This is a genomic window from Saccharothrix sabaoui (genome assembly GCF_051756985.1).
GTDB lineage: Bacteria > Actinomycetota > Actinomycetes > Mycobacteriales > Pseudonocardiaceae > Actinosynnema.
Genome location: NZ_JBPKJK010000040.1, coordinates 1 through 57,671, shown reverse-complemented (window position 1 = coordinate 57,671; position 57,671 = coordinate 1). Strand labels below are relative to the sequence as shown.

Annotated in this window: 49 protein-coding genes and 2 pseudogenes (1 of these 51 running past the window's edge); 29 read left to right on the top strand and 22 right to left on the bottom strand. The window is 73.8% G+C overall.

What is annotated here, in order from left to right; translation table 11 throughout:
- On the top strand, positions 1-271 hold the final stretch of the coding sequence (locus tag ACR807_RS15195; protein WP_438921949.1) for an ABC transporter substrate-binding protein. It extends 683 nt beyond the left edge of the window; only the last 271 of its 954 coding nucleotides appear in the window; its start codon lies off the left edge, out of view; the stop codon is at positions 269-271.
- Positions 272-276: 5 nt separating this feature from the next.
- Here ACR807_RS15195 and ACR807_RS15190 read toward each other — a convergent pair whose 3' ends face one another.
- From ACR807_RS15190 to ACR807_RS15180, 3 genes are all read right to left on the bottom strand, one after another.
- The gene (locus tag ACR807_RS15190) at positions 277-3,684 is read right to left on the bottom strand and encodes a TM0106 family RecB-like putative nuclease (protein ID WP_438921955.1); all 3,408 of its coding nucleotides are present in this window, start codon (positions 3,682-3,684) and stop codon (positions 277-279) included.
- Between the two features lie 80 nt (positions 3,685-3,764).
- Positions 3,765-4,979, bottom strand: coding sequence for an aKG-HExxH-type peptide beta-hydroxylase (locus tag ACR807_RS15185; protein ID WP_438921948.1), 1,215 nt, complete (start codon positions 4,977-4,979; stop codon positions 3,765-3,767).
- Complete coding sequence (locus ACR807_RS15180; RefSeq protein WP_438921947.1) at positions 4,976-6,097, bottom strand: FxsB family cyclophane-forming radical SAM/SPASM peptide maturase; 1,122 nt, start codon at positions 6,095-6,097, stop codon at positions 4,976-4,978. The genes ACR807_RS15185 and ACR807_RS15180 overlap by 4 nt, the downstream gene beginning before the upstream one ends.
- Before the next feature lie 165 nt (positions 6,098-6,262).
- Between ACR807_RS15180 and fxsA the strand changes: the two genes are divergently transcribed.
- The 4 genes from fxsA (at position 6,263) to ACR807_RS15160 (ending at position 12,568) form a co-directional block, all read left to right on the top strand.
- Positions 6,263-6,430, top strand: a complete 168-nt coding sequence (fxsA, locus tag ACR807_RS15175) for an FxSxx-COOH cyclophane-containing RiPP peptide (RefSeq protein ID WP_438921946.1) — start codon at positions 6,263-6,265, stop codon at positions 6,428-6,430.
- Between the two features lie 169 nt (positions 6,431-6,599).
- Positions 6,600-10,334 (top strand): FxSxx-COOH system tetratricopeptide repeat protein, encoded by a 3,735-nt coding sequence (fxsT, locus tag ACR807_RS15170; RefSeq protein WP_438921945.1) that lies wholly within the window; start codon positions 6,600-6,602, stop codon positions 10,332-10,334.
- A 43-nt stretch (positions 10,335-10,377) separates the two neighbouring features.
- The gene (locus tag ACR807_RS15165) at positions 10,378-11,343 is read left to right on the top strand and encodes a hypothetical protein (protein WP_438921944.1); all 966 of its coding nucleotides are present in this window, start codon (positions 10,378-10,380) and stop codon (positions 11,341-11,343) included.
- 31 nt (positions 11,344-11,374) lie between these two features.
- A complete protein-coding gene (locus ACR807_RS15160) occupies positions 11,375-12,568 on the top strand; it encodes a cation:proton antiporter (RefSeq protein WP_438921943.1) in 1,194 nt (397 codons plus the stop codon).
- A gap of 9 nt (positions 12,569-12,577) precedes the next feature.
- On the opposite strand, the gene ACR807_RS15155 is transcribed toward ACR807_RS15160, so the two are convergent.
- The 3 genes from ACR807_RS15155 to ACR807_RS15145 all read right to left on the bottom strand — a co-directional run bounded on the left by ACR807_RS15155 (position 12,578) and on the right by ACR807_RS15145 (position 17,368).
- On the bottom strand, positions 12,578-14,860 hold the full coding sequence (locus ACR807_RS15155; protein ID WP_438921942.1) for a hypothetical protein: 2,283 nt from the start codon (positions 14,858-14,860) through the stop codon (positions 12,578-12,580).
- Positions 14,857-15,810 carry an ATP-binding protein gene (locus ACR807_RS15150; RefSeq protein WP_438921941.1) on the bottom strand — a complete coding sequence of 318 codons (954 nt, stop codon included), beginning with the start codon at positions 15,808-15,810 and terminating at the stop codon, positions 14,857-14,859. The genes ACR807_RS15155 and ACR807_RS15150 overlap by 4 nt, the downstream gene beginning before the upstream one ends.
- 169 nt (positions 15,811-15,979) lie before the next feature.
- Complete coding sequence (locus tag ACR807_RS15145; RefSeq protein ID WP_438921940.1) at positions 15,980-17,368, bottom strand: SDR family NAD(P)-dependent oxidoreductase; 1,389 nt, start codon at positions 17,366-17,368, stop codon at positions 15,980-15,982.
- Between the two features lie 112 nt (positions 17,369-17,480).
- Here ACR807_RS15145 and ACR807_RS15140 point away from each other — a divergent pair, with 112 nt between their 5' ends.
- The 4 genes from ACR807_RS15140 (at position 17,481) to ACR807_RS15125 (ending at position 20,913) form a co-directional block, all read left to right on the top strand.
- Complete coding sequence (locus tag ACR807_RS15140; protein ID WP_438921939.1) at positions 17,481-18,674, top strand: hypothetical protein; 1,194 nt, start codon at positions 17,481-17,483, stop codon at positions 18,672-18,674.
- Entirely contained in the window at positions 18,671-19,561 is an 891-nt protein-coding gene (locus ACR807_RS15135) for a hypothetical protein (RefSeq protein WP_438921938.1), read from the top strand. The genes ACR807_RS15140 and ACR807_RS15135 overlap by 4 nt, the downstream gene beginning before the upstream one ends.
- Positions 19,562-19,659: 98 nt before the next feature.
- Positions 19,660-20,370 (top strand): AfsR/SARP family transcriptional regulator, encoded by a 711-nt coding sequence (locus ACR807_RS15130; RefSeq protein WP_438921937.1) that lies wholly within the window; start codon positions 19,660-19,662, stop codon positions 20,368-20,370.
- Positions 20,371-20,424: 54 nt separating this feature from the next.
- Complete coding sequence (locus ACR807_RS15125; protein ID WP_438921936.1) at positions 20,425-20,913, top strand: hypothetical protein; 489 nt, start codon at positions 20,425-20,427, stop codon at positions 20,911-20,913.
- A gap of 12 nt (positions 20,914-20,925) precedes the next feature.
- Here ACR807_RS15125 and ACR807_RS15120 read toward each other — a convergent pair whose 3' ends face one another.
- On the bottom strand, positions 20,926-21,879 hold the full coding sequence (locus tag ACR807_RS15120; RefSeq protein ID WP_438921954.1) for a LysR family transcriptional regulator: 954 nt from the start codon (positions 21,877-21,879) through the stop codon (positions 20,926-20,928).
- Between the two features lie 208 nt (positions 21,880-22,087).
- On the opposite strand from ACR807_RS15120, the gene ACR807_RS15115 reads away from it, so the two are divergent.
- From ACR807_RS15115 to ACR807_RS15080, 8 genes are all read left to right on the top strand, one after another.
- Entirely contained in the window at positions 22,088-22,885 is a 798-nt protein-coding gene (locus ACR807_RS15115) for a 2-amino-3,7-dideoxy-D-threo-hept-6-ulosonate synthase (protein WP_438921935.1), read from the top strand.
- 80 nt (positions 22,886-22,965) lie between these two features.
- Complete coding sequence (locus ACR807_RS15110; RefSeq protein ID WP_438921934.1) at positions 22,966-24,039, top strand: 3-dehydroquinate synthase II family protein; 1,074 nt, start codon at positions 22,966-22,968, stop codon at positions 24,037-24,039.
- A gap of 105 nt (positions 24,040-24,144) precedes the next feature.
- Entirely contained in the window at positions 24,145-24,723 is a 579-nt protein-coding gene (gene idi, locus ACR807_RS15105; RefSeq protein WP_438921933.1) for an isopentenyl-diphosphate Delta-isomerase, read from the top strand.
- Positions 24,724-25,158: 435 nt separating this feature from the next.
- Entirely contained in the window at positions 25,159-26,391 is a 1,233-nt protein-coding gene (locus tag ACR807_RS15100; RefSeq protein ID WP_438921932.1) for a DUF1996 domain-containing protein, read from the top strand.
- Entirely contained in the window at positions 26,388-28,106 is a 1,719-nt protein-coding gene (locus ACR807_RS15095; RefSeq protein WP_438921931.1) for a discoidin domain-containing protein, read from the top strand. Before ACR807_RS15100 ends, ACR807_RS15095 begins: the two co-directional genes overlap by 4 nt.
- Positions 28,107-28,161: 55 nt before the next feature.
- Positions 28,162-29,157, top strand: coding sequence for a LacI family DNA-binding transcriptional regulator (locus tag ACR807_RS15090; RefSeq protein ID WP_438921930.1), 996 nt, complete (start codon positions 28,162-28,164; stop codon positions 29,155-29,157).
- 34 nt (positions 29,158-29,191) lie between these two features.
- Positions 29,192-29,758 carry a DUF305 domain-containing protein gene (locus ACR807_RS15085; RefSeq protein WP_438921929.1) on the top strand — a complete coding sequence of 189 codons (567 nt, stop codon included), beginning with the start codon at positions 29,192-29,194 and terminating at the stop codon, positions 29,756-29,758.
- Positions 29,759-29,789: 31 nt separating this feature from the next.
- Complete coding sequence (locus ACR807_RS15080) at positions 29,790-30,515, top strand: DUF998 domain-containing protein (RefSeq protein WP_438921928.1); 726 nt, start codon at positions 29,790-29,792, stop codon at positions 30,513-30,515.
- On the opposite strand, the gene ACR807_RS15075 is transcribed toward ACR807_RS15080, so the two are convergent.
- Positions 30,479-32,089, bottom strand: coding sequence for an AMP-dependent synthetase/ligase (locus ACR807_RS15075; protein WP_438921927.1), 1,611 nt, complete (start codon positions 32,087-32,089; stop codon positions 30,479-30,481). The genes ACR807_RS15080 and ACR807_RS15075 overlap by 37 nt on opposite strands.
- Positions 32,090-32,135: 46 nt before the next feature.
- Here ACR807_RS15075 and ACR807_RS15070 point away from each other — a divergent pair, with 46 nt between their 5' ends.
- From ACR807_RS15070 to ACR807_RS15055, 4 genes are all read left to right on the top strand, one after another.
- Positions 32,136-32,684 (top strand): TetR/AcrR family transcriptional regulator, encoded by a 549-nt coding sequence (locus ACR807_RS15070; protein ID WP_438921926.1) that lies wholly within the window; start codon positions 32,136-32,138, stop codon positions 32,682-32,684.
- A 5-nt stretch (positions 32,685-32,689) separates the two neighbouring features.
- On the top strand, positions 32,690-33,097 hold the full coding sequence (locus ACR807_RS15065; protein WP_438921925.1) for a hypothetical protein: 408 nt from the start codon (positions 32,690-32,692) through the stop codon (positions 33,095-33,097).
- A 44-nt stretch (positions 33,098-33,141) separates the two neighbouring features.
- A complete protein-coding gene (locus ACR807_RS15060) occupies positions 33,142-33,516 on the top strand; it encodes a hypothetical protein (RefSeq protein ID WP_438921924.1) in 375 nt (124 codons plus the stop codon).
- Positions 33,517-33,734: 218 nt separating this feature from the next.
- Positions 33,735-35,228, top strand: coding sequence for a cellulase family glycosylhydrolase (locus tag ACR807_RS15055; protein WP_438921923.1), 1,494 nt, complete (start codon positions 33,735-33,737; stop codon positions 35,226-35,228).
- Between the two features lie 118 nt (positions 35,229-35,346).
- Here the strand turns inward: ACR807_RS15055 and ACR807_RS15050 are convergent, their stop codons facing one another.
- From ACR807_RS15050 to ACR807_RS15040, 3 genes are read right to left on the bottom strand one after another with little or no spacing between them, the layout of a single operon-like run.
- A complete protein-coding gene (locus ACR807_RS15050; protein ID WP_438921922.1) occupies positions 35,347-36,825 on the bottom strand; it encodes a glutamate-cysteine ligase family protein in 1,479 nt (492 codons plus the stop codon).
- A gap of 19 nt (positions 36,826-36,844) precedes the next feature.
- Positions 36,845-37,504 carry a 4'-phosphopantetheinyl transferase family protein gene (locus ACR807_RS15045; RefSeq protein ID WP_438921921.1) on the bottom strand — a complete coding sequence of 220 codons (660 nt, stop codon included), beginning with the start codon at positions 37,502-37,504 and terminating at the stop codon, positions 36,845-36,847.
- Positions 37,501-38,346 carry a metallophosphoesterase family protein gene (locus ACR807_RS15040; protein WP_438921920.1) on the bottom strand — a complete coding sequence of 282 codons (846 nt, stop codon included), beginning with the start codon at positions 38,344-38,346 and terminating at the stop codon, positions 37,501-37,503. The genes ACR807_RS15045 and ACR807_RS15040 overlap by 4 nt, the downstream gene beginning before the upstream one ends.
- Before the next feature lie 415 nt (positions 38,347-38,761).
- Between ACR807_RS15040 and ACR807_RS15035 the strand changes: the two are divergent.
- Both ACR807_RS15035 and ACR807_RS15030 read left to right on the top strand, forming a co-directional pair.
- Positions 38,762-39,103 (top strand): annotated as a pseudogene (locus ACR807_RS15035) (transposase); the annotation flags it as partial.
- Between the two features lie 95 nt (positions 39,104-39,198).
- Positions 39,199-39,453: a hypothetical protein gene (locus tag ACR807_RS15030; protein WP_438921919.1), complete on the top strand. Its 255-nt coding sequence runs from the start codon at positions 39,199-39,201 to the stop codon at positions 39,451-39,453.
- A 101-nt stretch (positions 39,454-39,554) separates the two neighbouring features.
- Here the strand turns inward: ACR807_RS15030 and ACR807_RS15025 are convergent, their stop codons facing one another.
- The 7 genes from ACR807_RS15025 to ACR807_RS14995 form a co-directional block, all read right to left on the bottom strand.
- The gene (locus ACR807_RS15025; protein ID WP_438921918.1) at positions 39,555-40,727 is read right to left on the bottom strand and encodes a sensor histidine kinase; all 1,173 of its coding nucleotides are present in this window, start codon (positions 40,725-40,727) and stop codon (positions 39,555-39,557) included.
- Positions 40,724-42,445 carry a sodium/solute symporter gene (locus ACR807_RS15020; RefSeq protein WP_438921917.1) on the bottom strand — a complete coding sequence of 574 codons (1,722 nt, stop codon included), beginning with the start codon at positions 42,443-42,445 and terminating at the stop codon, positions 40,724-40,726. The genes ACR807_RS15025 and ACR807_RS15020 overlap by 4 nt, the downstream gene beginning before the upstream one ends.
- Positions 42,442-42,792, bottom strand: coding sequence for a DUF485 domain-containing protein (locus ACR807_RS15015; RefSeq protein WP_438921916.1), 351 nt, complete (start codon positions 42,790-42,792; stop codon positions 42,442-42,444). The genes ACR807_RS15020 and ACR807_RS15015 overlap by 4 nt, the downstream gene beginning before the upstream one ends.
- Before the next feature lie 95 nt (positions 42,793-42,887).
- Positions 42,888-43,727 (bottom strand): LytR/AlgR family response regulator transcription factor, encoded by an 840-nt coding sequence (locus ACR807_RS15010; protein ID WP_438921915.1) that lies wholly within the window; start codon positions 43,725-43,727, stop codon positions 42,888-42,890.
- Positions 43,728-43,759: 32 nt separating this feature from the next.
- Complete coding sequence (locus ACR807_RS15005) at positions 43,760-44,068, bottom strand: hypothetical protein (RefSeq protein ID WP_438921914.1); 309 nt, start codon at positions 44,066-44,068, stop codon at positions 43,760-43,762.
- Between the two features lie 125 nt (positions 44,069-44,193).
- Positions 44,194-47,148 carry an AfsR/SARP family transcriptional regulator gene (locus ACR807_RS15000; RefSeq protein ID WP_438921913.1) on the bottom strand — a complete coding sequence of 985 codons (2,955 nt, stop codon included), beginning with the start codon at positions 47,146-47,148 and terminating at the stop codon, positions 44,194-44,196.
- A gap of 76 nt (positions 47,149-47,224) precedes the next feature.
- Positions 47,225-49,708 (bottom strand): DEAD/DEAH box helicase, encoded by a 2,484-nt coding sequence (locus ACR807_RS14995; RefSeq protein ID WP_438921912.1) that lies wholly within the window; start codon positions 49,706-49,708, stop codon positions 47,225-47,227.
- A gap of 315 nt (positions 49,709-50,023) precedes the next feature.
- On the opposite strand from ACR807_RS14995, the gene ACR807_RS14990 reads away from it, so the two are divergent.
- The 4 genes and pseudogenes from ACR807_RS14990 (at position 50,024) to ACR807_RS14975 (ending at position 52,424) form a co-directional block, all read left to right on the top strand.
- On the top strand, positions 50,024-50,710 hold the full coding sequence (locus ACR807_RS14990) for an energy-coupling factor ABC transporter permease (RefSeq protein ID WP_438921911.1): 687 nt from the start codon (positions 50,024-50,026) through the stop codon (positions 50,708-50,710).
- The gene (locus ACR807_RS14985) at positions 50,707-50,991 is read left to right on the top strand and encodes a PDGLE domain-containing protein (protein ID WP_438921910.1); all 285 of its coding nucleotides are present in this window, start codon (positions 50,707-50,709) and stop codon (positions 50,989-50,991) included. The genes ACR807_RS14990 and ACR807_RS14985 overlap by 4 nt, the downstream gene beginning before the upstream one ends.
- A pseudogene (locus tag ACR807_RS14980) lies at positions 50,988-51,584 on the top strand (energy-coupling factor transporter transmembrane component T family protein); the annotation flags it as partial. The gene ACR807_RS14985 and the pseudogene ACR807_RS14980, both read left to right, overlap by 4 nt.
- Before the next feature lie 60 nt (positions 51,585-51,644).
- Entirely contained in the window at positions 51,645-52,424 is a 780-nt protein-coding gene (locus tag ACR807_RS14975; RefSeq protein ID WP_438921953.1) for an energy-coupling factor ABC transporter ATP-binding protein, read from the top strand.
- Here ACR807_RS14975 and ACR807_RS14970 read toward each other — a convergent pair.
- The 4 genes from ACR807_RS14970 to ACR807_RS14955 all read right to left on the bottom strand — a co-directional run bounded on the left by ACR807_RS14970 (position 52,421) and on the right by ACR807_RS14955 (position 56,178).
- Complete coding sequence (locus tag ACR807_RS14970; protein WP_438921909.1) at positions 52,421-53,551, bottom strand: lytic polysaccharide monooxygenase; 1,131 nt, start codon at positions 53,549-53,551, stop codon at positions 52,421-52,423. The genes ACR807_RS14975 and ACR807_RS14970 overlap by 4 nt on opposite strands.
- 141 nt (positions 53,552-53,692) lie before the next feature.
- On the bottom strand, positions 53,693-55,006 hold the full coding sequence (locus tag ACR807_RS14965) for an MFS transporter (protein WP_438921908.1): 1,314 nt from the start codon (positions 55,004-55,006) through the stop codon (positions 53,693-53,695).
- A gap of 111 nt (positions 55,007-55,117) precedes the next feature.
- Positions 55,118-55,537: an SRPBCC family protein gene (locus ACR807_RS14960; protein ID WP_438921907.1), complete on the bottom strand. Its 420-nt coding sequence runs from the start codon at positions 55,535-55,537 to the stop codon at positions 55,118-55,120.
- Positions 55,538-55,566: 29 nt separating this feature from the next.
- Positions 55,567-56,178 (bottom strand): uridine kinase family protein, encoded by a 612-nt coding sequence (locus ACR807_RS14955; RefSeq protein ID WP_438921906.1) that lies wholly within the window; start codon positions 56,176-56,178, stop codon positions 55,567-55,569.
- Positions 56,179-56,279: 101 nt separating this feature from the next.
- Here ACR807_RS14955 and ACR807_RS14950 point away from each other — a divergent pair, with 101 nt between their 5' ends.
- Positions 56,280-56,735, top strand: coding sequence for a hypothetical protein (locus ACR807_RS14950; protein WP_438921905.1), 456 nt, complete (start codon positions 56,280-56,282; stop codon positions 56,733-56,735).
- The coding region (locus ACR807_RS14945; RefSeq protein WP_438921904.1) for a PPE domain-containing protein at positions 56,732-57,671 on the top strand (940 nt) is incomplete at its 3' end. The genes ACR807_RS14950 and ACR807_RS14945, both read left to right, overlap by 4 nt.

Here is a 57,671-nt window from a genome sequence, read left to right as displayed (position 1 = left end):
CGCCTACCTGGGCCCGAACCCCACGTCGGCGTACCACGTGGCGACCTCCGGCAAGACCGAGGTGATCGGCACCTTCTCCGGCGGCGGCGAGGTGGTCGGCAAGATCGCCGTGACGACGAAGAAGGGCAGCGGCCTCGTGGAACCGGTGGCGGAGGCCCTCGACCACCTGATCGCATCCGGCAAGTACGCCGAGGTCCTCGACCGGTGGGGGCTGGCGGACGAGGCGGTCGAGAAGTCCGAGATCAACCCGGTGGGACTGCCGAAGTCCTGACCGACCTACGCGGGCGGCACCCAGGGGTGGGCCTCGGACATGAGGCCCACCATGCCCGACACCAGGCGGAGTTGGTCCACGTCGCGGATGTCGGCCTCCACCAGCCTCGGCGAGCAGATCACCACGGCGACGGCCTGCGCGCGCGACAGGGCCACGTTCAACCGGTTGCGCGACAGCAGGAAGTCCAGCCCGCGCGGCAGGTCCACGGCGGCGGAGGAGGTCATCGTGGTGATCACCACCGGCGCCTCCTGGCCCTGGAAGCGGTCCACGGTGCCCACCCGGACGTGCTCGTAGCCGTGCTTCTCCAGCTCGCGCCGCACCAACCGGACCTGGAGGTTGTACGGGGCCACCACCAGCACGTCGGAGTCGTCGAGGGCGCGCGCGCCCGCACCGTCCGTCCACATGCGACCCATGAGCGAGCGCACCACGTCCACGACCGCGGCGGCCTCCTCCACCGAACCGGTGGTGTTGTTCGAGTGCCGCACCGAGTGGAGGTACACACCGCTGTCCACACCGGCGATGCCGCGCGACGCCGTGCTCTCGTGCGCGCGCAGCAGACCGGCGTACGACAGGTTCGACACCGGCTCGCACACCGCCGGGTGCATCCGGCGCGTCTGGTCCAGGAAGTAGCCCAGCGACGGCGGCACCACGTCGGCGTCGCCGATCAGGTGGCCGAGCGCGGACGCCTCCGCGCCCGCCGGGTGCGTCCCCTGCACGACCTGGGGCAGCTGCTGCGGGTCGCCGAGCAGCACGAGGTTGCGCGCGCACGTGGACACGGCCAGCGCGTCGGCCAGCGCGAACTGGCCCGCCTCGTCGACGATCAGCACGTCGAACGGCTGCTCGCGCAGCGCCGCGTTCGCGAAGGTCCACGACGTGCCGCCGACGAGGTGGCCGCCGCCCTGGTCGTCGCGCCAGCGCACCAGCGCCGGGTTGTCGCGCGGCTGCTCCCAGGCGCAGTCGCGGGCCGGCGCGCCCTTGGCCCGCTTCGCGGTCGGGATCGGCACGCCCAGCTCGCGCCCGGCGGCCAGGGCCGCGGACAGCACGTTCTCCACCGCCTTGTGGCTGGTCGACGTCACGCCGACGCTGCGCCCGCCGCGGATCAGGTGGGCGATCAGCCGTCCCGCCAGGTACGTCTTGCCCGCGCCCGGCGGCCCCTGCACGGCCAGCGTCGAGCCGTCGAGGGCGTCCACGGCGGCGATCACGTCCGCGATCAGGTCGTCGGAGCGGGGCAGCGCGCCCGTGCGCAGGCGCGGCGGGGTGCGGCGGACCAGGTCGATCCCGGGGTGCGGCGGCAGCTCGGGCAGCCCGTCCACGACCGCGGCGGCCAGGTCGTGGACCGCCTCGTCCTTCGGGGTCGGGCGGACCGGGCTGCCCGGCAGCACGGCCACCGGCACCGCGCCGTCGACCGAGTCCGGCCCGGCGCTCTCCAGCAGCACGACGTCCTCGGCCGACTCGGCCACCACCACGGCGTCGCGGGTCGTGTTGGGCGTGCCGGGGTAGAGCAGGCGCACCTGGTCGCCGGCCGCGAACGGGTGCGGCCGGTCCGGGTCGCAGGCCACCGTGACCTGGCGCTTCGCCTTGCGCACCCGCCCCGACGGCATCGCCCAGTCCTCGGCGCGCACGCTCGTCCCCACGGCGCACGAGGTGTCGGCCTCCAGCTCCGGCAGGGGCGCGGCGAGCTGCCGGAAGAAGTCCCACCACGCCGGGTTGGTCTCGCGGCGGTGGTAGCCGACGGCGGCGGCCAGCAGCGCGCGGGCCCGCTCGTCGTCGGTGAAGTCGGCCGGGTTGTCCGGCAGCCCCTCGATCAGCGGGTCCACCACGGCGGCCAGCCGCTCGGCGCGCTCGGCGCGGCGCTGGGCCGCGATCTCGTCCTCGACCTCCTGGGTGAACGACGGCTCGGGCACGTGCGGCTCGATCCCCGCCTCGGCCCGCACCTCCAGCAGGAACCGGTACAGCCGCAGAGTCGAGACGCAGTCGTCGGTGTTGTAGTCGGCGATGCCGGTCAGGACGTCCTCGGCGCGCGCCGGGTCGACGTCGCGCAGGGACAGGAACTCCTCGTACGCCTCGATGCTGGACACCGCGTTCTTCACCTCGCCCGTGCGGGCGCCGGGCATGTAGAGCGGCTCCAGGTACTTGATCGAGTACGACCGCTGCGACACCCGCAGCGCCTTGCGCACCACCGAGTACAGGTCCACCAGCGCGCCCGAGCGCAGCAGGTGGTCGACGGCGTCCTCACGGGTGCCGTGCAGGGCGGCGAGCCTCTTGAGGGCGTTCACCTCGTAGGGCGCGTAGTGGTAGACGTGCGCGCCGGGGTGCGCCTCCAGGACGGCGGTCGCGTGGTCGACGAACCGCTCGAACGCCCGCTTCTCCTGCGGCCGGGTGTGCGCCCAGAACGGGGTGAACGCGGCGTCCGCGTCGACCACGCCGAACAGGTACTCCAGGCCCTCGCCGTCGAGCGCGAACGGGTCGCCCTCCATGTCGAAGAACAGGTCGCCGGGGCTCGGCTCGGGCAGCGCGGCCAGCGCCTCGGGCGCCACGACCTCGTAGGCGACCTTGCCGACCGGGTCGTCCTCGGTGCGCGAGTCGTCCTGGATGACCTGCAACGCGGCCTGCGCGCGCAGGCCGGCGAACGTGGCGGCCGACATCGTGGCCGGCTTCTCCAGCCGGGTGGCGTTGGCCAGCGCGTCGATCGTGCCCAGGCCCGCCGCGACGAGCTTGCGCCGCTGGTCGGAGCGGATGCCCGCGACCAGCGACAGGTCGCGCGCCCGCTCGCGGCCGGTGGCGCAGTGCCGGGCGAAGCGGCACGTCGCGCACGCCGGGCGCTCGTCGTCCCACAGGCGGGCGGGCAGCGCGGCCGGTCGCGCCAGGCGGGCCGTCAGCCGGTCCCGGAGGTCGCGCACCAGCGGCAGGAAGTCGCCGACCCGGAACGCTCTGGTCGTGCCGTCGCCGAGCAGCAGGTGCATCGAGGGCCCCGCCCGGTGGCCCAGGGCGTCGGCGTACGCGGTGAGCTGCACGACGGCGGCCGGCGTGGCGTGCCGGGCGAGCTTCGCGTCGTGCGGCTCGTAGCCGTGCGGTCCGGCGACCAGGAAGTCGGCGCGCCCATGGAAGCCGTCGGCGTAGAAGACGCCCTGGTAGACGACGGGTGCGCCGGCGTCGAGGGCCCGCGCGGTCAGCGCCGCGGCCTCGGTCAGCGCCGCGTGGGTCGGCGCGGGCTGCGGGATCTCCACCACGTCGTGCTCCGCGCGGAACCGCTCCAGCACGGCCTGCTCGTGCGCCAGCCCGTGCCGCGCGGCCAGCAGGCCCTGCCGCTGGTCGGGGGCGGGCGCGCCGGGCACGCCGAGGGCCAGGGCGTGCGAGAGGGTGCTGCGGTGCCCGCACTCCAGCAGGTCCACCAGGTCCGACGGGGAGTGCACCAGGTGGCCGTCGGCGGTGAGCATGGCGGCGAGTATCTCCGCCGGACGGGTGAACTCGGTGGATCACGTCCGGCGCGTCGTCAGGTTGTGTGCACGGCCTCTGCGTGCACGGCCTCTGCGTGCACGGCCTCTGCGTGCGCGGCCTCCCAGCGCGCCCGGTGCCTGCGCGCCTCCTCCCGGGCCGCGGCCAGCACCGGCGCGGGCAGCGGCTCGGCGGCCCAGGCGCGCAGGACCTCGGCCACGACCTCGGTGAACCGGGTGCCGGTGGGCGTCAGCTTGCCGCCGGCCAGCAGCGTCTCGGCGCCGACCAGGGCCGCCGAGCGCCAGCGCGCGTACTCGGCCTGCGCCGCCGCACCCGGCCGGTCCCGCCAGAACCCGGCCACGGCCAGGTGCGCGTACGTGCCGTGCAGCAGGCCGACGGCGGGGCGCGGGTCCTCCCGCCACGGCGCGTAGAACCGGGCGTCGCGGTCCGGCACGACCAGCGGGAACAGGTCCATCAGGGCGCCGAGCTTGCTGTGCTGCGCCTCGTGCGCCAGGGTCACCGCCGCCGTCTCGGCGTCCGGGGGCAGGGACAGGAACACGCAGCCGAACGCGTCGGCCGGGGTCGCGCTGCTGGTCCCGCCCGGCGAGGACGGCACGGGCGTCAGCACCGTCACCACCTCGGCGACCTCGGCGGCCAGGGCCGGGTGGTCGCGGGACAGCAGCTCCCATGCGCCGGTCACGCGGTCGTGCCACCGGGCCGCGTCGGGCGCGGGGTCGGCGGTCAGCCCGGCGGGCACGCCGCCGCCCGCCCACGGGTCGAGCTGGGGGGTGAACGCGCCGCTCCCCACCACGGGCAGCGGTTCGTGCGCCAGCCCCGGCCCGACCACCACGCCCAGCGACGGCAGCGACACCACGTCCGCCGGCGGCAGCGGGAGGTCCGCGGGCAGCCCCGCGCGCACCGCCGCGGCCACCGCGGCGAACGCCAGCTCGGCGGGCGCGGCGGGTTCGCCGCGGTCGAGGGCCACGGCGGTGCGGGTCGCCCACGCGCCCACGGAGGGGTGGTCGAGCACCCGCTCCACGGCGGCGGGGGCCACGCGCCCCACCTCGCGCAGCAGCTCGTAGGCGGGCCGCGCGTCCGGGTGCGCGGCGATGGCGCGGACCATCAGCAGGGTCCGACTGCGCCGCGCCCGCCGCAACGCCCGCACCGCCACCCCACCGCCGCCCCTGGCCAGCGCGGTGAAGTCGGCGCTGGAGAGGCGGAACGGCGCGACCGTCACGCCGGCCCCGACCGTCACGCCGGCCCCGACCGTCATGCCAGCACCGCCAGGTCCGCCGCCACCCGCGACCGCACGTGCCCGATCAGCGCGGCCAGGTCCGGGCAGTAGACCGACGGCCGGTCGAAGCCCGCCCCCGCCCGGTACCGGTGCGCGCGCAGGCCCCCGCCGCACACCCGCACCACCGGGCACCGGCGGCACGTCGCGGACAGCCCGGCCAGCCCCGCGCGCCCGGCCCGCACGTCCGGCAGGTCCAGCGCCGCGTCGAACGGGTCGCGCGCCACGTGCAGCCCGGTCGCGGCGGCGTCGGGGGAGGAGGACGCGAGGATGTCGGACGTCTCCACGGTCCCGTCCGTCTCCACCACCAGCTGACCGGACGGGCTCAGCCCGATCCCCTCCACGCCGGAACCGCCGCCGAGCAGCGCGGCCAGCAGCTCGTCGAACACCCTGACCCGCGTGCGCGGCTTCTCGTACCAGTGGTCGAAAAGCGTCGACAACCACTTCGCATAAGGCGTTCCCGGCGCGTCCGGCGCACGGTCGGGAGGCGGCGCGGACCAGTTGCCGTGCGGCAGGAGGAAATCGAGCACGGGCGGTGCGAACGCCATCAGCGACTCGTAGGTGCGCACGGGATCGTTGCGCACGTCGACGACGCACAACACCCCCGCGTACACCTCGGGGAACTCGCGCAGCAGTTCCAGCGCCGACCGCACCGCGGCCCAGCTGCCCGTGCCGTCCGGCCGCACGCGGTGCCGGTCGTGCGCCTCCGGCGAGCCGTCCACGCTCACCCCGACGCGCACGCCCAGGTCCGCGAACAGCGAGCAGAAAGCGCGGTCCAGCAGCGTCCCGTTCGTCTGCGCGGTGAACCGCACCTCGGCGGGCACGACCTCGCGGAACTCCGCGACCAGCGAGGAGATCGCCCGCCTCCCGGCCAGCAGCGGCTCGCCGCCGTGCAGCACGACGTCCACCGACGCCAGGCCGTGCGCGCGCACGTGCTCGGCGACCCGGGCCGCGGCGTGCCGGACGACGACGGGCGACATCGCGCGCGGCCGGTCGCGCCACCTCTGGTCGGCCAGTTCGTAGACGTAGCAGTAATCGCACGCCAGGTTGCACCTCCCGTGCACCTTCAGCACGAACTGGCGGAACGGCAGCGCGGCCATCAACCCCCCGATTCCCGGCACCCCCACGAGCAATCAAACACAGGCCGCCCGGTCCTGCCTCCGCCAATCGGTGGATTCAGGGCGACCACCGTTGCCGTTCACTACCATGGGAACCGCGGTGCCGACGCTGGACCCGCAGCACTGCGGTGAGGGGGTACGCCGGAAATGGATGGGGAACCCGTTCTGGAGTCCGAACTGCTGGACGTCACGGGCATCGACCTCGCGCGGTTGGCCGAACTGCCCGACACCGCGCTGCGCGCCGCGCTGCACCGCATCCTCGCGGAGAACGCCGAGCTGCCGAACCGGTACGCGGCCTTCGAGAGCGCCCTGTGAGCACGACCCGCCCCGTGAGCACGACCCGCCCCGTGAGCACCCCTCGCGTCGCGGGCACGCCCCGCGCCGCGGTCGCGGCCGTTCGGGTGAACCGCGGCTGACCCGCGGGCGCGGCGCCCGCGTTACCGGTATCCCCAGGTCTTCCTCCCGCCCGCCCGTGGAGCAGTAGATGAGCAGTCCCCGCACCACCCCGGCCCACACCGGGGTCACCGCCTTCCTCTCGGCGACCGGCGGCACCGGGCGCACGAGCGCGGTGGCGAACCTGGCCTGGGTGCTGGCCACCGCCGGGCAGAAGGTCCTGGTCGTGGACTGGGGCTCGGAGGTGCCGCGGGTCCGCGAGTACCTGGAGCCGTTCCTGGTGGCCCGCACCGCGCTGCCGGACGCGCTGGGCCGCGGCCTGCTCGCCGCCTACCGCGCCGACCCGCTGCGCGACGAGGACCCGTTACCCGGCGTGGAGCGGTTCGCGCCGCCCGCGGGTGAGCAGCCCGCGGGCTGCATCGACGTGGTGGCGCCGATGCCGACCGACTCGGCGGGCCGCCCGCGGCCCGAGCAGCGGCACGGCGACGCGGGCGCGATCGCCGAACTGCGCGCCCGGCTGATCGAGTCCGACTACGACCAGGTGCTGATCGACGCGCCCACCGGCGCGGGCGACGAGTCGCTGACCCTGATCGCGACGCTGTGCGAGCTGGCCGCCGTCTGCTTCCGGCCCCGCCCGCGCGCCATCGCCGACGCCGCCGACCTGGCCGCGCGGCTGCGCAAGCGGGCCCCGATCCGGATCGACCTGGTGCCGGTGGCGACCCTGTTCGACGACGCGGACGAGCTGTCCCGCGCCCGCCGCATCCGCTCCGCCATCCACGCCGCGTTCGCCGAGCTGCTGGCCGGCCAGGCGAAGCGGGTGCCCGACGGCGGCACGGTGGAGATCCCGTACCGGCCGTTCGACGCGTTCGACCCGCTGCTCGCCATCCTGGTCGAGGAGCCCAGCGGCGGCGGTGGCCTGGAGACCCAGTACGGCAGGCTCGCCGCGGCGGTGACCGCCGGCGAGGTGACCGGCGTGGCGCCGGTGCCGCCGGTGCTGCGCGCCCGCTACCGGCGGGTGTTCGGCCTGACCTCGACCACCGAGCCCGACCGGGTGGTCCTGGTGCACGCGCCCCGTGACCGCCCCTGGGCCGACTGGGTGCGCGGCCAGCTCGAACGGGCCGGCGCGCAGGTGCGCCGGCCCGGGGACGCGGCGGGCTGGTTCGCCGACGACGTGCCGCCGGGCGTGGTGGTGCTGTCCTCGTCGCACCTCGGGCCGGTGGCGCTGCCCGACCGGCCGCTGACCGTACTGCGGCTGCTGCTGGACGAGGACGAACCGGCCGGCCGCGGCGCGCTGTCCGTGCACGAGCACACCCCCGAGGCGCTGGGCGCGCTGCTGCTGAGCCACTTCGGCCTGATCGACCGGCCCGGCACCGTGCACGACGCGGTCATGCGGGTACCCGGCGCCGTCCCGGCGGTGTTCGACCTGCCGCCCCGCCACCCCGCGTTCGTCGGGCGCGACGAGGACCTGGAGGAGCTGCGCGACCGGTTCACCGAGGCGGGCGACGAGCGGGTCGTGGTGACCGTCAACGGCGTGCCGGGCGTCGGCAAGAGCGAACTGGCCCTGGAGTACGCCTACCGGTTCGCCTCGGACTACTCGGCGGTGTGGTGGTTCGCCGCGCACGACCGGCAGTCCGTGCTGGGCGGCCTCGCCGACCTGGCCTCCCGGCTGCACCAGCCCGGGTCGACCGACTACGGCACGCTCGCCGCGCTCGACCGCCTCGCCGGCGACCCGGCCTACGCCCGGTTCCTGCTGGTCTACGACAACGCCGACGACCTCGACCTGATCGCCGACCTGCTGCCCGGCGGCGCGACCGGCCACGTGCTCGTCACCTCGGGCCCCGCGCCCGGCCCGGCGGTCGGGCTGGTGCCCATGCGCGCCGACGACAGCGCGCGGCTGCTGCTGGACCGGGTGCCCGGCCTGGTCCCGGCCGACGCGCACCGCGTCGCCGACGCCGTCGAGCACCTGCCGCTGTCGCTGGACCTGGTCTCGTCGTGGCTCGGCGAGGTCACGCGGACCGAGCTGGGCGCGGGCTCGCGGGACGCCGACGCCGCCGCCTGGGCCGTGCGCACCCTGTTCGAGCACCTCGACCGGTCCGACGAGAGCGGTGTGGCGCGGGTGGTCGACCTGGCGGTCGGCTCGCTGCGCGACAGCGCCACCGGTCGGCTCGCGGTGCTGGTCGCGCAGCTGTGCGCGTTCCTCTCGCCCGAGGGCGCGGACCTGGGGCTGGTGCGCTCGCCCGCGTTCCTCGGCAGGCTGGTCGCCGCGGGCGGGGTGGACGCGGAGCCGGTGGAGCTGGACGCGGGCGAGATCGACCGGGTCCTGTGGCGCGGCGCGCGGTACGGGCTGTTCCGCGTCGACTGGGGCGACCAGTACTCGCTGCGGCTGCACCGCGTGGTGCAGCGGGTGCTGCGCGGGCGGATGGACCCCGAGGAGCGCGCGACGCGGCAAGCCGACGTGCTCGCCGCGCTGGCCGCCCTGGCGCCGACCGAGGTGGAGGACCGGTCGCCGACCCGGGCCGCCCGGTTCGCCGAGCTCCAGAAGCACGTCTACCCGTCCGGCGCGCTGGACAGCACCGACCCGAAGGTGCGCCGCTGGCTCGTCAACCAGGTCCGCTTCCTCTACACCGACGGCGGCACGGGCGTGCGGCGGGCCGCCCTGGAACCCGGCCACCGGCTGCTCGACTCGTGGACCGAGCGGTTCGGCCCGGCCGACCCGCTGCGCAACCGGCTCGCCGCGCAGCTCGCCAACGTGCACCGCGTCCTGGGCGAGCCCACCCGCGCGCTGCGGCTGGACGACCTGGCGCTGGCCCAGCAGCGGCGCGCCCTCGACCTGACCCACCCGCAGCCGCTGATCACCGCCCGCGGCCGGGGCGGCGACCTGCGCGGCCTCGGGCTGTTCGCCGAGGCGCTGGCCGAGGACCAGGCCACCTGGGACGGCCTGCGCGCCGTGCTCGGCGACGACCACCCGGACACCCGCCGCGCCGCCAACAACCTCGCCACCTCGACGTTCCTGTCCGGCGACGCGGCCGGCGCGCTGCTCCTGGAGGAGGACAACTACCGGCGGCGCAAGCGGCTGTTCGGGCCCGGCGACGCGCGCACGTGGACCACGCTGTCCCGGATCGGCGTCTACCAGCGCGAGCTGGGGCGCTACCCGGAGGCGCTGGAGTCCCTGCTCACCGCCTCGCAGCAGTTGCAGAACCTGCGGCCGGAGCTGAACCAGACCCAGGTCGGCGTGCGCTGGGACTACGCCATCGCGCTGCGGCTCGCGGGCCGCGCCAGGGCGGCCAAGGAGCGCACCGGCAAGGCGCTGCGCGACTACCGCGAGGTCCTCGGCCCCCACCACCCCTACACGCTCGGGTGCGCGCTGAGCTTCGCCGCCGACCACCGCCGCGTCGGCGGCGACCCGGAGCTGGCCGTCGAACTGGCCCGCACCGCGCTCGACGGCTTCCGGCGGCACGTCGAGCTGCCCGAGCACCACCCGTTCACCGCGCTGTGCGAGCTGGGGCTCGGCCTCGCGCTGCGCGCCACCGGCGACGCGCCCGGCGCGGTCGAGCACGTGGCCGGCGCCGCGGCGACCCTGCGCGAGCGGCTCGGCGACACCCACCCGTGGACGCTCGCCGCCGCCGTCGACGAGGCCCGCGTGCTCGCCTCGGCGGGCGAGGCCGACCGGGCGGCCGAACTGGTCGCCGAGGCGCACACCGACTGCCTGGAGTTCCTCGGGCCGGACCACCCGCACACCGCCGTGGCGGCGCACAACCTGCGGCTGGCCGCGCAGCCGACCGACCAGGACTGGCGGGAGTGCGATGTCGACGTCCCGCACACGTGAGGCCGGCGCACCCCGCGCACCCCGGCCGGCAGGAGGGAGCAGCGTGGAGCTGTACGAGGAGGAGGCCGAGCACCTCGGCCCCGAGTTCGACACGACCCGGCACGCCTGCCGCGCGGCGGTCCTCCGCAGCCCGGCGCTGCACTACCTCGCGCACTACAGCAGCGGCGTGTTCGACTTCGGCGTCGACGTCCTCGGCGACCCGGCCCCCGCGCCCGACGCGCTGCCCGGCGGCACCCGCCGCGAGGAGCTCAAGCGGCTCGGCAGGCACCTGGCGTTCCAGGTCACGAGCCTGGACCGGGCGTTGCAGGAGGTGCGCACCGGCCGGCTCATCCGCACCGTGCTGCACACCGAGGAGGGCGCGCTGTTCTGCGACGCCGTCGTGCCCGGCGAGCACGTCGTCGGCCTGGTCCTCGACCACGCGGGCGCCGGGCCGCTGTTCGGCCACCCCGCCGTGGACGAGGCCGACCGCGCCGTCGCGGACCTCGCCACCCGGCTGCGCGCGGACCTCAGCCTCGGCTCCCTCAACCCCGGCGGCTGGGCCACCGCGGACGACGTGGCGCCGCTCGCCGAGGAGGACGAGGACGCCGAACCGCACGTCACCGTCGGCAACGGGCCGCTGACCGCGTGCGTGGAGGCGGTGCGGGCCCGCGACCTGCACCTGGTCGCGCACGTCGTGGCGGGCGAGGTCCGCACCATGGTCGACTGCCTGGGCGACCCGTCCCTCGCGCCGTTCTTCACCCAGGTCGGCGTGGAGGCGCGGCGGCGGTTCTACCACGGGTTCGCGCAGGAGCTGGGCACCCTGACGACCAAGCTCAACCGGGCGGTGAGCCCCGTCGTCGGCGGGCTGCTGCTGCGGTTCGTGCTCGACGTCGAGATGGGCGGGGTCTTCCACTACCGGCTCGGCCCCGGCGAGCACCTGGTCGGGGTCACCCTCGACCAGGCGAGGCTGAGCGGCGCCGACGACCGCATGTCCGCGCTCGCCGTCGAACTCACTCCATCCGGTCCTTGAACGCCCCCTGATCCCTCTTTATCGTGTCGATATGACGCCCGCGGTCCGTTCGGCGGCACTCCTGGCCGCTCTCGGTGCGGGCTGGCTCGTCGCGGAATCGTTCGCACTCCGTGAAGTCGACCGGTCACCGGTGTACGCGTTCTTCATCACCGCACTTCTCGGGTTCGGCCTGTACGCGAGCACCAGTGGAATAGTCATCGCGGAATTCCGCCGGCAGTTCCGCACGGTCGTCGTCGCGGTGACGCTGGGCGTGCTCGCCAAAGTCGCGTTGATATTCGGCGCGGTGTACTTCGTGTTCCGGCAACCGGAGCACCTGGTGCTCGCCGTGGCGGTCGCGCAGATCGACCCGCTGTCGGTGGCCGCCGTGCGGGCCAAGTCGCGGATGTCCGACTCGGCCAAGGCGCTGCTGGCCGCGTGGGCGTCGTTCGACGACCCGATTACCGTGCTGCTGACCGTGTACCTCACGGCGTACGCGCTGCGCGGCGGCGCGGTCGGCGGCGTCGGCCCGTTCGCGGCGGACCTCGTGCTCAACCTCGCCCTGGCGGGCGTCGCGTTCATGCTGTGGACGCTCGTGCGCCGCCGCGTGGAGGCAGCCGAGGTCGGTCGCCGGGCGGTCCGGTACGCGGTGCGCGCGGTGATGGTCGTGGCGGTGCTCGCGATCGGGTTCGTGGCGGTGCAGCAGTCGCTGCTGCTGGCGCTGGCGCTGCTCGGCCTGTTCTTCCGGCCGAACCTCGGGCGCTGGGTCGACGGCCTGGCCGAGGCGGGCATGTTCGCCGCGACCGCCGCCGTCGGGCTGGTGCTGGCGGGCGAGTTCGCTTGGGGCCTGGCCCTGGTCGGCGTGGTGCTCGGCGCGGCGGCGTTCGGCGCGCAGGCGCTGGTCGCGGTCGTGCTGACGGTCCCGGCGCGGTGGCGCGGCGACCGGACGAGGCTCGCGCTGGGGCAGCAGAACGGGTTGACCGCGATCATCCTGGCGCTGCTGCTGGAACCGGCGTTCCCGGGCGCCATCGCCGTCGTCGCGCCCGCCGTGGTGGTGGTGAACCTGCTGCACGCCGCGTCGAACGGCCTCTACGACCGCTTCCGGCCGCCGGTGGGGGAACCCGTGCGCGAGCCCGCCGCACCCGCACCGGCACCCGCGACGCGTCCCGCCGTGCCGCGCCCGGTCGCACCGCGCGCGGCCGTGCCGCGTCCCGCGCCCGTCGTCCAGCGGGTCGAACCCACCCCCTGAGCGGTCACCTCACAGGTGCGGCGCCCGCAGCACCGCCCGGCGCACCCGGGGGCTGAGGTTGCGCAACGCGTCGTGCACCCGCGTGCGGCGCGTGCCCTGGTTGACCTCGGTCACGACGCCGCCGGTCCGCCCCGACCACGGCGGCAGGTCGAACAGCGGGTTCAGCGCGAACAGCGGCAGGAACTCGGCGATGTCGTCGTAGATCCCGCACAGCGCCTCCAGCCGGTCCTCGGCGTCGTCGTCGCCGGACGCCTGGTACCACTGCGCCACCGCCGCCCGGAACGCGTGCACGGCGCGCTGCGTGAACACGGCCTGCGCCGCGGCCCGGGTGAACTCCGGGGTCCGCAGCCGCCGGTGCACCGCCTCCTGCGTCCCGGCCGGCGCGAAGTCGAACGCCTCCTGGAACATCGCGTCGACCTGGGTCAGCTCCTCCAGCGCGTCCAGCGCGTCCCGGAACAGCCGCTCCACCTCGCCGGGCAGCCTGCCCGGGGTCGCGCGCTCCGCCGAGCCGGCGCCGGTGAGCAGCGCGAGCTGCCGCTGGATCGCCCCGAGCTGCCGGTCCGACGAGGTGCGCACGCCGTCCACGTGCTCGGCCAGCTGCTCGATGAACCCGTAGATGCTCGACTGCTGCCGGTTGAGCTGGTCCATCCGCTGCCGCAGCGCCGACATCGGGTCGCCGCCGGCGGCCGTCCGCCTGCCCGTCGCGCCCACCAGCGCCTTGAAGTCCTCGGCGAACGTCCGCTCGACGTACACCAGGGGCTCGTGGCCGAGCAGCTCGTGCAGCTGGATCGCCACGCCGTCCGCCACCACCCCGTTGACCAGCAGCACCAGCTCGGCGTCCGGCTCGGCCTCGCGGACCGCGGAGATCCGCCGCATCACGGTCGCCACGTCCGCGTTGTCCAGCAGCGACCGCGTCACGACCACCGCGCACCCGCCCTCGCGGTCGGGGAAGGTGACCCAGAAGTCGACCAGCGAGTCCTCGCCCGCGCCGAGCAGGTGCCGGCGCAGGTAGTCGAGGCCGTTGGCGTCGAGCAGCCGCCGCACCACGCCGTCCACGTCGTCGGAGCTGAGCGAGCCGAACAGCTCCCGCGCCGCCTGCCGCACCATCTCCTCGGTGACCTGGACACCCGGGTCGCCGGTGGCGCGGGCCAGGTCGTCGGCCATCCGGAACACCCGGTGGCACAGCCGGATCACGTTGCGGGCGTTGCCGCGCGCGATGTCGCGCAGGTAGCGGGCCGTGTCCACGGTGAACGGGGCCAGCTGCCGGGTGCCGAACACCGGTTCCTGCGCCAGCGTGATGAACTCGCGCACCTCGCCCTGGCTCAGCCCGGACATCACCACGGTGAACGGGATGCGCTGGCGCACCGCGGGCGGCAGCACGGACAGGAAGTCCGGCAGCCCGCACAGCACCAGGCACGCCCCGGCCCGGGCGAACACCTGGAGCATGGTCTGGAACGCGGCCATCGTGCGCTTCCGCGGCCTGCTGTCCGCGGAGAAGATCTTGTCCAGCTCGTCGACCGCCAGCACGAACCGCCGCTGCCTGCCGCCGAACAGCAGGGCGAACACGCCCATCGCCTCCAGCGCGGCGACCTCGGTGTCGATCGGCGTGGTGATGCCGCGCTCGACCAGCACCTGGTCCGGCGCGCCGCCCAGCAGCCACGACCACACCGAGTGCTCGAAACCGGGGCGCAGCAGCAGGGTGAGCGCGGTGCCGAAGCCCTTGTCGTCGGTGACCTCGCGCAGCGTGTCCTGGACCTTGCGCAGCAGCGCGCTCTCCATCAGCCCCAGGCGCTCCACGACCTCCTGCGGCTCCAGCTGCCTGCTGCCGAGCCACTCCAGCGTGTCGCTGGTCAGCCCGGTGGACTGGAGGGCGTCCGCGACGATGTCCGCGTAGTACTCGCTGACCTGGGCGCGCACCCCCGCGCGGCCCAGCTTCTGCATGAACCGGCGGTACAGCTCGATGAAGCTCTCCGCGGTCGCGTCCAGGTAGAGCGCGTGGGTCGGGTCGGCCAGGGCCTCCCGGGCGTGCCGGACCAGCCGGACCGCCAGGTGGGTCTTGCCCGTGCCGTAGTCGCCCAGGACGGCGAGCACGGTGCCGGAGCGGTCGCGCGCCCCCCGGTCCGGCCGGTCCTCCAGGTAGGACGTCAGGTGCGCGAGGGCCTGCCGCGCGGCGTCGGTCGTGATCGCCACGTCGACCGCCTCGGGGTCGGCGTCGAAGTCGGTGATCCTGGCGACCGCCATCGGCGAGAAGGGGTTCTTCCGCGGGGGCGGGAGTTCGCTGCTGCCGCTCATGGCCCAATCCCCAGTCCGTTCCGGGACTTCGAGTTGAAGAACGCCCTGATGTCCTCGACGGAGACCAGGTCATCTTCGGTGTAGCTTAGCCCCGAGTCGAGTTTGTGCTCGTAGGTGCCGTGCAAAAATCTCTGGAGCATCGCGACCGATTGGCACAGGTTCGCCACGAATGTGATCGCGTCATCGCTCATCCGCGGATAAATTCCCACGTCCGCGTGACGTGACAGCCGGTCCTCGGTGAATCGCCGGGCGTCACCGGGGGCGAGCGGCCCGACGTGGAGCACGATCGGCGGGACCCACGTCTCCAGCTGCCGCACGACGTCCGCCACCTCGTCCGGCCCGAAGAACGCGGACTCGGTCAGGAACAGGACCTTGGGGCTGCGCAGCACGCGGGCGTACCGGATGACCTCGTCCACCAGCTCGTTGGGGCTGGGCAGCAGCAGGACGAGCGCGGTGTCCTCGCGCAGCGACCGGCCCAGGCGCGGGAACACCCGGCGCGGCACGTCCCGGTCGGCGGCCAGCCGCCCCTCCGCGCCGGGCCGCAGCGCCTCGTGGTCCACCAGCAGGTCGAACAGCTGGTCGCACACCTCGACGGTGCGCTGGTCGATGGACAGCTCCTGGTCGGTCGGCAGGCACCCGGTCAGGTCGGCGACCACGCCGCGCAACCCCTGGTCGGCCAACCGGGTCACCACCCAGTCCGCGCACCGGTTGACCAGTGCCGTCTTGCCGCAGCCCGACTCGCCCGTGACGAGCACCAGCCGGCCGTCCTCCAGCAGGCCGGTCAGGTCGCCCATCCCCTGCCGGAACTCGCGGAAGGCGTCCTCCGTGCCGTCGACGGGCACGTAGTAGTCGCGGTGCGCCCGGCGCTCCCAGGGGCGCAGCGGGCGCATCGGCGTGCCCTCCCAGCCCGGCAGCGGGAACGGGTTCACGGGGCGGGGGGCGGTCACCACGACCGGACCCCGCGCGGCTCGCCCTCCATGCCCACCCCCGTCGCCCCGCGGCGGCCCGTCGAAAGCTCCACCTTACCGACGCAGAGTCGCACGGACAGCGACACCGCGGGACGCGGTTACCCGAACGGCCCACCGCCGTTGCTACTGTCGGGAGTGGACGGACTGACGGTCACCAGGGTGCGGGTTCGTAGTCCTTCAGGAAGCACCCGTGCAGGTCCTCGCCCAGCTCACCGCGCACGATCGGGTCGTAGACCCGGGCCGCGCCGTCGACCAGGTCGAGCGGCGCGTGGAAGCCCTCGGCGGCCAGCCGCAGCTTGGTCGGGTGCGGGCGCTCGTCGGTGATCCAGCCGGTGTCGACGGCGGTCATCAGGATGCCGTCGGTGGTCAGCATCTCCTCCGCGCTGGTGCGCGTCAGCATGTTCAGCGCGGCCTTGGCCATGTTCGTGTGCGGGTGCCCCGGCCCCTTGTAGGCGCGGCTGAACTGGCCCTCCATCGCCGAGACGTTCACCACGTACTTGCGCCGCGCGGGGGAGGCGGCCATCGCCGGGCGCAGCCGGGAGATCAGGATGAACGGCGCGGTGCTGTTGCACAGCTGCACCTCCAGCAGCTCCACCGGGTCGACCTCCTCGACCCGCTGCACCCAGCTGTTGACCGCCGCCACGTCCGGCACCAGGCCACCCGCGTCGATCTCCTTCGACCCGGCGGTCAGCGCGAGCGCCGTCACCGCCGGGATGGTGTCGGTGAGCGACCCGGCGAGCGCCACCGGGTGCGCGTCGGTGGTGTGGCCGAACGTGACCAGCTCCGGCAGCGGACCGCTCGGCAGGGGTCCCGCCTCGGCCGCGACCAGCGGCGCGTAGGCGTCCGCCGAGCGGCGCACGGTCTGCGCGGCGTTGTTGATCAGGATGTCCAGCGGCCCGGCGGCGGCCACCGAGTCGGCCAGCCGCACCACCTGGCTCGGGTCGCGCAGGTCGATGCCCACCACGCGCAGCCGGTGCAGCCAGTCGGCGCTGTCCGGCATCGAGGCGAACCGGCGCACCGCGTCGTGCGGGAACCGGGTGGTGATCGTGGTGTGCGCGCCGTCGCGCAGCAGCCGCAGGGCGATGTACATGCCGATCTTGGCGCGCCCACCGGTGAGCAGGGCCCGCTTGCCGGTCAGGTCCGCGCCCTGGTCGCGCTTGGCCCGGTTCAGGTCCGCGCACGTCGGGCACAGCTGGTGGTAGAAGGCGTCGACCTCGGTGTACCGGCGCTTGCACGTGTAGCAGGACCGGGCGCGCAGCAGCGTGCCCGCCTTCGAGCCCGGGTCGGGCTCGCGCAGCAGCACGCCGCGCGTCTCGTCGTCGATGCGCGACGGCGAACCGGTCGCGGTCGCCTCGATGACGGCGCGGTCGGACGCGGTGACGGCGGCGCGCCGGTCGGCCTTGCGGCGTTTGCGGAGGTTCTTCCAGATGCCGGCGGTGGCCCTGCGGACGGCGACCGCGTCGGGGTGCTCGGTTTCCAGATCATCCACCTGGGCGAGCACCTTCAGGGCGATCTCCAGCTCAGCGGGGTCAATCGACACGGAAAGAGAGTCTACCTGCCGAAAAAACACCCCTGGACGGGTGAAATTCGGGTAAGGCACCGCTAGGGTCCCCCGCATGCCTACAGCGGGTGATGGTCCGCGGGTGAAGCGGATGGCCCATCCCGACGCGAACGTCCGGGCCAGGGCCCTGGGACTTCCCCGCGGCAGACCGGTCCTCGCGGTGCTCGGCTCGACCGCGCCCCTGGACACCGGGCTCGCCGCGGCCGTCCTGCCGGTCCTGCGCGCCGTCCTCGCCGACGCGGCCAGGTCGGACGCGGTCGTGGTCACGTCCGGCGCGGACCTCGGCGTCACGCACCTGGTCGGCCTGGCCGCCGAGTCCCTGGAGGGGCGCTGGCCGAGGCTGGTGGGCGTCGCCCCGTCCGGCCGGGTGGCCGCCGAGGACGCCGAGCCCGGCGAGGGCGAGGCCCGCCTCAACGCCAACCACGACACGGCCGTGCTGGTGCCCGGCTCGCAGTGGGGCGAGGAGGTGCCCGCCCTGTTCCGCGTGGTCGACGCGGTGGCCGGGACGAAGCGCGCGGTGCTCGCGCTGCTGGTCGGCGGCGGTGCGGTGGCCCGCGCCGCGCTGGTCGACCACCTGGGCCGCGACCGGCCGCTGCTGGTGCTCGCCGGCACCGGTGGCCTGGCCGACGAGGTCGCGTTCGGCGGGCTGGGGGAGGACGACGACCTCGCCGTGCTGGTGCGCAGCGGCCGGGTGGCGGTCGTGCACCTCGACGAGGGCGCGGACAAGGTGGTCGCGGTGCTGCGGCGGGTGCTGGCCGACCGGCCGGGCGCGACGCTGCACGCCCCCGTGCCGCCGCCCCCGGTGTGGCCGGCGCTGCGGTTCCGGGAGCCCGAGCCGCACCCCGTGGTCGACCCGGGGTACGTGCTCGACTACCCGCTGCTCGCCGACGCGATCCACGAGGCGAACCAGCTGGTGGCGCCCGCGCTGCACGAGTGCGAGGTGGCCGCCCTGCGGGCGCGGGAGCGCGCCAGGCTGCTGGTCGTGCTGGCCATCGGCGCGGGGTTCGCCACCACGGTGTTCGCCGCGCTCCAGGTGTGGCTGAGCGCCGAGCCGTGGCCGGGCGTGCTGCTGGCCGCGTCGGGCGCGGTGGCCGCCGTCCTCGCGGTGGTCGCGCGCAACGGGGAGGACCCCGACGTGCGGGCGAGGGCCGAGCGGTTGAGGGCGCTGTACTTCGACCACCTGGCCGCGCCGCCCGCCGTCGACGAGGAGGAGCGCGCCGAGCGCTCCCGCGAACTCGCGACCGCCGTGGCGCGGTACCGACACGAACCGGTGAGCCAGGCATGAGCGACGAGACCCAGGACGACACCCGCGACGACCGCGCCGCCCGCACCCGCCGCCTGGCGGGGGAGGCGCGGGCCGGCGACCCGAGCCCGGAGCCCGCCCCCGCCCCCGAGCCCACGCCGGCCCGGTCGAGGGCGTCGCGGGCGAAGACCACCCGCGCCGCCGCGAAGCCGCCCGCCCCCGCCCCCGTCGAGCAGGCCGCTCCCGCCACCGTCGACCCGACCGCGCAGATCGCCCCCGCGCAGGTCACCTCGCCGGCGGAGGTCCAGGTGACGGCGACCAGGCCGTCACCGAGGCCGCGCACCACCTCCGAACCGCAGCCCACCCGCGCGACCGCCCCCGCCGCGGAGCCCGCCACCCGGCCCGCGTCCCGGCCCCCCGCGTCCCCACCGCCCGCGTCCTCACCGCCCGCGTCCCCGCCGCCCTCGCCCGCCCCCGCGCGCACCCCGGCCCCCGTGCTCGGCCACGTGGCGACCGGACCGATCTCCGCCGACGACCACCGCGAGCAGTTCGTCCGCGCCTACCTGCGGCACCGGGTGGGGGAGCGGCTGGCCGGGTTCGAGCAGGCCCGCGCCCGCTACACCTCGGCCCGGCGGTGGACGACGGCCGGCGCGGTGCTGCTCTACACGGCCGCCGCCGCGCTGGGCGCGGTCGCGGTGGCGGACGCGCCGAGGCGCGAGCTGTGGGCGTTCCTCGCCGCGGTCGCGGCGGCCGGCGCGACGGCGGTGGCGGTGTACGAGGCCGCGTTCTCGTTCCGCGCGCTGTCCCGGCGCTCGGCGAACGGCGTGGCGCTGCTCCACCTGCTCCAGGCCCACGGCGCGCCCGAGGGGGAGGACGGCGTCACCGCGTTCCGCACCGAGGTGGAGAGCGTGCTGCGGCATTCCGAGTGAGAAACCCCGCTCCGGCCGTCCGGCGGAACCACCGTCCGCGAAGATCCGTCAGAATCGCGGCACTGTTGGTGAACCGTCAACGCGACCTGGGGGGCGGGGTGGAGTTCCGGATCCTCGGACCGGTGGAGGTGCGCACGCCCGGTGCGGCACCGCGGGCGCTGCGCCGCAAACCCGGTCAGGTCCTCGCCGTGCTGGCCGCGCGGTGCGGGAAACCGGTGCCCGTCGACCGGCTGCTCGACCTCGTGTGGGGCGACGACCCGCCGCCGCGCGCCCGCAAGTCCCTCCAGGTGCACGTCTCGGCGTTGCGCGCCGAGGGCGTGCCGGTGCGCCACCAGGACGCGGGCTACCTGCTGGCCGCCGACCCCGACCAGGTCGACGCCCTGCGGTTCCGGGCGCTCGCCGCGCGGGCGGCGGACGTGCCCGACCTCGCCGAACGGCGTGCCGCGTACGCCCGGGCGCTCGACCTGTGGCGCGGCACCCCGCTGGCCGGCGCGGAGTCCGAACCGCTGCGCGCCTGGCTGTGCGCGCCGCTGGAGGCGCACCACCTGGCCGTGCAGGAGACGGCCATCGGCCTCGACCTGGTGCTGGGCCGCAACGGCGAGGCGGTCGACGCGCTCACCCCGCTGGTGGCCGAGCACCCGTTCGCCGAGAACCTCCGCTACCAGCTGATGACCGCGCTGCTGGCGTGCGGCAGGCGCACGGAGGCCCTCGCGGTGTTCCAGGACGTGCGCCGGACCCTGGCCGACGAGCTGGGCGTCCACCCGAACACGCGGCTGCGCGCCCTCTACCGCGATGCGCTGGGCGTTTAGGCGGGTTTTTACCGCACGCCGTTAGCTTCCGCCGAGACCGGAAGGGGAAAGACCATGCGCCTTGCCCGCGCCCTCGCCGCCCTCGTCCTGGCCTTCGCCGGGATGACCCTGTCCGCGGCGGTGGCCACCGCCGACGTGCAGGCGGCCGTCACGAAGCTCACCCACGCCGACGCCGCGAGCCGCTTCAGCGCGGCCGGCATCACGTGGTCGTCCAGCGGTGGTTGCAGCGACCGCAACAACCCGACCTGCACCAGCTTCTCGCAGATCAACCTCACCACCGTGCAGGGCGGCATCACGCTCAAGCGCGCCAGCGGCTGCGCCCTGCGCATCACCGGCGGCACGGAGACCGGCCACGCCAGCGGCACCTACAGCCACTGGAACGGCTACAAGCTCGACTTCGCCCTGTCCACCTGCATCAGCAACTACGTCCGCGGCACCTTCACGTCCATCGGCGGCAACAAGTGGCGGTCCGGGTCCGGGAACATCTACTTCCTGGAGTCGAACCACTGGGACGTGACCTACTACAACTGCGGCGGCTGCTGACCCCGCGACCGGCTAGCTGGCCGCCACGGTCAACCCGGTGGCGGCCAGCATCGCCGCGCGCCCGTGCCCCCGCAGCCGCTCGTGGTGGGCGCGCAGCAGTGCCGCGTGGACGTCCTCGACGTACTCGGCGGCCTCGCAGTCCCTGTTCCACACCAATGTGACGCGCCGGTGAACGGGGTTGCCCGCGATCGGTTTCAGCACCACGCCGGGCAGGTCGTGGCCGGTGGGGAAGAATCCCGCCACGGTGTGCGCGGAACGCACCAGTTCCGCCGCCGACGCGGGGTCGACGCCGAAATGCGCGCAGCGCGGCGTGAATCCGGCGGCCTCGCAGGCCAGGTGGAGGTTCAACCGCCCGCCGCCGTAGTTCTCGTCGGACACGGCCCATTCCTCATCGGCCAGTTCGGACAGCCGAATCTCATTTCGCCCGGACAACCGGTGGCCCGCCGGAATTCCGACCACCATGTGTTCCGTGGTGACCGTGCGGAAGTGGACCTCTTCGGGAATCCGAAGTGGACTTTGGGGGAACTCGGTGACCAGCGCCAGGTCGAGCTTGCCGGCGCGCACCAGTTCGAGCACGGCGTCACCGCTGCGCTCGATGTGCGTGGTCTGCGGGTGCGTCGGCAGCAGCGCCCGGACGACGCCGACCAGCAGCGGTGTCGGCGACCCGGCCACCCCGCCGAGCCGGATGCCGGCGCCGCCGCTCTCCGCGGCCAGCTTGCGCGCCGTGACCAGCAGGTCGTCGAACCGCTCGACCAGGTCGCGGGCCCGCAGCACGACGTGCCGGCCCAGCTCGGTCAGCTCGACGCCGTCGGTGCGGCGCAGGAACAGCGGGCCGCCGAAACCGCGTTCGATCCGGCGCAGCTGGGCCGTCAGGCCCGCCTGCGCGATTTTCAGCAGCGAGGCGGCACGGCTGATGCTGCCCGCTTCCGCCACGGTCAGCACGACGTGGAGGTGCCTCAGCTCCATGTGCACTGCGGCAGCCTAGGGCAATGCGGACAGGACAAACACCGACCGCGCGTGTACCGGGGGATGACGCTCTGTTGTTGCGTTGCGCGGGCCGTTGCTCCAACAGGTGCATAACTGAGGAGTTATCGCCACCTCACACCTCCCGCCGTGCTCGCCCGTTCCACCACCCTGCTGATGGCTATCACCAATCTGGGGAGGTGTGAGCGACATGAGGAAAGCGTTGCGTCTGCGACGCCTTTCCCGACCGCGCGACGACAGGTACCTCTTCGTGCCGTTGGACCACAGCGTTTCCGACGGTCCGGTGGTGTCGCGCGACCGGTGGCGCGACCTGATCGACTCCGTGGTGGTCGGCGGCGCCGACGCCATCATCGTCCACAAAGGACGGGTACGCACGATCGACCCCGACGTGCTGGGCGGCTGCGCGCTCGTCGTCCACCTGAGCGCGGGCACCGCGCACATGGCCGACATCAACGCCAAGGTGCTCGTCGGCGAGGTCGACGAGGCGTTGCGGCTGGGCGCCGACGCGGTCAGCGTGCACGTCAACATCGGCTCCGACACCGAGGCGCGGCAGCTCGCCGACCTCGGCGCGGTCGCCGCCGCGTGCGAGAACTGGAACGTCCCGCTGATCGCGATGGCCTACCCGCGCGGGCCGCGCATCGGCGACCCGAACGATCCGGCGCTGCTCGCGCACGTCGTGAACATCGCGGTCGACCTCGGTGCCGACATCGTCAAGACCAACCTCGCCCACCCGTCCGAGCGGATGGCCGAGGTCGTCGCCAGCAGCCCGATCCCGGTGCTGGTGGCGGGCGGTCCCGCGACCGGCGGCAGCCTCGTCGACCACGCCCGCACCGCGATGGCCGTGGGGTGCGCGGGCCTGGCCGTCGGCCGCCGCGTGTTCACCTCGCCGGCGCCGGTGTCCCTGGTCGCCGAACTGGCGTCGATCGTCCACGAGGAGACCGAGGCGGACCTCGTCCGCGCCATGACGGGGGCCGCGGCCTCCTCCTGACCCCCGCCGTCGGCCGGACCCGCGAACCCCCCCTTCCGCGGGTCCGGCCGACGCGCGGGCCCCACCCACCTGGAGAAGCGTTGAAGTTCGCCTGGATCGACCTCAGAAGCGTCCCCGAAGCGCAGCGCGAGGCCGTCGTCGACGCCGCCGTGCACGCCCGCCTGGCCGGCGTCGTCTCCGACGACCCGGCGCTGCTCGACACCCTCCCGCCGACGATCACCCGCGTGCTGGTCGCCGACGAGCCGGTGGAGAGCCCGCACCTGGTCACCGTCGTGGTGCACGACCGGGACCAGCTCGACCGGCTCACCGCCGACTCGGCGTTCGTGCAGGTCAGCGACGACCGCACGCTGCAGCTGGCGTGCGCGGCGGCCGTGCGGCTCGGGCACGCGGTGGTCGGGTTCACCGACCCGACGAAGATCCCGCTGGAGATCGTCATCGCCGCCGCCGACGGCGCGCCCGGCAAGCTCGTCACCGTCGTCGCCGACCTGGAGGAGGCCGCGATCGTCCTGGACGTGCTGGAGCACGGCTCCGACGGCGTCCTGATGGCCCCGCGCGACGCGACCGACGTGTTCAAGCTGGCCAGGCTGCTGGAGGCGACCACCCCGCCGCTGGAGCTGACCACCCTCACCGTCGAGGGCATCGCCCACAACGGGCTCGGCGACCGGGTGTGCGTCGACACCGCCTCGCACTTCCAGGAGGACGAGGGCATCCTCGTCGGCTCCTTCTCGTCCGGTTTCATCCTGTGCTGCTCGGAGACCCACCCGCTGCCGTACATGCCGACCCGGCCGTTCCGGGTCAACGCCGGCGCGCTGCACTCGTACGTGCTCGGGCCGGACAACCGCACCAACTACCTGTCCGAGCTGCGCTCCGGCAGCACGGTGCTCGCGGTCAACTCCGAGGGCCGCACCCGCAAGCTCACCGTCGGCCGGGCCAAGCTGGAGTCCCGCCCGATCCTGACCATCACCGCCCACTCGCCCGAGGGCGTGGAGGTCAGCCTCACCGTGCAGGACGACTGGCACGTGCGCGTGCTCGGGCCCGGCGGGAAGGTCCGCAACGTCACCGAGCTGCAACGGGGCGACGAGCTGCTCGGCTACATCGCGACCGAGCAGCGGCACGTGGGCATCCCCATCGGCGAGTTCTGCAAGGAGACCTGACCCGCCCCGCCCCGCCCCCGCCGTCCCTCCCCCTTCGCCCCGCTCCCGCCGGGCCCGGGGGTGCTCGGCGGAGCGGGGTGATCGCCCGTGTGGCAGGGTGGGCGCGTGGAACAAGTCGTTCTCCTGGACGAGTCCGGAGCCGGGATCGGTGTCGCCGACAAGGTCTCCGTGCACCACGCGTCCACCCCCCTGCACCTGGCGTTCTCCTCCTACCTGTTCGACCCCGCCGGCCGGCTGCTGCTGACCAGGCGGGCGCTGCACAAGAAGACCTGGCCGGGGGTGTGGACGAACTCGTGCTGCGGCCACCCGGCGCCGGGGGAGCCGATGCTGCCCGCCGTGACGCGGCGGCTGTCCGACGAGCTGGGCCTGACCGGCGTCACCCTCGACCTGGTCCTCCCCGCCTTCCGCTACCGGGCGGAGATGGAGAACGGCGTCGTCGAGAACGAGATGTGCCCCGTCTTCCGCGGCCTCCTCACCGGCGAGCCGAGCCCGAACCCCGACGAGGTCGACGCCGTCGAGTGGGTGCCGTGGGCCGAGTTCGCCCCGGCCGTCCTCGCGGGCGCGCGTCCGGTGTCCCCGTGGTGCGTCCTCCAGGTCAAGGCGCTCCAGGCCCTCGGCCCGGACCCCCTGACCTGGCCGATCGCCACCCCGGCCACCCTCCCGCCCGCCGCCACCCTCACCTGACCGCACCCCCAACGCACAACTCACCCGTCACCAACGCATGACTCACCGGTCATGAGCGCATGACTCACCCGCCACCAACGCATGACTCGCCCGCGAGTCATGCGCTCGCGACCCGCGAGTCCGACGCTCGCGACCCGCGAGTCATGCGTTCACGACGCGAGAGTCCAACGCTCAGGACGCGAGAGTCCAACGCTCAGGGTCGGTGAGTTCTGCGCTCAGGACGCGTGGGTTCTGCGTTCGGGGGCCTGGGGTTGTGGGTGTGGTGGGCGAGAGAGCGCTCTCTCGGGGGCTGTTCCGGTACGACCGGAACTGGCCACTTTCCTTGACTGATACAGGGGACCGGCTTACGTTCCGCTGTGAGAGCGCTCTCCGAAACCCACTCGTAACGTCTACGAAAGGGGAGTCGTGATCCCCACCATTCGCCGATGGCGTCGTATGGTCACAGCGCTCGCCGTCGCGGCAACCGCCGCGTCGGTGGTGACCTTCGTCGCCTCACCTGCATCGGCGGCGCCGGAACTGCTGTCCCAGGGCAGGCCCGTGACCGCCTCCTCCGTCGAGAACGGCGGTACACCGGTCCAGGCCGCGGTCGACGGCAACGCCGGCACCCGCTGGTCCAGCGTCGCCGCCGACCCCCAGTGGATCGCCGTCGACCTGGGCTCCGCCAAGCCGATCAACCAGGTCGTCCTGAACTGGGAGGCCGCCTACGCGCGGGCCTTCCAGCTCCAGACCTCCGGTGACGGCGCGAACTGGACCACGGTCGTCAACGCCGGCGGCACGGCGGGCGTCCAGACGCTCACCGTGAACGCCAACGCCCGCTACGTCCGCCTCTACACCACCCAGCGCGCCACGCAGTACGGCGTGTCGCTGTGGGAGTTCCAGGTGTTCGGCGACGTCGCGCCCTCGGGTCCGATCGTGCGGGTGTCGGAGTTCTTCGCCGACTGCCCGTTCACGCACCGGCTGCCCGACGACCCGATCGTGGTGCCGAACCTGCCGGGTGCCTCGCACATGCACAGCTTCTTCGGCAACCGCACCACGAACGCCCACTCGACCGTCCAGTCGCTGCTGGCCGGCACGAGCAACTGCAACCCGTCCGTCGACCTGTCGTCGTACTGGGTGCCGACCCTGTACGCCAACGGCCAGGCCGTGGAGCCCACCGGCACCACGTTCTACTACCTGGGCGAGGGCGTGCGGGACGACGTGATCGCCCGCATCCAGCCGTTCCCGCTGGGCCTGCGGATCGTCGCCGGCAACGCCAAGGCCACCGCGCCGGACGCCACCACGATCTCCCGGTGGTCGTGCCTGCACGCGGGCCACGTGGGCGCGTCGAAGGACTTCGTCAACTGCCCGGCGGGCACGATGCTGGAGTCGTACCTCGACTTCCCGCAGTGCTGGAACGGGCGCGACCTGGACTCGGCCGACCACAAGAGCCACATGTCGTACCCGGTCAACGGCACCTGCCCGTCGACGCACCCCGTGCCGGTCCCGAAGCTCCGCCAGGTGCTGAGGTACCCGGTCAGCGGTGACCCCGCGCAGTTCAGGCTCTCGTCCGGCGCGGGCTTCACCATGCACGGCGACTTCTTCAACGCGTGGCCGGAGGCCGAGCTGGCCCGCCGGGTGCGCGACTGCATCAACCCGATCATCAAGTGCGGTGCGGACGGTCGACCGTGAAGCGTCTGATCACGTCGTTCGCCCTGATCGGCGCGTTGGTCGTGCCCGTCACCGCGAACCCCGCCGCCTCGGCGGCGGAGTGCGGCACGGCCAACGCGGCGCTCAACGCGCCGGTCACCGCCTCCTCGGTGGAGACCGGCAGCCCGTTCACGGCCGCCTCGGCGGTGGACGGGAACGCGGGCACGCGCTGGTCCAGCGCGTTCGGCGACCCGCAGTGGCTGCGGGTCGACCTGGGCGCGAGCCGCGAGGTCTGCGGCGCGACGCTGAACTGGGAGGCCGCCTACGCGACGGCGTTCCAGGTCCAGACGTCCGCCGACGGCGCCTCGTGGACCACGGTCTACCAGACCACGACCGGCACGGGTGGCGTGCAGGACCTCACCTTCACCGGCACGGGCAGGTACGTCCGCCTCCACACCACGGCCCGCGCCACGCAGTACGGCGTGTCGCTGTGGGAGTTCGCGGTCCGCACGGGCACCGGCACCGGCAACCCGCCGGGCGGGTCCGAGCAGCTGCTGTCGTACAACAAGCCCGCGACCGCCTCGTCGTTCCAGGACGACGGCGCGTGCCCGGGCTGCACCCCGGCCAAGGCGTTGGACTTCAACCCGGCCACGCGGTGGGCGACCAACGCCACCACCGGCTGGGTGGACCCGGGCTGGATCGCCGTCGACCTGGGCGCGACCGCGCAGATCAGCAAGGTCGTGCTCCAGTGGGACCCGGCGTTCGCCACCGGGTTCGAGATCCAGACCTCGGCCAACGGGACCACGTGGACGACGATCCACGCGGTCGCGAACGGCACCGGGTTCAAGCAGACGTTCACCGTCTCGGGCACGGGTCGCCACGTGCGGGTGAACCTGACCAAGCGCAGCGGCCAGTACGGCTACTCGCTGTGGGAGTTCCAGGTCTACGGCACCGGCGGCAGCCCCACCCCGCCGCCGGCGCAGGCACCGGACCCGGGCACCCCGCTGCGGCTCGTGTGGAGCGACGAGTTCAACGCACCGGCGGGCACGAAGCCGGATGCGGGCAAGTGGCGCCCGGAGGTCGGCACCGGCCAGAACGCGGAGCTCCAGTACTACACGAACAACAACAACGCGTTCACCGACGGCGCGGGCAACATGGTGCTGGAGGCCAGGCGGGAGGTCACGCCGGGCTCGGCGTGCCCGGTCGACCCGGTCAGCGGCAGCGGCACGTGCCAGTACACCTCGGCGCGCATCATCACCGAGGGCAAGGCGTCGTGGACCTACGGGCGCATCGAGGCCAACATCAAGGTCTCGGGCACGAAGGGCCTCTGGCCCGCGTTCTGGATGCTCGGCAACGACATCTTCCAGGGCACCCCGTGGCCCGCGAGCGGCGAGATCGACATCATGGAGCACCTGGGGCGCGAACCGAACACCGCGTACCAGACGATCCACGGCCCGGCGTACTTCGGCGGCGGCGGGATCGGCAACATGAGGGACATCGGCCAGGACTACCGCAACGCGTTCCACCTGTTCCGGGTCGACTGGAACAGCCGGGGCATCACGTTCAGCATCGACGGCGTGACCGTCCTCACCATCGACAAGGCGACGGTGGAGGCGACCCGCGGCCCGTGGGTGTTCGACAAGCCCTTCTTCATCCTGCTCAACAACGCGGTGGGCGGTGACTGGCCCGGTCCCCCGGACGCCACCACCACCTTCCCGCAGCGCATGCTGGTCGACTACGTCCGCGTCTACCAGTGACGGTGTGGTGCGGTCCCGCCTCGGCGGGGCCGCACCTCCCGGTATAAAGACTGGCGTGGACCGCAGACCAGTCACGTTGGAAGAGGTCGCGCGGGTCGCTGGGGTTTCCCGGGCCACGGTGTCCCGGGTCGTCAACGGGGTCGCCACGGTGGACCGTGAACTGCGCCAGGTCGTCGAGAAAGCCATCTCCACGACCGGCTACACGCCCAACCGCGCGGCGCGTTCGCTCGTCACCCGACGGGCGGGCGCGGTCGGGCTCGTCCTCCCGGACGAGGGCCGCACCCTGCACGACCCGTACTTCGGCCGGGTGGTCAGCGGCGTCATGCCGGTGATCCGGCCGCTGGGCGTGCAGCTGGTGCTCACCACCACCGACCCCGGCGGCCACCAGGAGGTGGTCGACGACGTCCGGCAGCGCAGGCTGGACGGCGTGATCCTGATCCACACGCACGGCGCGGACCCGCTGCCGCGCCTGCTGACCGAGGCGAACCTGCCGGTCGTGCTGGCCGCCCGTCCCGTCCGGCCGATGTCGATCACGTTCGTCGACGTCGACCAGGCCGCGGGCGCGGCGATGGCCGTGGACCACCTGGTGGACCGCGGCTGCCGCCGGGTGGCGACCATCACCGGTCCGCTGGACGCGCCCGCCGGCCAGGACCGGCTGCGCGGGTTCCACGAGGCGGTGGCCCGGCACGGCCTGCCCCAGCCGGTGGTCGCCGAGGGCGACTTCTCCCGCGAGGGCGGGGCCGCGGCGGCCCGGCGGCTCGCCGGCGAGGAGTTCGACGGCCTGTTCGTCGCCTCCGACCTGATGGCGACCGGCGCGCTGCCGGTGCTGCGCAACCTCGGGCTGCGGGTGCCCGAGGACGTGCGGGTCGTCGGCTTCGACGACAGCAGTCCCGCGGTCGAGAGCGACCCGCCCCTGACCACGGTGCGGCAACCCGTGGAGGACATGGCGGCCGAGATGGCCCGGTTGCTCGTCGAGCGCGTCGAGCGGCCGGACCGCCCGAACGCCTCCGTCGTGTTCGCCCCGACCCTCGTGGTCCGCCGGTCGAGCTAGCCCGTCCACGCGCTCACCGTCCCCAGGAGTGCCCGTGCGCCGGTTGTTCGTCCTGTCGTCCCTGGTCATCGCGCTGGTCGCCTGTTCGTCGACGCCACCGCCCGCCCCGTCGGAGCCGGTGCCCCCGCCCGCGCCGGCCACGTCGTCGAGCGCCGCCGGCGGGCTCAGCGCCACCGACACGGCCTACGCGCAGCTCGCCGTCCCGCAGGTCGAGACCGCCCTGCCGCTGCTCGACCTGGTCGTGGCGCGGTCGGGCGACCCGGAGCTGACCGCGCTGGCCGCCGAGGTCGGCCGGGGGCACCGCGCGGAGCTGGAGCGGCTGCGCGGCGTGCTGGCCGCGGCGGGCGTCGCGCACCTCGACGAGCACCGGGGGCACGACATGCCGGGCATGGTCACCGAGGGCGAGGTCGAGGCGGCCGGGCGGCTGACCGGCGCGGACTTCGACGCGCAGGCCCGCGTGCTGCTGCGCGCCCACTTCGAGGAGTCGGCGTCCGTGGCCAGGGCCGAGCTGGCCGCGGGGACCGACGCCGGGCTGCTCGCGCTGACCCGGGAGGCGGAGGAGTCGCGCCGGGGCTACCTGGCGAAGCTGTCGAGTTCCTGAACGGCGGAACACCGGGCCGTCACCGTCCGTTATGCCCGGTGTGCTGACCGACGTCCCCACCCGTTCCCCGGCCCGCGCCCTCGCCCTCTCCGGCGCGGGCGCCGTCGTGCTGACCGTCGTCCTCGTGGGCGGGCTCGACCTGGTCCGGCTCTCCGAGTCGACCTACCACCTGCGCCGCACGATCAGCGAGTACGCCCTGGGCCCCCACCGCTGGGTGTTCGACACGGGCGTGGTGCTGCTCGTCCTCGGGTCGCTGGCGATCCTCGCGGTGCTGGTCCGGCGCGGGATGAGCCGGTGGAACTCGGTCGGCGCGATCGCGTTCGCCGCGTGGTCCGTCGGCCTCACCCTGGTGGTGATCTTCCCCAAGAACAACTGGGCGATCGGTCCGAGCGTGAGCGGCAGCATCCACCGCTTCGGCAGCATGACGGCGTTCATCAGCCTGCCGATCGCGGCGCTGCTGCTCTCCCGCCCGTGGGTGCGCGACGCCGTGTGGGGCGCGCACGCCCGGTGGGTGTTCCGGTTCGGCGTGCTGTCCGCCCTGGCGTTCACCCCGCTGCTGTACGCGATCCTGGTGAACGCCGTCGTCGGCACGTCGTGGTGGCGCGTGTTCCCCCTCGGCTACATCGAGCGCGTGCTGGTGCTCACCGAGGTGGTCGCCGTGTTCGTCGTGGGGGTCTGGGCGTGCGCGGTGTCCTCCCGCCCACGCCCGAGCCCGGCCGGTCAACCGGAGTACAGCCCGTCCAGCACGTCCGCGTAGCGCTTCTCGATCTCCTTGCGCCGCATCTTCAGGCTCGCGGTGAGCGTGCCGTCCTCGACGCTGAAGTCCCGCGGCAGCACGGCGAACCTCTTGATCGTCTCGTGCCGGGCGAGCTTGGCGTTGGCCGCCTCGACGGCCCTGCCCACCTCGGCGTCCGCGTCCAGGTCGGCGGGCGCGGTGTCGGCGTCGACGGTGACCAGCGCGACGCAGTAGTTGCGCTGGTCGCCGTGCACCAGCACGTTGCCGATGTACGGGCTGCCCGCCTTCACCAGGCCCTCCACGGCCTGCGGCGCGACGTACTTGCCGCCGGAGGTCTTGATCAGCTCCTTCTTGCGGTCGGTGATCCGCAGCCGGCCGTCCGCGTCCAGCTCGCCGATGTCGCCGGTGTGCAGCCAGCCGTCCACCAGGGCCTTGTCGGTCTCCTCGGGCAGGTTGCGGTAGCCGCGCATGACGCCGCGCCCGCCGATCAGCACCTCGCCGTCCTCCGCGATCCGCACGCCGGTGCCGGCCAGCGGCGGGCCGACCGTGCCCAGCGCGTTGTGGCCGGGCCGGTTCACGAAGCTCGCCGCCGACGACTCGGTGAGGCCGTAGCCCTCCAGGATCGTGATGCCCGCGCGGTCGAAGAACTCGCCGACCGGGCGGGACAGCGGCGCGGAGCCCGACACGAAGTACTTGATCCGGCCGCCGACGCGTTCGCGCAGCTTGCCGAACACCAGCCGGTCGGCGATCGCGCGGCGGACCTTCCACTCGGGGTGCTCGGCGACCCGCAGCGCCCAGTCGAACAGCTTCTCCTTGACCCCGCCGGCCTCGCGCACGGAAGCGACCACCCGTTGGTGGATCTTCTCGAAGATGCGCGGCGCGGCGGCCACCACGGTGGGGCGCAGCTCGGCCAGGTTCGCCGCGATCCGGTCCACGTCGCCGTCCACGGCGGTCGGCGCGCCGGTCGCGATCATGCCCACCTGGAGCACCTTGCCGAACGCGTGGGACATCGGCAGCCACAGGAAGTGCAGCTCGTCCAGGCCGAGGACGCCCAGCTCGTCGATGGCCTCGGCGGTGTGCAGCCAGTTGTCGTGGGTCAGCTCCACGCCCTTCGGCGTGCCCGTGGTGCCGGAGGTGTAGATCAGCGTGGCCAGCCGGTCGGGGGTCAGCTCGTCGACCATGGCGTCGTAGTCGCCCCCGGCGGGCTCCGGCGCCCAGTCGGTGGCGACGACCCGCGCGTCCACGTCCTGCGCGAGGCCGGGGTCGGCGACCACGAGCGCGCTGCCGGAGTCGCGGACGATGTGCTCGACGTCCTTCGGCGTGCTGCTGGGGTAGATCGTCGTCGTCACGCCGCCCGCCGCGAGCACCGCCAGGTCGGTGATGATCCAGTCGACGCTGGTGGCCGCCATGATCGCCACGCGGGCCTCGTCGCGCACGCCCAGCTCCCGGAACCCCAGCGCCTTGACGCGGACCCGTTCGGCGACCTCCGCCCACGTCAGCGACGTCCAGGTCCCGCCGGCGCGGAAGCGCAGCGCCTCGCGGTCCGGGGTCGCGCGCACCCGCTCGCGCAGCAGGTCGGGGATCGAACGGGCCACGGTGACCTCCTCTGGAGCGACGCTCTAGAGCGGTACTCTAGCCCCTGTGAGATCGACTAGTCAGCGGGCCGTGCTGGACGCGGCGCTCGACCTGGTCGCCGAGGGCGGGCTGGACGCGGTCACGATCAGCGCGCTGACCGCGCGCTCGGGCGTGTCGAACGGCAGCGTCTACCACCACTTCGGCAGCCGGTCGGGCCTGTTCGCCGTGCTGTACCGGGAGAGCTTCGAGCACTGCGTGACCGCGCTGCTGCCCGCGCTGGAGGTCGACGACCCGGAGCGGGCCGTGCGCGCGCTCGTGGCCCGCTACCTCGACTGGGTCGGCGCGAACACCGGCCGCGCCCGGTTCCTCTACGCCGCGCCGCAGACCGCCGACCCGGTCGTGAAGGCGTCGGTGTTCCAACCGGTCGCCGCCTGGTTCGCCGCCCGCGCCGGCGCGGGCGAGGTGCGCGCCTACCCGTCGTGGGCGCTGGACCCCGTGGTGATGGGTCCGGCCCACGAGTGCGCCCGCCGGCACCTGGCCTACGGGTTCGACCTGGGTGCCTGCGCCGAACTGGTCGCCGATGCGGTCTGGGGGGCGGTCGCGCCCGTAGGGTGATCCGCATGGCCACTTGGGGCGACCTAGCCGCGTACGTCCACGACACGTACGACGTGATCTCCGAGAACGAGGACGAGATCCGCATCCTGTTCAACTTCGAGCAGTTCGACGAGGACGACGAGCGGACCCAGGTGATCATCCTGGTGCGCGAGGTCCTCGACAAGCTGCACGAGTGGGTGCAGATCGCGTCCCCGATCGGGCTGGCGTCGAAGGTGGACCTGCACGCGTTCCTCACCGAGGTGGGCAACTCGACCATCGCGTGCGGCGCGGCGGTCATGGGCGACCACGTCGTGCTGCGGCACTCGCTGCCCCTGGTGGACCTCGACATCCACGAGTTCACCGACCCGCTGAGCCTGCTGGCCGGCACGGCCGACCGCCTGGAGGAAACGTTCTTCGGCGGCGACGACTACTAGTGCTAGGTTAGGGTGTCCTAATCCCTGCGGAAGGCACCTCTGCCGTGTCCGGCTACGAGACCATGACCGTGCAGGTGCGAGCCGGGTTGGGGGAGCGGCGCCTCGTCGACGCCGTGCGCTCCCTCGTCGACCGCCACCGCGAACTCCGGGACGTCGTCCCCGCCGCGTGCGTTCGCCGGGTCGTGCTGCCGTCCGCGCTCGTCCCGGCGGCGGCCTCCTCGGCCTCCTCGGCCTCGGCGCTCGCGCCGCCCGCCGGCGTCCCGCTGCGGGTGATCTGGTTCGACGGCGGCGCCGAGGGCCGCATCCTGCTGGTCGTGCGCCGCGACGTGCTCGCCGCGCTCCCGTGGCGCGTGCTGCTGCCCGGCCTGGCCTCCGCCTGGAAGGCGAACCCGGAACGCGCCCTCCTGCGCGCGAGCTGATCCCTTCCGCGCGAGCGGGGCCCTTCCCGTGTGAGCCGGCCCCCTCCCGCGTGAGCCGGCCCCTCGCCGCGCCCGTCCGACCCGGTCCACTCCCGTCCCCGCCCGTGTTGACAGCGGGCGCGCGGGGTGTTGTGATCCACGCAACAGTTAGGAAAGTTTCCTAACTGACCCGCCGCCGCCGTGTTCACCCCCGTCCCCGTCCCCGTGGGAGGCACCCCGTGGCACCCCGTTCGCGATGGCTGGCCGCAGCCGTCGCGGTATCCCTGCTCGCCGTCCCCGCACCCGGCCTCGCCGGCGCCGCGGCCGACCCCGCCGCTCCGGCAGGGGCTGTTCCGGCAGGGGCCGCCCCGGTCGAGGCCGGGCCGGTCGCGCAGGCCGTCGTCCAGCACCAGGCCGAGAGCGCCTCGGTCGCCGACGGCGTCGTCGAGTCCAACCACGCCGGCTACACCGGCAGCGGGTTCGTCAACTACGCCAACGCGGTCGGCTCGTACGTCGACTTCACCGTGACCGCCGCGACCGCCGGCCCGGCGACCCTGACCTTCCGGTACGCCAACGGCACCACCACCGACCGGCCCATGACCGTCGCGGTCAACGGCACGGCCGCCGCCACCGGCCTCTCGTTCGCCGCCACCGGCGCGTGGAGCACGTGGGCCACCAGGACGACGACCGTGACGCTCGCGGCGGGCGCGAACCGCGTCCGCGCCACCGCGACCACCGCCGCCGGCGGCCCCAACCTGGACCGCCTCGACGTGCAGACCGGCAGCGCCCAGGCCGGCCGCCCCGCCGACGTCAACGGGCAGCTGCGGGTGTGCGGCACCAAGCTGTGCAACCGGTACGGCAAGCCGGTGCAGCTGCGCGGCATGTCCACGCACGGCATCCAGTGGTACTCGCAGTGCGTGAAGGGCGCGTCCCTCGACGCCCTCGCGAACGACTGGGGCGCGGACGTCCTGCGCATCTCGATGTACGTGCAGGAGGGCGGGTACGAGACCGACCCGCGCAGGTTCACCGACCTGGTGCACGGCTACGTCGAGGAGGCCACGAAGCGCGGCCTGTACGCCCTCGTGGACTGGCACCAGCTCGACCCGGGCGACCCGAACGCCAACATCGCCCTGGCGCGCACGTTCTTCACCGAGGTCGCCTCGCGGCACCGGGACAAGACCAACATCATCTACGACATCGCGAACGAGCCGAACAACGTCTCGTGGGCGGGCATCAAGTCCTACGCGGAGCAGATGATCCCGGTCATCCGGGCGCAGGACCCGGACGGCGTCGTGTTCGTCGGCACCCACGGCTGGGGTTCGCTGGGCATCTCCGACGGGCGCAGCGAGCAGGACATCGTCTCGAACCCGATCAACGCCACGAACTTCATGTACACGTTCCACTTCTACGCGGCCTCGCACCAGGACGAGTACTTCGACGCCCTGTCCCGCGCGGCGGCGCGGCTGCCGATCTTCGTGACCGAGTTCGGCACCCAGACCTACACCGGCGACGGCGGCAACGACTTCGCCTACAGCCAGAAGTACCTGGACTTCCTGGCCGCCAACAAGATCGGCTGGACGAACTGGAACTTCTCCGACGACTTCCGCTCGGGGGCCGTCTTCAAGGAGGGCACCTGCGCCGGCTCGACGTTCGCCGGCACGGGCGTCCTCAAGCCCGCCGGCGCGTGGGTCCGCGAGCGGATGCGCACCCCGGACGACTTCCCGACGAGCTGACGACCCGACGAGCCGCCGGGGGCGGGTCCGCGCTCACGGGCGTCGACCCGCCCCCGGCGGTCGGGCGGCAGGCCCTCGGCGCACGACGACGCCGGCTACCGGTGGGTCCTCTGACCGGTCAGCTCACCGGCCAGGTGTGCACCGGTTCGTTCGAGTGCATCAGGTCCCGGTACGTCCGCAGCATCCGGCGCAGCGCCTCGTGCCGGTCCAGCGCGGTGTGGTCGTAGTGCCGGTGGAACGCCCGCGCCTGCCACGTCGCGCCGTTGACGCCGGTCAGGCACCGCTGCTCGACCACGCCCAGCAGCCGGTCCCGGTCGGCGGCCTCGACCTTCAGCTTCGCCAGGCCCTCGTGGGCCAGCGGCAGCAGGCGCCGGAGCACCAGCTCCGCCACCGGCACCGTGCCGAGCCCCGGCCAGTAGACCTGCGCGTCGATGCCGTGCCGCGCGCCCGCCAGGAAGTTGTCCTCGGCCGCGCTGAACGACATCTGCGACCACAGCGGCCGCTCCTCCTCGGACAGCACCCGCACCAGGCCGTAGTAGAACGCCGCGTTGGCCAGCGTGTCGACGACCGTCGGCCCGGCGGGCATCGTGCGGTTCTCCACGCGCAGGTGCGGCTTGTCGCGCACCACGTCGTACACCGGCCGGTTCCAGCGGTAGACGGTGCCGTTGTGCAGGCGCAGCTCGGCGAGCGACGGCGTGTCGCCGCGCTCCAGCACCTGCACCGGGTCCTCCTCGTCGCAGATCGGCAGCAGCGCCGGGAAGTACCGCACGTTCTCCTCGAACAGGTCGAAGATCGACGTGATCCACCGCTCGCCGAACCACACCCGCGGCCGGACGCCCTGCTCCTTCAGCTCGTCGCTGCGGGTGTCCGTGGCCTGCTGGAACAGCGCGATCCGGGTCTCCCGCCACAGCTCCTTGCCCAGCAGGAACGGCGAGTTCGCGCCCACCGCCACCTGCACGCCCGCGATGGCCTGCGCCGCGTTCCAGTACGGCGCGAACGAGTCCGGCGACACCTGGAGGTGGAACTGCGCGGACGTGCACGCGCCCTCCGGCACGATCGAGTCGGCCGTCATCTGGAGCCGCTCGACGCCGTCGATCGAGATGTGCAGGTCCTCGCCGCGCGCCGCCAGCACCTGCTCGTTGAGCAGCGCGTACCGCGGGTTGCCCGACAGCGCGTCCGCGGCCAGGTGCTTGGCCTGCAACGTCGGCAGGATGCCGATCATCACCATGTGCGAGCCGGTGGCCGACGACTTGTGCTCGGCCTCGTTGAGCGAGTCCCGCACGACGGTCTCGAACTCGGTGATCCCGCCCGCGGTGAGCTGCCGCGGCGCGACGTTGATCTCCAGGTTCCACTGGCCCAGCTCGGTGACGAAGTCCGCGTCGGCGATGGCCTCCAGGGCCTCCGCGTTGCGCATCGCCGGGTCGCCCGCGTCGTCCACCAGGTTCAGCTCGATCTCCAGCCCCGTCATGGGCCGGTCGAACTCGAACCGCGACTCGCGCAGCATCCGGGCGAACACGTCCAGGCACCGGCGCACCTTCGTGCGGTACCGCGTGCGGTCCTCGCGGGTGAACTCGTGCCGCCCGACCTCGTCGCCCATGCCTGCCCCTCGCCGGTGATCAGCGCGCGGGTACCGCGATCGCGGTCACCACAAACCCCTCCCGGGCCAGCCACCGCCCGGTGAACCCGTCCAGGGTGGTCCCGTCCACCACCGGGGGCTCGATCAGGACGCGCGCGCTGAACGTGCCGTCGTCCGGGTTGATGGTCACCTCGGCGTCCTCGAACCCCAGCCACGCCCGCGTCAGCGGGAACCACGCCTTGTAGACGGTCTCCTTCGCGCTGAACAGCAGCCGGTCCCAGGCGACCTTGTCGCCCGCCGCGCGCAGCCCGGGCATCCTGGCCAGCTCGCCGGGCACGGCGATGGCCTCCAGGACGCCGTCGGGCGTCGGCTCGTTCGGCTCGGCGTCGATGCCGATGGTCCACACCTCGTCGGTGCGCCCCACGGCCGCCGCCCGGTAGCCCTTGCAGTGGGTGATGCTGCCGACCACGCCCGCGGGCCACGTCGGCTCGCGCCTCGGGCCGGGCAGCAGCGGCACGGGGGGGAACCCGAGGCCCGCGAGCGCCGTGCGCGCGCAGTGCCGGCCGGTGGCGAACTCCTTGCGCCTCTTGTCCACGGCCTTGGCGACGTGCTCCTCCTCCTCGGGGAACAGCACCACCCCGTCGGGGTCGCCGAAGAAGTCCACCGCCGAGACCGGCGGGAGCAGCAGGTCGGTGATCACCGGGCGTCCCCTTCGCGCAGCACGTCCAGCAGCGGCGCGGCGGTCCAGCCGCGCGGCTGCCACTCGCGGGGGTAGCCCAGCGAGACCTCGTCGAAGCGCACGCCGTCCTTGCGGATCGTGCGCGGGATGTGCAGGTGGCCGTACACCGCGACCGCCGCCCGGAACCGCACGTGCCAGTCGGCCGTCTTCTCGGTCCCGCACCACAACGCGAATTCGGGGTACCGCAGCACGAACGTGGGATCGCGCACGAGGGGCCAGTGGTTGATCAGCACCGTCCGCAGCGACGGGTCGACCGCCTCCAGCCGCCGCTCGGTCTCCTCCACGCGCGCCGCGCACCACGCCTCGCGGCTCGGGTACGGGTCGGGGTGCAGGAAGTACTCGTCGGTGCAGATGATCCCGGCCTCCTGCGCCACGGCCAGCGCGGACGCCTTGTCGGAGGTCCCGGCGGGCCGGAACGTGTAGTCGTACAGGGTGAACAGCGGGGCCACCGCCACCGGGCCGCCCGCGCCCTCGAACACCGCGAACTCGTCCTCGGGCGTGCGCACGCCGATGCTGCGGCACAGCTCCACCAGCTGCTTGTAGCGCACTTCGCCGCGCGCCTGCACCGGGTCGTCCTTGGTGGTCCACAGCTCGTGGTTGCCGGGGGACCAGACCACCTCGGCGAACCGCCCGCGCAGCGTGCTCAGCACCCACTCGACGTCGTCGAAGCGTTCACCCACGTCACCGGCCACGATCAGCCAGTCGGCGGGGGAGTGCGGTCGAAGCGCATCGACGAACTTGCGGTTCTGCTCGTACGTCACGTGCAGGTCGCTGGTGGCGAGGAGGCGTGGCGGGGTGGTCACCCCCCGAGCGTATCCCCGGCGACCGGCATCGGGGAGTGACCGCTCATCCGCTCGTCGCGCTGGTAACGCCGTTCGGCGGAGCACTGGTGGCCGCGTGACGCTCGACCGCCCCGTTCGGCGCGCGTTCCCTTACCAGTGAGCGTCCGACTTCCTAGCGTGATGGGCATCACGACAGTCCTGGGCGGAGGACCTGATGAGCAACCAAGTACGACCTGTGCAACCGTTCGGGCGAACGGTGGGCGCCGAGATCGCCCGCCAGGTGCAGCACCACCAGCACCCGGCGGTCGCGCCCCGGAGGACCGACGACGCCGCCCTGGCGATGTTGCTGCGCGCCCGCCAGCGCGGTGACGCCCAGCGGCAGGAGCCGTGGGTCCGCCGGGCGCCGGAAGCGCCTCCCCGTCCGCCGCACGCGGACGTGATCGAGCAGTTGGCGGTGCGCCTCGTGCCGCCGGCCCTGTGGGCCGCGGTCGAACCGCTCATCCCACCCGCCAAGGTCCGCCGCCAGGGCGGTGGCCGCGGCCGGGTGTCGGACCGGGCGATCTTCACCGCGATCGTGTTCGTCCTGACCAGCGGCTGTGCCTGGCGGCACCTGCCCGCGACGTTCGGCGTCACCGTGCCGACGGTGCACCGGCGGTTCCAGGAGTGGACCGAGGCGGGCCTGTGGCTGCGCCTGCGCCGGGTGGTCGCGGAGGGCGCGTCCGACGACGCGGAGTGGCTGCGGCTGGTCCTGGAGGCCGCGGAGCGCCGGGGCGCCCGCGCGGCCGGTTAGGGAAAGACGGACCACGAGCGGGCGTCCCAGTCGCTGAACCGGGGCGCCCGCTCGCCCGTGTTCCCCCCAGGAGGTGTCCCACCATGACCGACCTGTCCCGAAGAGACCTCGCCCTGCTCCGCGCCACCGCCGCCGACCGCGTGGAGCTGACCGGCAGCGCCGAACCCGACGCCCGGGTCGACGCCCTGCCGTTCAGCGACCCCTGCACCGCCCGCGCCCTGGTCCGCGCGGGCCTGCTCGAACCGACCACCCGCGTGGCCGTGTCCGAGTGGAGCCGCGCCCGCCTGACCGCCGCCGGCCGCGCCGCCCTCACCCCCGGCCCGCTCGCGGCGGCTTAGTCCCGCGGCGGCGGGACCAGCCTTCCGCACGCCCCACCCCGCGCACCTCCGGTCGCCGCTCCGGACGAGAGCCCCGTGCCGGAAGGCGGACCGAAGCCGTGTCAGGCGTGCACGCCCGCCGAGTACTTCGGCACCCGCACGCTGATCTTCGTCCCCATCCCCTGCGCGGTCTCCACGACGAGACCGTAGTCGTCGCCGTAGCAGCGCCTCAGCCGTTCGTCGATGTTGCCCAGACCTATACCCGCCGTCGCGCCGACCTGACCCGCCAAAGTGCGGCGCAGCGCGTCGGGGTCCATGCCGATGCCGTCGTCCTCAATGGTGATGTGCGCCTCCTGGCCCGCGTCGGCGGCGAGGATCGTGATGTGGCCCGGCCCGACCTTGCCCTCCATGCCGTGCCGGACCGCGTTCTCCACCAGCGGTTGCAGGCAGAGGAACGGGACGGTCACCGGGAGGACCTCCGGCGCGATCTGCAACGTCACCTTCAGGCGCTCGCCGAACCTCGCCCGCTCCAGGGCCAGGTACTGGTCGATCGACTTCAGCTCCTCCGACAGCGTGGTGAAGTCGCCCGCCCGGCGGAACGAGTAGCGGGTGAAGTCGGCGAAGTCGAGCAGCAGGGTCCGCGCCCGCTCGGGGTCGGTCCGCACGTAGGACGCGATGGCGGACAGCGAGTTGTAGATGAAGTGCGGGGAGATCTGGGCGCGCAGCGCGCGCACCTCGGCCTCCACCAACCGCGTCCGCGACCGGTCCAGCTCGGCCAGCTCCAGCTGGCCCGACGCCCACCGCGCCACCTCGTTCGTCGCCCGCACGAGCCCCGCCGACGCCTCCCGGCTGTACGCCGCCAGCACGCCCACCACCCGGCCCTCCACGGTGAGCGGCGCCAGCACCGCCGTGTGCACGGGGCAGTCGGCGGTCGTGCAGGTGATGTCGAACGCCCGCGTGCGGCCGGTGCCGAACACGTCCTCCGCCAGCCGCATCACCTCGGCCGCGTGGTGCCCGCCGCCGCCCTCCCAGGCCACGACCTCCGTCTCGTCGGTCAGCGCCAGCGCGGGCGTGCCGAGCAGCGTGCGCAGGTGCCGGGCCGACTTCTTCGCCGCCTCCGGCACGAGCCCGGCGCGCAGCGGCGGCGCCGCCGACCACGCCGTGTGCAGCGTCTCGAACGTGATCCGCTGCTCGTTGGTGAGGAAGTCGTTGCGGGACAACGACGTGCGCCACAGCGTGATCACCACGGCGAGCCCGGCGAGCAGTATCGCGCCCACCGTCCACACCGCGGTCACAACCGGTCCTGACTGCGCAGTCCCAGGTTCTCCGGCGCGTGCAACCGCACCATCACGTGGTTCACCCCCGGCGGCACCCTGCGCGGCGTCAGCAGCGACACCGCGAACATCACGACGAACCCGAGCGGCACGGTCCACGCCGCGGGCCGGGCCAGGAACACGTGGTACCACGCGTCGGCGCCGCGCGAGCTGATCGTCACCAGACCGGCCACCAGGGCGGGCACCCCGCCCGCGAGCATCCCGGCCACCGCGCCCGCCGTGGAGATGCGGGTGCTCCAGATGCCCAGCACGAGCAGCGGGCACAGCGACGACGCGGCCACCGCGAACGCCAGGCCCACCATGTCCGCCACCGGCACCTTGCCCACCAGCCACGTCATGCCCAGCGGCACGACCACCGCCAGCACCGTCGACACCCGGAACCCGCGCACCGACCGCAGCCGCAGCACGTCCCGGCTCAGCACGCCCGCCAGCGACACCATCAGGCCCGACGAGGTGGACAGGAACGCCGCGAACGCGCCACCGGCCACCAGCGCGCCCAGCAGCTGCCCGCCCAGCCCCTCGACGACCCGGCCGGGCAGCGCCAGCACCACCGCGTCCGTGTCGCCGGTCATCAGCAGCTCCGGCGTGTAGAGCCGGCCGAGCGCGCCGTAGATCGGCGGCATCAGGTAGAACAGGCCGAGCATGCCCAGCACGATCAGCGTCGTCCGCCGCGCCGCCCGCCCATTGGGGTTGGTGTAGAAGCGCACGATCACGTGCGGCAGGCCCATCGTGCCCAGGAAGGTGGCGATGATCAGCGAGTACACCGCGTACAGCGGGAACCGCTCGCCGCCGCGCATCGGCAGCGCCCACACCTCGTTGGTGCTCGTCGGGATCGACCGCACGTGCGGCACCGCCGAGCCCTGGGAGAACGTCAGCCGCGTCCCGGCGTCGGCGGTGTGGTCGCCCACGGACAGCGCGCCGCCGCCGTCGACCCGCTGCCCGTCGACCACCCCCGTGCCGCTGAACGGCGTCGTCTCCGAGACGTGGAACGCGGTGCCGGTGTCGAACGACACCGTCGTGCGCTCCGGGAACTCGGGGAACTCCGGCCCGGCCAGCTCCTTCGCGCCCTGCGCGTGCCAGGCCATCACCAGGAACACCACGGGCACCGCGATGGCGGTCAGCTTGAGCCAGTACTGGAACGCCTGCACGAACGTGATGCTGCGCATCCCGCCGGAGATGACGTTGGACGTCACCACGACCGCCACCACCAGCGCGCCCACCCAGTCCGGCGCGCCCGTCACGTAGTTCAGCGTCAGGCCCGCGCCCTGGAGCTGCGGCAGCAGGTACAGCCACCCGATGCCCAGCGCGAACATCGAGGCCACCGCGCGCACCGCGGGCGAGGCGAACCTGGCCTCGGCGAAGTCGGGCAGCGTGTACGCGCCGCTGCGGCGCAGGGGCGCCGCGACCAGCGCCAGCAGCACCAGGTAGCCGGCGGTGTAGCCGACCGGGAACCACAGCATGTCCGGACCGTGCGCGAAGATCAGCCCGGCGATGCCCACGAACGACGCCGCCGACAGGTACTCGCCGCCGATCGCCGAGGCGTTCCACCACGGCGACACCGTCCGCGAGGCGACGAAGAAGTCCGACGTGGTGCGCGAGATCCGCAGCCCGTAGGTGCCGACCGTGACCGTGCCGATCGCCACGACCAGGACGGCGATGATGCCGTAGGTGCTGCTCACGAACGTTCCACCAGCTCCGCGAACTCGCGCTCGCCGCGCTCGGCCTGCCGGATGTAGAACCAGCCGGCCAGCACGAACACCGGGAACACCAGCACGCCGAGCAGCAGCCACGGCAGGGGCAGGCCGAACAGGCGCTGCGCGGCGATCGACGGCGCCAGCGCGAACACCAGCGGCAGGGCCGCCACGCTGCCGCACACCACCGCGCACAGCAGCAGCCCGAGCCGCCGCTGGGTGCGGATCAGCGACCTCATGTAGACCGCGCCCAGCTCGCTCTGCTCGTCGATCTCCCGCGACGCCGGGTACGGGCGGGGCGCGCGCGGCGCGCGCGTGCGGGGGCTCGTCACCACCACCCGCTGCTTCGGCGGCGCCGGCTCCGGCTTCGGCGGTTCCGGCCGCCGGGGGGTCGGCCTCGGCGGGGTCGGCTTCGGCGGGGTCGGGCCGGTCACAGCGGCTGCCGGTTGCGGCGCACCAGCAGCTGCCGCAGGTGCCGGGCGTGCCGCCGGCTCACCGGCAGCACCGCGCCCCCGATGTTCACGCTCAGGTGGCCGTCCTCCAGGCGCAGCTCGTCGATGTGCCCGAGCGACACCAGGTGGCTGCGGTGGATGCGCACGAACCCGGCGGACCGCCAGCGCTCCTCCAGCCCGTTGAGGGCGGCGCGGACCAGCCCGCTGCCGGTCGCGGTGTGCAGGCGGGCGTAGTCGCCGTGCGCCTCCACGTACCGGATGTCGGCGAGCCGGATGAACCGCGTGATGCCGCCGAGTTCGACGGGGATGACCTCGTCACCCACGTCCGGCGCTTTTTCCGCGGGCGCGACCGGCGCCGGCTCCGGTGATTTGGAATCGAGCACCTCGTGCACGATCCGGTGAACGGATTCGGCCAACCGTTCGGGTCGGACCGGTTTGAGGAGGTAGTCGAGCGCTTTCAGCTCGAACGCCTCCACCGCCGGTTCCTGGTGCGCGGTGACGAACACGATGGGCGGCGGCTGCGCGAACCGCGACAGCACGCGCGCCAGGTCCAGCCCGTCCAGGCCCGGCATCCGGATGTCGAGGAACACCGCGTCCACCGGCTGCCCGGCGTCCATGGCCCGGTGCAGCGTGCGCAGCGCCTTCGTCGCGTCGCCCACCGCCTCCACGTGCGCCACCCGCGGGTCGGAGCGCAGCAGGTAGACCAGGTCGTCCAGGGCGGGGGCCTCGTCGTCGACCGCGAGCACCCGCAGCGTCCGTTCGAGCGCCCCCCGGCGCTCCGGGCCCTCGCAGAGGGGGCAGGGGAGTCCTGAGGTCATGGAGTTCCAATGCGGTGGTCGGGCGTCGTCGATCAGACCAGTGGACGCCCATCCTCACCCCTGGGGGTGGTCAGGGGCAATGACCGCCGCGCCGCCTGCGCGTCACCCAGGGTCATCTCCAGCTCCAGGGACGCCTCCTCGGCCCGCCGGGCGGCCAGCGACACCGACGCGGCGGCGGCGCTGCCCACGAACCGGCGGGTGGGCTCCTGCAACCGGCGCACCGCGTCGGACCACTCGTCGGCCATCCGCGCCAGTTCGGTGAGCACCGACACCAGTTCGTCGGGACCCCGGGGCACCCCTTCCGCGATCCGCGCCAGGGCGACGTGCGGATCGGTCGTCATGAGATCCCCCAAACACGCTCAAGAAGCATCGAAACCCGATGTTCCCGCCGGTGGTGGGGCGGGTCAACGGCTCGTGGCAGTGGTCTCAGTTGGTCCCGCACACCGAAACACCGCGGAAACGCACGTCACGTCAACTCGGCGATCGCCTCGGCGGTCGTGCGCTCGACGAGGCCGAAACCGCCGCGCGCGGCGAGGTCGTGGCCGATCCGGGCGTGGCGGAGGGCCTCGGCGCGGCGGCCCTCCGCGACCAGGGCGCGCACCAGGTGGGCGTGCGAGCGGACCACGCCGTAGCGGTACTCGCAGGAGTCGGCCAGCTCCAGCGCGCGCAGGTGCGCGGCCACGGCGCGGGCCGGTTTGCCCAGGTGGCGCAGGACCAGGCCGAGGGAGTTGTGCACCTCGGACTCGATGCGCGGGCTGCCGCCCAGCTCCTGGACGAGCGCGAGGGCGCGCTGGGCGGTGCGCAGGGCCTCCGGGTGCTCGCCGGCCAGGCAGAGGGCGGCGGCGAGGTGCGCCATGCCCTCGGCGCGGGCGTGCCGGGCGCCCGTGCGGAACCAGGCGGAGAGGGCGCCGCGCAGCAGGTCGACGGCGCCCCGGTGGTCGCCCGTCGCCGTGCGGCACCGGGCCAGCAGGGCCGCGCAGGTGGCCTCCACGTTCGCCCCGTTCGCGGCCCGCGCCAGGGCCAGGCCCCGGGTCAGCAGCCCGGCCGCGCCCTCCGGGTCGCCCCGCACCAGGCTCACCGCGCCCCGGCCCGCCAGCACGCCGATCCGGACGTGCGGGCCCGCCCAGTCCTCGCCGGTCAGCGACTCCATCCGGTCGAACGCGGCGGTCGCCGCCGCGAAGTCGCCCAGCTCCACGTTCACCACGCCGTCCAGGCCGGTGTGCAGCCACACCAGGCGGCCCACCGGCCGGGCCTCCGCCAGGTAGCGCTGCGCCACCCGCAGGTTGCCGAGGTTGCGGTGCTCGGCGGCCAGCCACACCAGCATCGACGTCTCCGCGTCGTGGTCGCCCGCCGCGCGCGCCGCGCCGAGGGCCGCGTCGATGGCGTGCAGGAACTCCACGTGGTGCCCGTGCGACCCGAAGTACCCGCTGACCGCGTCGATGAGCTGCCACGACAGCTCGCGCGGCCCGTGCTCGGCGCAGTGCTCGGTCGCCGCCAGCACGCTCGCCCGCTCCGCCGTGAGCCACGCCCGCGCCACCTCGGGGTTCATCCGCGGCGGCCCGGACACGCCCAGCTCCGGGTACAGCACGTCGCCGACCTCGACCGCGGTGCGCAGGTACCAGTCGAACAGCCGCCGCCGCGCCGCGCCCAGGTCCTCGCAGGCCGCCTCGGCCCGGTCGGCGGCGTAGTCGTGCAGCAGGTCGTGCACCGCGAACCGGTCCGCGCCGACCCGCTGCACGAGGTGCGCCGACGCCAGGTCCTCCAGCAGCCTGCGCGCCACCGCCTCGGGCGCGTCCAGCAGCGCCGCCGCGCCGAACACGCTGAAGTCCGGCCCCGGCAGCAGCCCGGTCAGCCGGAACAGCCGCGCCGCGTCGGGCGTCAGCGCCCGGTAGGACAGGTCGAACGCCCGCCGCACGGCCGCCGTGTCGTCGTTGTCCACGGCCAGCGCCGTCAGCCGGTCGCCGCCGCGCAGGTCGTCCACGTAGGCCGCGACGTCCAGGTGCGGGGCGCCGACGAGGTTGCCCAGCGCTATCCGCAGCGCCAGCGGCAGGTAGCCGCACAGCCGGGCCAGCTCGCCGATCGCGTCGAACTGCGCCACCGCCGCCTCCGGCCCGAGCGAGCGGGCCAGCAGCTTCCACGCCTCGTCGCCGCGCAGCACGTCCAGCCGCACGGTCGTCGCCCGCAGCGGCCGGCGCAGCTCGTTGCGGCTGGTCACCAGCACCGAGCAGCCGGGGTCGCCGGGCAGCAGCGGCAGCACCTGCTCGACGGACGCGGCGTTGTCCAGGGTGATCAGCACCCGCCGGCCGCGCAGCCGCGCCCGGTAGTTGCGGACCAGCTCCTCCTCGCCCACCGGGATGTGGTCGGACCGCACGCCCATGGCCCGCAGGAACCGCGCGAGCACCGCGGACGTCGTCAGCGGCGGCGACGTCGAGTACCCGCGCAGGTTCGCGTACAGCTGCCCGTCCGGGTACCGGTCGCGCACCGCGTGCCCCACGGAGATCGCGAACGCCGTCTTGCCCACGCCCGGTAGCCCGCACACCACCACGGTCGCCGCGGCCCGCGTCAGCAGCCCCTTCACCCGGGTCATCTCCGCGGTGCGGCCCACGAAGTTGCCGACCGGCGCGGGCAGCTGCGACACCGGCGCCCACGTGCCCGCCGCGGGCCGGTGCAGCGCCGGGTCACCGGTGAGGATCGCGTGGTGCACCGCGCGCAGCGAGTCGCTCGGGTCCACGCCCAGCTCGCGCGCCAGCGCCGTCGACGCCTGCCGGTAGGCGTCCAGCGCGTCGGCCTGCCGGTCGACCCGGTACAGCGCCACCATCAGCTGCGACCAGAACCGCTCCCGCAGCGGGTGCTGCGCGGTGAGCCTGCGCAGGTCGGGGATCACCTCGTCGCACCGGCCCAGTCGCAGCTTCACGTCCACCAGCTCGGAGGTCACCCGCAGCCGCTGCTCGGCCAGGTTCGGCGCCTCCGCCTCGTGCAGCGCCCCGGACGGCACGTCGGCCAGCGGCGCGCCCCGCCAGCAGCCCAGCGCGTCCTCGTACGCCGTGCACGACGCGGTGAGGTCACCCGCCGCCGCCAGCTCCGCGCCCCGCGCGGACCACTCCTCGAAGCGGTGCAGGTCCAACGCGCCGGGCGGCAGGTCGATGCGGTAGCCGGTGGGCGTGGTGCGGATCAGCTGCGGGTCGCCGAGCGCGCGCCGCAGCCGCATCACGTACACCGGCAGGGTCTGCCCCGCCCGGTCCGGCGGCGACTCGCCCCACACCCGGCGGATCAGGTCGCCCGCGGGCACGGACCGGTTCGCGCCCAGCAGCAGGGTGGCCAGGACGATCCGGTGCTTGGCGGCGGTGATCGGGACCGGGCGGCCGTCGCGGCGGACCAGGAGCGGTCCCAGCACGCCGAACTCGTCCCGCGACAGCGTCACCCGCCTCCGTCCACACCGACCGACCCTGGGACATGCTGGTGCTCCCGCCCGTACCGGAGTACCACCGGATGGCCCCCTACAGCCTTCCCACCTCGGTGATGTGGAGGACGGCCGTGCCGACCTCGTCGGACTCGGTCAGGTCCACCTCGGCGCTGAAACCCCAGTCGTGGTCCTTCGCCGGGTCGTCGAAGACCTGCCGCACCAGCCAGCGCTCCGGCTCGACGGTGATCAGCAGCATCGCCGGGCCGCGCGCGTCGGGACCGAGGCCGATGTCCTCGTGCTCCTCGAAGTACGGGTCCAGCGCGTCCTGCCACTCCTCGGCGGTCCAGCCCGAGTCGCCGTCGAGCTGGCCCAGCTCGTAGTAGTTGCGGCGCGCGGCCAGCTCCACCCGCCGGAACAGGGCGTTGCGCACCAGCACCCGGAACGCCCGCAGGTTGCGCGTGACGCCGGGCGGCACGTCGTCCTGCACCGTCTTCTCGGGGTCGTCGTCCGGGTTCCGGAGCTTCTCCCACTCGTCGAGCAGGCTGGAGTCCACCTGGCGCACGAGTTCGCCGAGCCACTCCTGGAGGTCGCTCAGCTCCTCGGTCTTCGCGTCCTCGGGCACGGTCTGCCGCAGCGCCTTGAAGGCGTCGGCCAGGTACCGCAGCACCAGGCCCTCGGACCGCGCGAGCTGGTAGTACGACACGTACTCGGCGAACGTCATGGCCCGCTCGAACATGTCGCGCACCACCGACTTGGGCGACAGGTGGTGGTCGGCGACCCACGGGTGGCCGCGCCGGTAGGTGGTGAACGCGGCCTCCAGCAGCTCCTGGAGGGGCTTCGGGTACGTCACCTCCTCCAGCAGCTCCATCCGCTGGTCGTACTCGATGCCCTCGGACTTCATCGCCCCGATGGCCTCGCCGCGCGCCTTGTGCTCCTGCGCCGACAGCACCTGGCGCGGGTCGTCCAGGGTGGACTCCACGACCGAGAGCACGTCGAGCGCGTACGACGGCGACTCCTTGTCCAGCAGCTCGACCGCGGCCAGCGCGAACGGCGACAGCGGCTGGTTGAGCGCGAAGTTCACCTGGAGGTCCACGGTCAGGCGGATGTCGTCGCCCTGCCGCTCCACCACGCCCGCCGCCAGCAGCCCCCGGTACATCTGGATGGCGCGCAGGACGTGACGGCGCTGCGCGGGCCGGTCCTCGTGGTTGTCCTCCAGCAGGTGGCGCATCGCGGCGAACGCGTTGCCCTGCCGGCCGATGACGTTGAGCAGCATCGCGTGGCTGACCTGGAAGCTCGACGTCAGCGGCTCCGGCTCGGCGTTCTTGAGCCGCTCGAACGTCTGGTCGCTCCACGACACGAAGCCCTCGGGCGCCTTCTTGCGCACCACCTTGCGCCGCTTCTTCGGGTCGTCGCCCGCCTTGGCCAGCGCCTTCTCGTTCTCCACCACGTGGTCGGGGGCCTGCACCACGACCGTGCCCACGGTGTCGTAGCCGGCGCGGCCCGCGCGACCCGCGATCTGGTGGAACTCGCGCGCCTTGAGGTGCCGGGTGCGCTGCCCGTCGTACTTCGACAGCGCGGTGAACACCACCGTGCGGATCGGCACGTTGATGCCCACGCCGAGCGTGTCCGTGCCGCAGATGACCTTGAGCAGGCCCGCCTGGGCCAGCTGCTCCACCAGCCGCCGGTACTTCGGCAGCATGCCCGCGTGGTGCACGCCGATGCCGTGCCGCACCAGCCGCGACAGCGTCTTGCCGAAGCCGGACGTGAAGCGGAACCGGCCGATCATCGCCGCGATCGCGTCCTTCTCGGCGCGGGTGGCGACGTTGACGCTCATCAGCGACTGCGCGCGTTCGAGGGCGGACGCCTGGGTGAAGTGCACGACGTAGACCGGGGCCTCGCGGCCGTGCAGCAGCTCCTCGATCGTCTCGTGCAGCGGCGTGGTGACGTACTGGAAGTTCAGCGGCACCGGGCGCTCGGCGGAGCGGACCGTCGTCGTCGTGCGGCCCGTGCGCCGGGTCAGGTCCTTCTCGAAGAACGAGACGTCGCCCAGCGTCGCCGACATCAGCAGGAACTGCGCCTGCGGCAGCTCGATCAGCGGCACCTGCCACGCCCAGCCCCGGTCGGGCTCGGAGTAGAAGTGGAACTCGTCCATCACGACCTGGCCGACGTCGGCCGCCGTGCCGTCGCGCAGCGCGATGTTGGCCAGGATCTCGGCCGTGCAGCAGATGATCGGCGCGGTCTCGTTGACGCTCGCGTCGCCGGTCATCATGCCGACGTTCTCCGCGCCGAACGTGTCGATGAGCGCGAAGAACTTCTCGGAGACCAGGGCCTTGATGGGCGCGGTGTAGAACGTCCGCTTGCCCTCGGCCAGCGCGGCGAAGTGCGCGCCGGTGGCCACCAGCGACTTGCCCGAGCCGGTGGGGGTGCTGAGGATGACGTTCGAGCCGGAGACGATCTCGATGAGCGCCTCCTGCTGCGCCGGGTACAGCGACAGCCCCCGGTCGGACGCCCACTCGGCGAACGCGTCGTAGAGGAGGTCGGGCTCGGGGGTCGGCGGCAGCCGGTCGGTGAGAGTCATCGCAGGCAGAGCATAGTGGCAACCCGCGGCGAGGGGCGCCCGCGTGATCGTCCCCGGCGGGCCGCCGTCCGGTGGCCGGTGGCCGGGCCACCGGACGGACGACCCGTCGGGCCGGCACGACGCGGTGCACCACCGGTCGGCCTGCCGTCGCCGGATCAGCGCCTTCACCTCTTCGAGTGAACCGGTCCCGGGGGCGGGTGGACGCGGATCGACATCGGGACCGCGGCGGGCGTGGCGGTGCGCGTGATCACCTGCACTTCTTTTGTTGTTGCACTGAGCTGGCCAGAGCAGCGGACCGGCAACTAGCGTGGAGCCGTGACCGAACCCGTGGCGATGCACATGAGCGACGGCCTGCTCAACGCGCCGACGTCGCTGCTGTTCGTGGCGGTCGCCGCGGCGGGGGTGGCCGTGGCGCTGGCGAAGGCGCGCGGCGACCTCGACGACCGGACCGCGCCGATGGCCGGCCTCGTGGCGGCCTTCGTGTTCGCCACCCAGATGCTGAACTTCCCGGTGCTGCCGGGCGTGAGCGGTCACCTGCTGGGCGGCGCGCTGGCCGCCATCCTGGTCGGGCCGTGGGTCGGCGCGCTGTGCGTGACGATCGTGCTGGTCGTGCAGTCGCTGTTCTTCGCCGACGGCGGCGTGACGGCGCTGGGCGCGAACATCACCAACATGGCGTTGATCGGCACCGCCGTCGGCTACCTGACCGCGGTGGCGCTGCGCGGGCTCGCCCGGCGCGGCAGGGGCGGTCTGGCGGCGGTCGCGTTCGTGTCCGCCCTGGTCAACACGGTGCTCGCGTCGGCGGGCTTCGTCCTGGAGTACGCGATCGGCGGGCAGGGCGGGGTCGCGCTCGGCACGGTGGCGGTCGCGGTGCTCGGCGTGCACGTGCTCATCGGCGTCGGCGAGGGCCTGATCACGGCGGTCACCGTGACCGCGGTCGCGGCGGTCCGCCCCGACCTCGTGCACCTGCTGCGCGGGGCACGACAGGAGCTGGAGCTGAAGTGAAGCGCTTCTTCCTCGGGTTCGCCGTCGTCAGCCTGCTGCTGGCGGGGGTCGTCTCGTACTTCGCGAGCGCGGACCCGGACGGGCTGGACCACGTCACCGAGGAGCACGGCATCGCCGAGCACGCCGCCGACCACCCGCTGGGCGGCGGACCGCTCGCGGACTACGCGCTGGGCGGCGACGACCGGTTCACCGGCCTGGCCGGCGTGGTCGGCGTGGTGGTCACGCTCGCCGTCGCGGGCGGCCTGTTCTGGCTGCTGCGCAAGCGGTCGACCACGAGGTGAGCGCCGGGCACCACGGGTTCCTGCACCGGCCGGGCGACTCGCCGGTGCACCGCCTCCCGCCGCAGGTCAAGATCGTCGCGACGGTCGTGGGCGTGCTGTGCGTGGTGGCCACGCCCCGCGACGCGCACTGGGCGTTCGGCGCGTACCTGCTCGCCCTCGGCGCGGTGTGGGCGGTGGCCCGGGTCCCGGTCGGCTGGTTCGCCGTCCGCTCGGTGATCGAGCTGCCGTTCGTGCTGCTCGCGCTGGTGCTGCCGTTCACCGGCCCGGGGGAGCGGGTGGACGTGCTGGGCCTGCCGGTGTCGGTGGAGGGCGCGCTGGCCGGGTGGAACATCCTGGCCAAGGGCACGCTCGGCCTGCTGACCTCGCTCACCCTGGCCGCGACGACCGCGCCGCACGACCTGCTGCTCGGCCTGCAACGGCTGCGGATGCCGTCGGTGCTGGTCACGATCGCCACGCTGATGCTGCGCTACGCCGAGGTCGTGGTGGGCGAGGCGAAGCGGATGCGGGTGGCGCGCGTCTCGCGCGGCGACGACCCGAGGTTCCTGTGGCAGCTCGGCGCGACCGCGCGCGGCGTGGGCAGCCTGTTCATCCGGTCCTACGAACGCGGTGAGAGGGTGCACCTGGCGATGGTGTCGCGCGGCTGGACGGGCCGGATGCCCGACAGGAGCGGCGCGGGCGGGGGGAGCGCGGTGGTCGCGGCGTCGGGTCCCGCCCTCGTGGTCGACCGGCTCGCCTACGCCTACCCCGACGGCCACCAGGCCCTCTTCGGCATCGACCTGGTCGTCCAGCGGGGCGAGCGGGTCGCCGTCCTCGGCCCCAACGGCGCCGGCAAGACGACGTTCGCGCTGCACCTCAACGGGGTGCTCGGCGGCGGCTCCGGCCGGGTCGAGGTCGCCGGGCTGCCGGTGGAGAAGGCGAACCTGCGGGAGGTCCGCCGCCGCGTCGGCGTCGTCTTCCAGGACCCCGACGACCAGCTGTTCCTGCCCACCGTCCGGCAGGACGTGGCGTTCGGCCCGGCGAACTTCGGGCTGCGCGGCGAGGAGCTGGACGCCCGCGTGCGGCAGGCGCTGGAGGCGGTGGGCATGGAGGGGTTCGCCGACCGGTCGCCGCTGCACCTGTCCGGCGGTCAGCGGCGGCGGGTCGCGCTGGCCACCGTGCTGGCCTGCGACCCGGAGGTGCTGGTGCTCGACGAGCCCTCGGCGAACCTGGAACCGGTGGCCCGCCGAGAGCTGGCCGAGGTGCTGCTGCGGTTGGACCGCACCATGCTGATGGTCACCCACGACCTGCCCTACGCGGTGCAGCTGTGCCCGCGCAGCGTCCTGGTGGACGGCGGCGTCGTGGTGGCCGACGGGCCGACCCGGGAGCTCCTGGCCGACGCCGAGCTGCTCGCCCGGCACCGGTTGGAGCTCCCGTTCGGCTTCCGGCTCGACTAGGGACTGGTGCAGGTGACCGTCGGCAGCGAGTTCGTGCCGGTGTAACCGGCCGTGAAGCCGAACTTCACCGACGACTCGGGCGCCACCGACCTGTTCCAGTCTACGTTCTTCACGACCACCTCGGACCCGGAACCGGACCGCACGCCGTTCCAGACGCTGTTGACCGTCTGCCCGTTGGCGTAGGTCCACCTCGCGGTCCAGCCGTTGTAGGCGCTCGTGCTGTGGTTCATGATCTCGACCTCGCCCTGGAAGCCGCCCGACCACGCGCTGGTGATCTTGTAGATCGCCATGCAGTGCGCGTCACCCGGCGGGTTCGTCGTGGTGGTCGTCGGGGTCGTGGTGGTGGTCGACGTGGGCGTCGTCGTCGTGGTGCTGGTCGTGGTGGTGGTGGTCGTCGTCGTGGTGCCGCCGCCCCCGTTGCCGACGCCGGTCTCCTGGCCGTTGCCGCCGTCGAACACGACGTCGGAGCAGTTGTAGAACGTCTCCTGGCTGTCCGAGCGGGTCCACACCGAGTAGATGATGTGGCGGCCCGACTTGCCGGACGGCAGGTTCGCGTTCCAGTAGTACTGGCCGTCCACGGTGCCCACCGACCCGCGCGCGGGCGGGTTGGTCACGCTGTGGAAGGGCGTGCTCTCCAGGTCGTCCCAGGACAGCGCCCGGGTCGGGCTCCAGCTGTCCTTGGTGACGTACAGGTGGAAGGTGCCCGGGTGGGCGGCCCACATGTTGTAGGACCAGCCGAAGTTCGCGCCCGCGGTCAGGTGCGTCACCGGGTAGTCGTTGCGCGCGATGTCGAACCCGGAGAACGTCGGGTTGCCGCCGCTGCACAGCTTGCCGTCCGGGATGAAGCCGCGCGTGCGGCCGCCACCGTCGGAGCGCAGCACGCCGAACCAGTTGTAGAGGGCGTTGGTGCCGCCCGCGGACACCGCGGCGGAACACGCCGGGTTCTGCGGGGCGATGTTGCCCTGCGGGCTCAGGCCGTCCTTCCAGCACAGGAAGGTCCGGCTGCCCGGCTTCATCATGGCGCCGTGCGCGTTCGCCGCCGTCGGGCTGACCACGTTCACGAGCACCGCGACCAGCAGGCCGGCCACACCGGCCGCGGCCAGCGAGATCCATCGTCGGGCCGTCACGTCGTTCACCTCCTCGTTGAGGTTCTGGGAACGCTCCCAGGAAACGTGCCGACTCTAACGGCGTCCGATGCGCTGTGTGAATCTTCAGCTACCCAGTGCGACCGTATGGCCGCACCGGGTCCGTCGTACGGACCTGCCCCGCTACACCCGGACGCGGGTACGCCGGCGGGAAGGGCCGCCGGACCGCCGGGGACGCGTCACGCCGTGCGGGTGGCCGGGCGGGGCCGGGTGGTGCGGCGTCGCGTGCCCGGACCGGCGCAGGACGCGGTGCGCCAGGGCGGCGCGGCGCTCGGCCGGCGCGCCCAGCACGGTCGCGGCGAACACCGACACGAGCAGCGTGACCGTGCCCGCGAGCACCAGCGTCTCCGGCGCGCCGACCCGCTCGCACAGCCACCCCAGCAGCGGCGCGCCCACCGCGCCCGCCGCCGCGCCGACCGAGGAGTTCACCGCGAGCAGCCGGCCGCGCATCCCCTCCGCGGTGTCGAGCTGCACGCGCGTGCTCATCGTGGTGTCGATGACGACCGCGCCCGCCGCGATCGGCAGCAGCACGAGCGCGAACCCGAGCGTGCCGGGGACCAGCCCGCTCACCACCTGGAGCAGGCTCGTCGCGCACGCCACGACCAGCAGCAGCCGCACGGTCAGCACCCGCCGGGCCGCCGCCGCGAGCCCGCCCAGCACCGTGCCGACCGCGAACACCGTCGACAGCAGCCCGTAGGACGCCGCGTCGGGGCTCATCGCGGCCATCGTGACCTGGTAGTTGCGGCCCAGGCTGGACAGCGCGAACCCGAGCGCGAACAGCAGGAGCAGCCGACCGCTGCCCAGCACGTACCGCAGGCCCGCGCCCACGCCCACCCGGTCGGGCGGACTGGCGGCCAGCGGGTGCAGCTCCGCGCCCCGCACGGTCGCCACGGCCACGATCACGGCCGCGAAGCTCAACGCGTTGAGCAGGAACAACGCCGGCGCGCCGAGGGCGGCGGCGAGCACCGCGGCGGTGCTCATGCCCAGGATGCGGCCGGTGGAGCTGAGCACCGAGCCCAGCGCGACCGCGTTGCCCAGGTCCTCCCGGGGCACGACCTGCGCGCCGAACCGGCCCAGCGCGGGCCCGTCGAACACCGTGACCAGCCCGGCCGCGGCGGTCAGCGCGAACACCAGCGGCATCGCCGCGCCCGCCGCCACCACCGCGGCCAGCAGCACGGCCAGCACGGCGTGCAGCGCCTGGCAGGCCAGGACGACCCGGCGGACGGGCAGGCGATCGGCCAGCGACCCCGCCCACGGGCCGAGCAGGACCGAGGGCAGCGCCCCCAGCAGGACGGAGAAGCCGACGGAGGTCGCCGAGCCGGTGCGTTCGAGCACCACCCAGTTGAGGCCGATCACCTGCATCCACGAGCCGGTCACCGAGATCAGGTCGGCGAACGCCCAGCGGCGGTAATTGCGGCCGCGCAACGCGCGGAACATCGGAAAAGGGCTCCTAGTGGTGAACAGGGGCCTCATCCGTGCCCACGCTGAACGGCGGCAAGACTATGCGTCGCTCAAACGTGTTTTCGCTGGTTGATCAGGTGAAAAGGCTCACGTAACGCGGTCGGCGGCCAGCGCGGCCAACCGGTCGAGGGCCTGCCCCAGGTACTCGTCGGTCAGCTCGTGCGCCTCGCCGCCGACCGCCTCCGGGTGCTCGCCGCGCACGTCGAGGTGCAGCACGACGCGGCTCGCGCCCGGACCGTCCTCGTCGACCTGGAGCCACCCCGAGTAGCCCTCGCCGTCCAGGTCGCCCCACTCCAGCCTGCGCTGCCCGGCGTCGGCGGTGAAGTAGCCCTCGGCCTCGTCGATGTCGTCGCCGATCGACACCCGCCCGGTGACCCGCTCCGGCCCGCTCGGCTCCACCTGGAGCCCGTCGGGCAGCCAGGCGTCCATCGAGCCGACGTCCCGCGCGATGTCGTACACCGCGCCCGCGTCGACCGGAATCCTCTGCTCGCGCTCGAACTCAGCCATGCCGGACCGGTACCCGCGGTCCGGGCCGACTACACCGCGGCGGGGCGCGCGGACCCGATCGTGGCCAGCTCCGCGCGGGCCCGGTGCGGCGCGACCGGCCGCATGCCCGCGTCCGCGCAGCGGCGCACCACGTCACCGTGCTCGCCCAGCAGCCGCAGGCCCCGGCGCAGCAGGAACGGCACCGGCTTGCGCGCCTCGACCACGTCCCGGGCGAACCGGCGCGCGAACGTGACCAGGGCGTTCGGCGCGAGCACGATCGCGTCGGCCAGCACGCCCGCGTCGCGGCAGCCCGCCACCAGCCGGTCGGCGAACAGCCCCTCGGCGATGAACGTGCCGGGCGCGGTCACGGTGTGGCAGCCCACCCGGCCGTTGTCGCCGATCGAGTACACCGGGGCCTCGACCGAGCCGGTGGTGGCCAGCTCGACCACGGCGGCCAGCGCGGCGTCGGTGTGCCAGGAGCCCTCGGCGTCCCAGTCGGCGCGGCCCGCGGCGTCGCGCGGCAGCAGCGGGTCGTCGCCGTCGCGGTAGAAGTCGTCCAGGCGCAGCACGGGCCACCCCAGCAGGGCGGCGAGGTGGGACTTCCCGGAGCCGGAAGGGCCGGCGAGCAGCACGGCCCGCGCGTGAACGGAAGGTGACGGCACGGGGCACGATTTTCGCACACGCTTGTCCGTCCGTGCACCGGCGCTGCTCCCGCTGTGCACCCGGTCTGGTCACCCGCGCCCCCGACGACCACGATGTGCGCATGGTCAGGGTGCGCGGTGTCGAGGACGCCAAGCGGTTGCGCGAGGAACTGCGCGACGAGCGCGGGCACGAAATCATCGGGTCGGCGGAGGTCCGGCGGCCCACCGGTGCGGGTGCGGCGCGGATCACGGCGGAGGCGGGTGACCGCATCGAGTTGGACTTCGACCGGCTGGAGGAGGCCCGCGCCCGACTCGACCAGCTCCAGGACGTGCTGGTCGAGCAGTTGCGGCAGGCCCAGGACCTCGGCGAGCCCATCGGCGACGGCAAGGGCCCGGTCGCGCTGCACATGCGGCGGGCGTTCCGGGAGCGCGGCGGCGCGGTCGGCGGCGGTGTGCAGGTGGCGCTGAAGTCCTACCTGGACGAGCTGATCGCGCTGCGCGACGCCCTGGGGCAGGTCGGCGCGACCCACCGCGCCGAGGACGCGATGATCGCCGAGGCCATGAGGCGGCAGGGGTGAACAAGCGCGGCGCGCGCCGGGTGCGCCAGGTCAAGGCCAACCGGCGGCTGAAGAACTTCGGCAAGATCAACTGGAAGGTGTACGAGCACCGCCAGATGTGGGACATGGTCATGTCGGCCGAGGTGCCGCTGATGGCCACCCGCACGGCGCAGTGGCAGGTGCTCGCCTCCGCGGTGGACAGCGCCACGAACGAGGTGCAGCACATCGTGCGGCAGCTCGCGGAGTCCTGGCGCGGCCCGTCGGCGGGTGCGGCGGCCGAGTCGGTGAACCGGCTCACGTCGTGGGCGACGGACGCGTCCGAGCGCGCCTACCGCGTCGGCAACGGCCTCGACACGTACACGTCGGCGCTGGTCGAGGCCCGCGCGCGGATGCCGGAACCGGTGCACCCGACCGCGGAGCGCTGGTTCCGCGAGGGCCGCGACGTGTCCGTGCTGGACGGTCCGCAGGGCGCGTACATGGTGGACCAGCTCCTCGACGACCACCTGCCGTCCAAGCGGCAGCAGCAGGACGCGCACGCCGAGGCGGTGCGCGTGATGACCGGCTTCGAGGACGCCAGCCGGGGTGTGCACGACCGGCTGCCGGAGTTCGAGGGCGCCCCCGCCACCACGACCATCACGCCGGACCACCGGCCGCTCCCGGTGGGGCCGACCCTCTTGCCGCCACCGCTCCCCGTGCCGCCGCCGTGGGTGCGGCCCCCGTCCGTGCCCGGTCCCCCGGCGGGGGAGGACCCGGCGGTCACGCCGTTCCCGCCCGGGACGCGGCCGGCGGACACCACCTCGGTCGCCTCGGCCGGCGGCCTGCCGGGCCCGGGCGGCTTCGGCCCCGGCACGGGCCTCGCGCCGGGCTACCACGGCCCCGGCGGCACGGCCGGCTACGGCGGCCACGCGGGCGGTCCCGGCTCCGGCGGCTTCGGGCGACGCGGCCAAGGCGCAGGCC

What these genes read in the sequence shown, in the direction of transcription:
- ACR807_RS14975 (WP_438921953.1), top strand. Translation starts at nt 51,645, where the DNA reads ATGCCCGACAGGAGCGGCGCGGGCGGGGGGAGCGCGGTGGTCGCGGCG.
- ACR807_RS15100 (WP_438921932.1), top strand. Translation starts at nt 25,159, where the DNA reads ATGGTCACAGCGCTCGCCGTCGCGGCAACCGCCGCGTCGGTGGTGACC.
- ACR807_RS15115 (WP_438921935.1), top strand. Translation starts at nt 22,088, where the DNA reads ATGAGGAAAGCGTTGCGTCTGCGACGCCTTTCCCGACCGCGCGACGAC.
- ACR807_RS15180 (WP_438921947.1), bottom strand. Translation starts at nt 6,097, where the DNA reads ATGGCCGCGCTGCCGTTCCGCCAGTTCGTGCTGAAGGTGCACGGGAGG.
- fxsT (WP_438921945.1), top strand. Translation starts at nt 6,600, where the DNA reads ATGAGCAGTCCCCGCACCACCCCGGCCCACACCGGGGTCACCGCCTTC.
- ACR807_RS15140 (WP_438921939.1), top strand. Translation starts at nt 17,481, where the DNA reads ATGGCCCATCCCGACGCGAACGTCCGGGCCAGGGCCCTGGGACTTCCC.
- ACR807_RS15185 (WP_438921948.1), bottom strand. Translation starts at nt 4,979, where the DNA reads ATGACGGTCGGGGCCGGCGTGACGGTCGGGGCCGGCGTGACGGTCGCG.
- ACR807_RS15125 (WP_438921936.1), top strand. Translation starts at nt 20,425, where the DNA reads ATGCGCCTTGCCCGCGCCCTCGCCGCCCTCGTCCTGGCCTTCGCCGGG.
- ACR807_RS15080 (WP_438921928.1), top strand. Translation starts at nt 29,790, where the DNA reads ATGCCCGGTGTGCTGACCGACGTCCCCACCCGTTCCCCGGCCCGCGCC.
- ACR807_RS14950 (WP_438921905.1), top strand. Translation starts at nt 56,280, where the DNA reads ATGGTCAGGGTGCGCGGTGTCGAGGACGCCAAGCGGTTGCGCGAGGAA.
- ACR807_RS14960 (WP_438921907.1), bottom strand. Translation starts at nt 55,537, where the DNA reads ATGGCTGAGTTCGAGCGCGAGCAGAGGATTCCGGTCGACGCGGGCGCG.
- fxsA (WP_438921946.1), top strand. Translation starts at nt 6,263, where the DNA reads ATGGATGGGGAACCCGTTCTGGAGTCCGAACTGCTGGACGTCACGGGC.
- ACR807_RS15160 (WP_438921943.1), top strand. Translation starts at nt 11,375, where the DNA reads ATGACGCCCGCGGTCCGTTCGGCGGCACTCCTGGCCGCTCTCGGTGCG.
- ACR807_RS15010 (WP_438921915.1), bottom strand. Translation starts at nt 43,727, where the DNA reads ATGACCTCAGGACTCCCCTGCCCCCTCTGCGAGGGCCCGGAGCGCCGG.
- ACR807_RS15005 (WP_438921914.1), bottom strand. Translation starts at nt 44,068, where the DNA reads ATGACGACCGATCCGCACGTCGCCCTGGCGCGGATCGCGGAAGGGGTG.
- ACR807_RS15050 (WP_438921922.1), bottom strand. Translation starts at nt 36,825, where the DNA reads ATGGGCGACGAGGTCGGGCGGCACGAGTTCACCCGCGAGGACCGCACG.
- ACR807_RS15030 (WP_438921919.1), top strand. Translation starts at nt 39,199, where the DNA reads ATGACCGACCTGTCCCGAAGAGACCTCGCCCTGCTCCGCGCCACCGCC.
- ACR807_RS15155 (WP_438921942.1), bottom strand. Translation starts at nt 14,860, where the DNA reads ATGAGCGGCAGCAGCGAACTCCCGCCCCCGCGGAAGAACCCCTTCTCG.
- ACR807_RS15135 (WP_438921938.1), top strand. Translation starts at nt 18,671, where the DNA reads ATGAGCGACGAGACCCAGGACGACACCCGCGACGACCGCGCCGCCCGC.
- ACR807_RS14995 (WP_438921912.1), bottom strand. Translation starts at nt 49,708, where the DNA reads ATGACTCTCACCGACCGGCTGCCGCCGACCCCCGAGCCCGACCTCCTC.
- ACR807_RS15065 (WP_438921925.1), top strand. Translation starts at nt 32,690, where the DNA reads ATGGCCACTTGGGGCGACCTAGCCGCGTACGTCCACGACACGTACGAC.
- ACR807_RS14965 (WP_438921908.1), bottom strand. Translation starts at nt 55,006, where the DNA reads ATGTTCCGCGCGTTGCGCGGCCGCAATTACCGCCGCTGGGCGTTCGCC.
- ACR807_RS15120 (WP_438921954.1), bottom strand. Translation starts at nt 21,879, where the DNA reads ATGGAGCTGAGGCACCTCCACGTCGTGCTGACCGTGGCGGAAGCGGGC.